Genomic DNA, 55,537 nt, shown 5'->3' on the forward strand with positions numbered 1-55,537 from the left:
CGACGACTTCATCCGTAAACCCTTCTCGCAGCGTCTTCTGGTCGAACGCGTCCGCGCCGTGCTGCGCCGCGCCAGCACCCGCGAGGCGGCGGCCAAGGCGCCCAACCAGCAGGCCCGGTCGCTTGAGCGCGGCCAGCTTGTCATGGACCAGGAGCGCCACACCTGCACCTGGAAGGGCGAGCCGGTGACGCTGACCGTCACCGAGTTCCTCATCCTGCATTCCCTGGCCCAGCGTCCAGGCGTCGTAAAAAGCCGTGATGCGCTGATGGATTCGGCTTATGATGAGCAGGTGTATGTCGATGACCGCACCATCGACAGTCACATCAAGCGGCTGCGCAAAAAGTTCAAGGCCGTCGATGATGACTTCGAAATGATCGAAACCCTTTACGGAGTCGGATATCGGTTCCGCGAAGCGTAAATAGGCAATAGGCAGTAGGGAATAGTCGGTAGTCAGTTTGAATGGTGCGAACGGCCACTCAGCATCGTCGCGATCTCACCCAACCATTGCTCTATTCCCTACTGCCTACTCACTAATTACTAAGCGGGAGCTGCTATTCGATGGCAGTGGAAGTAGAGCGAGTGAGACGGTCGGGCGCCGCCAGGCGCCCGCCGCGGATTCTGCCCGCCTTCGTGTCGAAAATTACGGTGCCGATGCGCCGGTTTCTCGGCCATCACATCTTTTCCAGCCTGACGCGGCGCATCCTCTTTCTCAACCTTGCCGGCCTGGCCGTCCTGGTCACCGGCATTCTCTATCTCAACACCTTTCGCGACGGGCTGATCGACGCCCGTGTCGAGAGCCTGATGACGCAGGGCGAGATCATCGCCGGCGCGATCGCCGCCTCGGCGACGGTCGAGACCGATTCGATCAGCATCGATCCGGAGAAGCTGCTCGAGTTGCAGGCCGGCGAAAGCCTGGGCCCCGGCTCCGACCAGCTCGACAATCTGGATTTCCCGATCAATCCGGAGCGCGTGGCGCCGGTGCTCAGGCGGTTGATCTCGCCGACGCGCACACGCGCCCGCATTTACGACCGCGACGCCAACCTGCTGCTCGATTCCCGCCATCTCTATTCGCGCGGCCAGATCCTTCGCTACGACCTGCCGCCGGTCGAAGAGGAGCAGCCGGACCTTCTGGAGCGCATCCAGAAATTCGTCTTTGATTTCTTTCGCAACAAGCAACTGCCTGTCTATCGCGAGCAGCCAGGTGGCAACGGCGCCGCGTTTCCGGAAGTGGTTAAGGCGCTTACCGGCAGTCCGTCGACGATCGTGCGGATCTCGGAGCAGGGCGAGCAGATCGTTTCAGTGGCGGTACCGATCCAGCGCTTCCGTGCCGTTCTCGGCGTGCTGATGCTGTCGACCGAAGGCGGCGACATCGACAAGATCGTCGCGGCCGAGCGCAAGGCGATCCTGCGCGTGTTCGGCATTGCCGCCCTGGTTACCGCCATCCTGTCGATGCTGCTGGCCTCCACCATAGCCAACCCGCTGCGCCGGCTTTCCGCGGCGGCAGTCAGGGTTCGCCGCGGCGTCAAGAACCGCGAGGAAATCCCCGACTTCTCCGACCGCCAGGACGAGATCGGCAATCTGTCGATCGCCGTGCGCGACATGACCAATGCGCTCTACGCCCGCATCGAGGCGATCGAAAGTTTTGCCGCGGATGTCTCGCATGAGTTGAAGAACCCGCTTACCTCGCTGCGCAGCGCGGTGGAGACATTGCCGCTGGCCAGGAACGACAATTCGCGCAGCCGGCTGATGGATATCATCCAGCACGATGTGAGGCGGCTGGACCGCCTGATCACCGATATTTCCGATGCCTCCCGTCTCGACGCCGAACTGGCGCGGGAAGATGCGGGAACCGTCGACCTGAAGAAGTTCATCACCGATCTGGTGGCCGTCTCGCGCGAGGCCACGCGCAACAAGAAGGCGGTCGAGATCGAATTCAAGGTCGCCAAACTGCCGCAGGGCGTGAAAGGCTACTTCGTCGTCGGCCATGATCTGAGGATCGGCCAGGTGATCACCAACCTGATCGAGAATGCCCGCTCGTTCGTCCCCGAAGAACGTGGCCACATCACCATATCGCTGGCGCGCGCCGGCAAGTTCAACATCGTTACCATCGACGACAATGGACCCGGTATCCGGGCCGATAACATCGATCGCATTTTCGAGCGGTTCTATACCGATCGGCCGGCCGGCGAGGCGTTCGGCCAGAACTCGGGCCTTGGCCTGTCGATATCCAGGCAGATCGTTGAAGCCCATGGCGGCACGCTGAGCGCCGAGAACATCCCGGGCACCAAGCCTGGCGAGATCAAGGGCGCGCGCTTCGTGGTGACGCTGCCGGCCGAAGGCTGACCGATGAATTCCAATCACGCCCGGTCCTGTTGTGCAGCCTGAAAACATTCACGGCACCGCGATTCTGATAGGTGACCGCGGCATTCTCATCACCGGACCGTCCGGCTTGGGCAAGACGACGCTGGCGCTCGCCTTGATCGATCATTGCAGCCAGCGCGGGCTGTTTTCCCGGCTGATCGGCGATGACCAGCTCTATGCCGCCGATCGCGAGGGGCGGCTGGTCTGCCGCGCACCAGCCAGCATCGCCGGCCTCGTCGAGGTGCCGGGATTCGGCCCCAAACCGATACGGTTCGAGCCAAGCTGCGTGATCGACCTCATTGTCCGGCTGGCGCCAGCCGGCAAAATGGCCCGCTTCCAGGAAGACTGCAGCGAGCTCGTTTTCGGCGTACCGGTGCCGCGCATCGATCTTGCCGGGCGCAATGTAGCGGCGGCCTTGCCGGCAGTGATGTCGCGCCTGTCGATTGCGCCTTTCCTGTGATCCGATTTCGATTTTTTGCTGCAATGCGTCAAATTGGCCTGGGCCGGCGCAATTTTGGGCTTGTCAACGGGCCTTGCGTCGACAAGATAGCGCTCCCGCCACCTGGAACGGTCGGCGAGCATAAAATGCGCCTGTGAAGCGGCCATGACGGGAGCCACCAAAGAATGATCGGACTCGTGCTTGTAACGCACGGTCAACTGGCCGCCGAGTTCCGCAATGCCGTGGAACATGTCGTTGGGCCACAAGACAATTTCGAGACCGTGGCGATCGGTGCCGACGACGATATGGAACAGCGCCGCCGCGACATTATCGACGCAGTCGGCCGCGTCGATACCGGATCAGGCGTCATCGTTTTGACCGACATGTTCGGCGGCACGCCCTCCAACCTCGCCATTTCAGTGATGGAATCCGGCCGTATCGAGGTCATTGCCGGCATGAACCTGCCGATGCTGATCAAGCTGTCCAGCGTTCGCAAAGGCGACAACATGACGGCCGCGCTGGATGAGGCGCAGGCTGCCGGCCGCAAATACATCAACGTCGCCAGTCAGCTCCTGAGCAGTAAATGAGTGCGCTGTTGCCGGAAAAGGACAAGATCGTTCGCGACTTTCCGATCGTCAACCAGCGCGGCCTGCATGCGCGCGCCTCGGCCAAGTTCGTTCAAATCGCCAGCGGCTTCAACGCCACGGTCCAGGTCGAGAAGGACGGCGTCAAGGTCGGCGGCACCTCGATCATGGGCCTGATGATGCTGGCGGCGAGCCCCGGTTATTCGATCCGCGTCACCGCCACCGGCCCGGAGGCCGAAGAGGTCATCGATGCGCTGGAGCAACTGGTTGCTTCCCGTTTCGGCGAGGAGTGCTGACGGCTTCGCCGACGGCACCTGCTGCGGCATGTTCGGGCGCAACCTTGCGGCAGTGAAGGAAATCGCATATTTGCGCGACCGTCGCGTATTTTGTTCTTGCTTTGTGCCGGCAGCTATGCTACTAATCTCGCTATGGTGCCAATTGGCCCCGAAGACCCGCCCGCCGAGGCGGGTTTTTTGTTTCCGGCTTTGAAAGTGTTGCCGATCTGAGGTCTGAGGGGCGGCCACCTTGGACAGCACCCCTTCTGCGCGCTCTCATGGCCGCCGCCGCTGAAGACATGCACGGATAAAGATTTCTTTATATCCCATTGTCGTCCCACTCCCGATCTGCTAGTCAGGCCGGCAACTCGCGCCCTCCGGCACGCCTTCGGGGCGGGCGCGTCCCGCAATCAATTCGCATCGGAGCACTGCCATGACGGGTAGCAAGGACTATGTGGTCGCAGACATCGCGCTTGCCGGCTGGGGCCGCAAGGAGATCGAGATCGCCGAAACCGAAATGCCGGGCCTGATGGCCTGCCGCGAGGAATTCGGCGACAAGAAGCCGCTCAAGGGCGCGCGCATCACCGGCTCGCTGCACATGACCATCCAGACGGCGGTGCTGATCGAAACGCTTAAGGCGCTCGGCGCCGATATCCGCTGGGCTTCCTGCAACATCTTCTCGACCCAGGACCACGCTGCCGCGGCCATTGCCGAGGCCGGAATTCCGGTGTTTGCCGTCAAGGGCGAGACGCTGGAGGATTATTGGGTCTACACCGACAAGATCTTCCAGTGGGCCGATGGCGACACCTCCAACATGATCCTCGACGACGGTGGCGATGCCACCATGTACATCCTGATCGGCGCCCGCGCCGAGGCCGGCGAGGATGTGCTGTCCAATCCGGGCAGCGAAGAGGAAGAAATCCTGTTTGCCCAGATCAAGAAGCGCATGCAGGCATCGCCCGGCTTCTTCACCAAGCAGAAGGAAGCGATCCGCGGCGTCACCGAAGAGACGACGACCGGCGTCAACCGACTCTATCAGTTGCAGAAAAAAGGCCTGCTGCCGTTCCCGGCGATCAACGTCAATGATTCCGTCACCAAGTCGAAATTCGACAACAAATATGGCTGCAAGGAATCGCTTGTCGACGGCATTCGCCGCGGCACCGACACGATGATGGCCGGCAAGGTCGCGGTCGTCTGCGGCTATGGCGACGTCGGCAAGGGCTCGTCGGCTTCGCTCAAGGGCGCCGGCGCCCGCGTCAAGGTCACCGAGGTCGATCCGATCTGCGCGCTGCAGGCGGCGATGGACGGTTTCGAGGTGGTCACGCTCGAAGACGCGGCGCCGACGGCCGACATCGTCATCACCACCACCGGCAACAAGGACGTCGTTACCCTCGACCATATGCGCCTGATGAAGGACATGGTGATCGTCGGCAACATCGGTCACTTCGACAACGAGATCCAGGTGGCCTCGCTGCGCAACCTGAAATGGACCAACATCAAGCCGCAGGTGGATATGATCACCTTCCCGGACGGCAAGCGGATGATCCTTTTGTCGGAAGGCCGTCTGCTCAACCTCGGCAACGCTACCGGCCACCCGAGCTTCGTCATGTCGGCGTCCTTCACCAACCAGGTGTTGGCCCAGATCGAGCTGTACACCAAGCCCGGCCAGTACGAAAACCAGGTCTATGTCCTGCCGAAGCATCTCGACGAAAAGGTCGCGCGCCTGCATCTCGACAAGCTCGGAGCCCGCCTGACCGAACTGTCCGGCGAACAGGCCGCCTATATCGGCGTCACTCCGCAGGGACCGTTCAAGCCGGAACACTACCGCTATTAACCACGGCGAAACTTGCCACTAGATATTGAAGCCGGGCGATTGACTTTTCGCCCGGCTTTATTTTTGCGCTGATTGATTCTTCACGCCGATTCGCGCAAGCGCTATGGTGCTGATTCGCGGTCCGGGGACGAGGCCCGGGCGCACGCATCAGGGCGGTCTTGCATTCAGGCGGCGAAGAGGACCAAGACATGCCGGGGGATAACCCGCCTTGCGCGGGACAGGCCGTTTCCGGCGGCTATAGCGATTCGAACACGGGCTCCGCTGCCAGAGGCGGCAGCCTTTTATGGCGTGCCGGCAGCCGTGTCGGGGTGCTGCTTGCTTCTTCCGCGCTGGTTGGTCCGCTGCTTGGCTTTGCTGCACATGCCCAAACCCGCGTGGCGCAAAAGGCCGGGCTGTCGGTCAGCACGGTCGAGGTCATGCAACTCGCCATGTTCGTCGGCGTCATGGGGGCGGCATTGCTGTCGGCCATCTTTCTGATCCGCGAAAGGGCGCGCACCTCGGCGGAAAATGCCGAGCTCAGGACCCGCATCGCCGACGTTAATGCAGCGCTGCAGCGCTCGGAGGCGCTGCTCCATTCCCGCGATCAGCGCGTGGTGGTATGGGCGGCCGAGAACAAGAAACCTGAGCTTGTCGGGACATTGCCGATCGAAAGCGGCGCGCCGGAGGACCGGGCCGCTTTCCTGGCTTTCGGCCGCTGGCTGATGCCGCGTTCGGCGGCCGCACTCGAACATGCCGTCGCGGCGTTGCGCGACAAGGCAAAGCCGTTCGATCTGGTCATCGAATCGCAGGCCGGCCAGCCGCTCGAGGTTCACGGCCGCAAGAGTGCGGCGCATGTGCTGGTTCGCTTCGTCTCGCTTTCGGAGACACAGCGAAGCCAGGCCAGGCTGAAGATCGAGAACCAGCGCTTGGCCGCCGACCATGAGACGCTGATCGGCCTTCTGGATGCGCTCAAGATGCCATCATGGCTGCGCACCGTCGACGGGCGGCTGAAATGGGTCAACCGGGCCTATGCCGAAGCGGTCGAGGTCGAGAATGCCGAAGCGGCGGTCCGTGACGGCAAGGAATTCCTCGGCGGCCAGGCGCGCGACACGATCGCTGCGCAACACAAGTCGCACCCCGTCTTCGAACAGACACTCTCCACGGTCATCGAAGGCGACCGCCGTGTGTTTGCCGTGACCGATTTTGCCGGGGCGGATGGTTCGGCTGGTCTTGCCTGCGACATCAGCGCTATCGAGGCCATTCGCGCCGAATATGAGCGGACCGTGCAGAGCCACGCCGATACGCTCGATCAGCTCAACACCGCCGTGGCGATCTTCGATACCGACGAGAAATTGCGGTTTTTCAATCAGGCGTTCCAGAAACTATGGGGCCTCGACAGTGGCTTCCTGCACAGTGCGCCGGATAACGCCTTGCTGCTCGATCGCCTGCGCAGCGAAGGCAAGATCGCCGAGCAGCCCGAATGGCGGCGCTGGAAAGAGGGTTTGCTCGGCGCTTACCGCGCGGTTGAATCGCAGGAGCATTGGTGGCATCTGCCGGACGGCAAGACCATTCGCGTCGTCGCCAATCCGCAGCCCAAGGGCGGCGTCACCTGGGTGTTCGAGAACCTGACCGAGAAGATGGACCTTGAAAGCCGCTACCAGACCGCCGTGCGGGTCCAGGGCGAGACGCTCGACAACCTCGCCGAAGGCGTCGCTGTCTTCGGCCCCGACGGCAGGCTGAGATTGTCGAACCCGGCCTTTGCGGCATTGTGGGGGCTGGATGCCGATTCCTCAAAACCCAACGTTCATGTCTCGACGATCCGCGACCTGTGCGACCGCCGTGCCGTCGACAGTCCGTGGGGCGGGTTCGTTGCCGCCATCACCGGCTTCGACGACGAGCGCCGCGACCGCCACGGCCAGACCGAATTGAACAACGGCACCGTTTTGCGCTACGCCGTCATCCCTTTGCCCAACGGCCAGGTGATGATGACCTTCGTCGACGTTACCGACAGCGTCAATGTCGAACGGGCGCTGAAGGACAAGAATGAGGCGCTGCAAAAGTCCGACCAGATCAAGAACGAATTCGTGCAGCACGTCTCCTATGAGCTGCGCTCGCCGCTGACCAACATCATCGGCTTTACCGAGCTTCTTTCACTGCCGTCGACTGGTCCGCTGAACCAGAAGCAACGCGAATATATCGGGCATGTCGGCTCGTCCTCCTCGGTCCTGCTCACCATCGTCAACGACATCCTCGATCTGGCGACGGTGGATGCCGGCATCATGGAACTCGACATTTCCGAAGTTCACATCGACCGAACCATTACGGCCGCCGCCGAACTGGTCGCCGACCGGCTGGAGGAACATGCGATCAAGCTTAGGATCGACGCGGCGGCCGCACCGAAGACCTTCCACGGCGACGAGATCCGCGTCCGCCAGATCCTCTACAATCTGCTCAGCAATGCCGCCAATTACGCGCCGGAGGCGAGCACCATAACGCTCGCCTGCCGCCAACTTGCCGACGGCGTGGAATTTTCCGTTCACGATGACGGCCCCGGCATGCCGCCGGACTTGCTTGACTCCGTGTTCCGGCGCTTCGAGCCGCGCACCAATGGCGGCCGCCGCCGTGGCGCCGGGCTCGGCCTGTCGATCGTCAAGAGCTTTGTCGAACTGCATGGCGGCAGTGTCCGCATCGAGACCGGCAGGGATAAGGGCACCACGGTTGTTTGCGCCTTTCCCGACACGCCTTCCGGCATCCGCGCCGCGGCCGAGTAGCGCGTTCGATGGCGGTGTTGGTGCTTGAGCGTTTTCTCGCCGACGAGGCTGCGACGGCAAGGCTAGGCGAGGATCTCGCCATGTCGCTGCGCGTTGGCGACGTGCTCGCTCTCAAGGGCGATCTCGGCGCCGGCAAATCGAGCTTGGCACGGGCGCTGATCAGGGCACTGGCCGACGATGCCGGCCTCGACGTGCCGAGCCCGACCTTCACCCTGGTCCAGAGCTACGACGCGCGTGTGCCGGTCCATCATTTCGATCTCTACCGCCTGGGCACGGCATCCGAGCTGGACGAGCTCGGCTTCGACGAGGCGCTGACGCAAGGGGCTGCGCTGGTCGAATGGCCGGAGCGGGCAGAGGCATATTTGCCGAAAACCTCGGTGCTGGTCGAACTTCTCCAGCAGGGCGACGGCCGACTGGTGAGACTGTCGGGAGAGGGCGCCGCCTTCGAGCGCGCGGCGCGATCGCTGGCGATGCGCGATTTTCTCGGCCGGGCCGGTTGGGGCGAAGCGCAGCGACGATATTTCATTGGTGATGCCTCGGCCCGCTCCTACGAGATCGTCACGCTCGCCGGCTTTCCGCCGCGCGTGTTGATGAACTCGCCAAGGCTGCTGCTCGGACCGCCAGTCCGCGACGGCAAACCCTATGCCGAGATCGCCCACACCGCGCAATCCGTTTCGGCGTTCGTCGCCATCGACCGGGCCTTGCGGGCCGGCGGCGTCAGCGTCCCGGAAATCCATGCCCAGGACCTCGACCAGGGTTTTCTCCTGCTGGAACATCTCGGTTCCCAAGGGTTTCTCGACAAGCGCGGCCAGCCGGTGGTCGCGCGTTATGCGGCGGCGGCCGAACTGCTTGCCATGATGCACGGCAAAACATGGCCGGCCCGCATGCAGGCCGGCCCCGGCGTCTTCCACGAGGTGCCGCCTTTCGACCGCGACGCCATGATGATCGAGGCCGAATTGCTGGTCGACTGGTATGTCCCGGCGATATCAGGCGCTCCGCCAAGCGAGGCGTTGCGCGCCGGTTACCGCAGCGAATGGAATGCGGTGCTCGATCGGCTTGAGGGGCGCGAATACACGCTGATGCTGCGCGACTTCCATTCGCCCAACCTGATCTGGCGCGCTGACCGTTCCGGTCACGACCGCCTCGGCGTCGTCGATGTCCAAGATGCGCTGATCGGGCCGTCAGCCTACGACGTCGCCTCGCTCGCTATGGACGCGCGCGTCAGCATCTCACCCGAAATCGAAAAGCACACGCTTGGCGCCTATATCGACGCGCGCCGCGCCGCTGGCGTATTCGACGAGGACGAATTCCGCGAAACCTATGCAATCATGGCCGCACAGCGCAATTCCAAGATCCTCGGCATCTTCGTGCGGCTCGAAAAACGCGACGGCAAGCCCTATTATCTGAAGCACCTGCCGCGCATCCGCGACTATCTTCGCCGGGCACTGGCGCATCCGGCGCTGGCCGGGCTACAGGATTTCTACATCGCCCACGGCTTGCTGGAGGAACGCTCGATTTGACGGCTAAGGATTTGGGCCTGGAGGCATCGGACGAGGGACCGATGCCGACGACCGCCATGGTGCTCGCCGCCGGGCTCGGCAAGCGCATGCGGCCGATCACCGACACCATGCCGAAGCCGCTGGTCAAGATCGCCGGCAAGACATTGCTCGACTGGGGGCTGGACTGCCTGGCCGAAGCCGGCGTCGCCAAGGCCGTCGTCAACGTCCATTACCTGCCGCAACAGATCGTGGACCATGTAACCCGCCGCAGTGCGCCGAGAATTGTCATCTCGGATGAGAGTGGGGGCTTGCTCGACTCTGCCGGCGGTATCGTCAAGGCCTTGCCCAGTTTAGGGGCGCCCTTCTATGTGCTCAACGCGGACACCTTCTGGATCGACAGCGGCGTTTCCAATTTCAGGCGTCTTGCTCTTGCATGGGAGGGCGCGACAATGGACATTCTGCTGATGCTTGCGGATCTCCAGTCGGCAACCGGACATAGCGGCGGCACCGATTTCCTGATGGCGCCGGACGGCGCCTTGCGGCGTGCGAACAACGATCCCGCCGGCCTGATCTATGCCGGCGCCGCAATCGTCCATCCGCGCATCTTCAAGGATGCGCCGGCCGGCCCACACTCTCTCAACGCCTATTTCGATGCGGCAATCGCCGCCGGCCGCCTGTTCGGCATGACGATGCGTGGCCACTGGATCACTGTCGGCACACCTGACGCGATCCCGCGGGCGGAAGCAGCGGTCGCCGCTGCGCTTGCCGGCACGCCCGATGCTCTTGCTGAGGCACCCGGCGCTCTTACCGAGTCGAAATGAGCGGCTCCCGCCGCGTTTTCTCGATCCCGCCCGGAGCGCCGTTCCTGCCGACGCTGGCCGAGGCGCTGCTTGCAGGGCGCCTGGTTCCCGGCTTTGCCTATGACGGCGATCCGCTGGTGCTGGCCGATCTCACCATCTATGTGCCGACGCGCCGTGCGGCGCGGGCGCTTCGTGGCGTCTTCGTCGATGCTCTCTCGCGCTCGGGAAGCCGTTCGGCGATCCTGCCGGTCATCCGCCCGCTCGGTGAATTCGATGAAGATGAAGCCGCCTTCGATGCGGGAGCTTCGGCCGCTATCGACCTTGCGCCGCCGATCGCCGCGGCAGAGCGCCTGTTGCTGCTTGCGCCGCTGGTGCGGGCGTGGAAACGCCGCCTGCCGGCACATGTCGCGGCATTGTTCGACGAGGAGATCGTCATCCCGGCCTCGGCCGCCGACGCGATCTGGCTGGCGCGCGACCTTGCGCGCCTGATGGACGAGGTCGAGACCGAGGGCACGGACTGGGCGAGGCTCGCCGACCTTGTGACCGGCAACCTGGCGGGCTGGTGGCAGGTGACGCTCGATTTCCTGACCATCGTCACCGAGAACTGGCCGAAGCTGCTCGAGGAACGCCATCGCTCCAATCCGGCCGCGCATCGCAATGCCCTGATAAGGCTGGAGGCGGCGCGGCTGAAGCGTAATCCGCCGGCCGGACCGGTGATCGCCGCCGGTTCCACCGGTTCCATTCCCGCCACGGCCGAGCTGCTTGCCGTGATTGCCGGCCTGCCCAATGGCGCCGTTGTGCTGCCCGGCCTCGACCGGACGCTGGACGAGCCCTCCTTTGCCGCGATCAGTGCACTTGGTGCGCGCCCGGCCCTGCTTGGCCACCCGCAATACGGCCTGGCAAAGTTGATCGGCAAGATCGGCGTGCCGCGCGCCGAGGTCGAAGAGCTTGCTGCTGCGCCGCGGCCGCTTGCACTGCGCGCCGCACTCGTCGGCGAAGCGCTGCGCCCGGCGGAGACCACTGAGCTCTGGGCCGGGACGCGCGCCCGTTTCACCGCCGGCGATATTGCCGAGGCCTTCGCCGATGTGACGCTTCTCGAAGCCGCCAGCGAACGCGACGAAGCCGTGGCGATCGCCGTCGCGCTCAAACGGGCTGTCGAAAAGCCCGGCCAGCGCGCCGCATTTGTCACCGGCGACCGCGCGCTGGCGCGGCGCGTCTCAGTCGAGCTGTTGCGCTTCGGCGTCGCCGCCGACGATTCCGGCGGCACGCCGCTCATCAACACGCCAGCCGCCAGCCTGCTCAGGCTGGCGCTTCAGGCAGTCTTCCGCCCCGGCGACCCCGTCGCCCTGCTGTCGCTGCTCAAGCATCCCCTGCTTGGCCTCGGCCTGGAGCGGGCAAGCGTGCGCCATGCGGCCGAAATCGTCGAACTCGTGGCGCTGCGCGGCGGCACCGGTCGCCCGGACGTGGCGTCGCTGCCGCAGCTCTTCGACACCCGGCTCCTCGAATTCGACGGCGGCGGCAATCGCCGCCCACCCTTCTGGCGATCGCGGCTCTCGGTCAGGCGCATCGAACAGGCGCGCGATCTGCTGATCCGGCTAACGGCTGCGCTGGCGCCGCTGGTTGCTTTTCGCGGCGAGGAGAATGCCGATCTTGCAACGCTTGTGCGCGCCAGTGTCGGCGTGCTCGAAAGCCTCGGCCGCGCTGCTGACGGAGGCCTGAGCGAACTCTACGCCGGCGATGCCGGCGAAAAGCTCGCCGAGCTCTTGCGCGGGCTGGTCGCGGCCTCGGTGTCGTTCTCCTTCGCCGCTGACGAATGGCCTGACGTGATGGAGGCGCTGATCGCGCCCGAGACGGTCAAGCCGGCGCAGGGCACCGACAGGAACATCGCCATCTGGGGTGTGCTGGAAGCGCGGCTTCAGGACGTCGATACGCTGGTCGTCGGCGGGCTCAACGAAGGCGTGTGGCCGCGCAAGCTGGAGAGCGACCGCTTCATGTCGCGGCTGATGAAGACCGGCATCGATCTCGAGCCGCCGGAGCGGCGCATCGGCCTTGCCGCCCATGATTTCCAGATGGCCATGGGCGCCAAAAAAGTGGTGCTGGCTCGCTCCGCCCGCTCCGGCGACGCACCGTCGGTGCCCTCGCGCTGGCTGCAGCGTATCCTTACCTTCGTCGGCGAGGATCATGCCGCGGCACTTCGCCGGCGCGGCGATGAACTGCTTGCCTGGGCGCGTGCGCTCGATGCCGGCGAAAAGCAGGACTTTGCGCCGCGGCCGCAGCCGAAACCGCCGCTCACTGCCAGGCCGCACCACTTCTCGGTCACCGAGATCGAAACGCTACGTCGCGATCCCTATGCGGTCTATGCCAGAAGGATACTCGGTCTGATGCCGCTCGATCCGGTCATTCGCGATCCGGGCGCTGCCGAGCGCGGCACGCTGTTTCACGCCATTCTGCACTTGTTCTCGCGGACGGTGGCCGACCCGCGCGCGCCGGAAGCGCTGGACGGGCTCATCGCCGCAGGCCGCTCCTGCTTTGCCGAGGCGGCCCTGCCCGCCGATGTCGAGGCGGTATGGTGGCCGCGCTTCGAAAGGCTTGCCGCCGGCATCATCGAATGGGAGCGCGGCCGGGCCGCCGCCGTGGCACGGCGGCACGCCGAGGAACGCGCCGAAAAGACCGGTGTCGGCCGATCCGGCGTGACCCTGTCCGGCTATGCCGATCGCATCGATCTGCTGGCCGGCGGCATGGCCGACATCCTCGACTACAAGACCGGCTCCTCGCCATCCAAGGCACAGGCGCACACGCTGCTCGCGCCGCAACTGGCGCTGGAAGGCGCGCTGCTGCGTCGCGGCGCCTTCAAGGAGCTTGGCGCGTGCGAGCCGTCGCAACTGGCCTTTGTGCGGCTGAAGCCGAACGGCGAGGTGTTCGAGGAATCCATCCTCGAATACAACCGCAAGCCGCGAACCGCCGCCGATCTCGCCGAAGAGGCTTGGGCGCGGCTGGAAAAATTGCTGATCCACTACGCCGACCCGGCGACCGGCTATCTGTCGCGGGCGCTGCCGTTCCGCGAGGGTGAGACCGACGGCGACTACGACCATCTCGCCCGCGTGCTCGAATGGTCGGCTGGCGGCGACGCCGACGACGAGGGAGGGGAGGCATGAAAAAGGCCTACCCCGTTCCAACGGACACTGCCGCCAGTCAGGCAAGCGCCTCCGACCCGCGCAATTCCGCCTGGGTGTCGGCAAATGCCGGATCGGGCAAGACCCACGTGCTCGCCCAGCGCGTTATCCGGCTTCTGCTGCGCGGCACCGATCCGTCCAAGATCCTGTGCCTGACCTATACGCGTGCCGCCGCCGCCAACATGTCGAACCGGGTGTTTTCGACGCTGTCGCAATGGACGGCCTTGGGCGATGCCGAGCTCTCGACACGGATAGAGGCGCTGGACGGCCGCCAGCCCGACCGCGAAACCATGCGCCGGGCGCGGCGGTTGTTTGCCGAGGCGCTGGAAACACCGGGCGGGCTGAAGATCCAGACCATCCACGCTTTCTGTGAATCGGTGCTGCATCAGTTCCCGCTGGAAGCCAACATCCCGGCGCATTTCGAAATGCTCGATCCGCAGATGGAGGCCTCGCTGTTCGCCGCCGCCCGCCGCGACATGATTTCGGGCGGCGTTGCAGGCGATCCGGCATTGGCCGAGGCGTTTGCCACCGTGCTGGAGCGCGGCGGCGAACATGGGCTCGACGCACTGCTGGCCGAGATCGTGCGCAAGCGCGATGGCTTGCGCGCGTTCATCGCCGCGGCCGGCGGCGATGGTTTTCAGGCGCTGTTCGATGAGTTTCAGTTCCGCGCCGGCCAGACCGCCGAAGGCATAGCCGCCTCGGTCTGGCCGCTGCCCGGCTTCCTGCCGGATTATCTCGTCACCTTTTCACGGGCGGCCGAGGCCGCCGATGCGCGCATCGTACTGAACAATCTCTTGCCCTACGCCCGCCTTGCCTTTGCCGAGGAGGATACGGTCCGTCGCCTGAATTTGCTCTCCAAGGCTTTCCTGAGGGCCGACGGCGAGCCTTACGATCCGGCAAAGACGTTTAAAAGGGCCTTGCTTGACCGGCTGCCCGATCTTGCCGAACGTTATCTGGCGGCGGTCGACGCCATTCTCGAGATCTCCGACCGGCTGGCCTTGTTCAGGATGCTGGAAGGCACGCGTGCCGCGCTGACCATCGCCGACTGGCTGATCGCCCGCTACGAGCAATTGAAGCGCGCCCGCGGCTTCCTCGACTTCAACGACCTGATTACCCGCACCGTCAACCTTCTGGCGCGGCCCGATGCCGGCCCGTGGGTGCAATACAAGCTCGACCAGGGCATCGACCACATCCTGCTCGACGAGGCGCAGGACACCAGTCCCGACCAGTGGGAGGTGGTCAAGCGGCTGGCGGAGGAGTTCTTTGCCGGGCTCGGCGCACGCGACGCCGTCCACCGCACCATCTTTGCTGTCGGCGACGAAAAGCAGTCGATCTATTCCTTCCAGGGAGCCGCCCCGGAGTCCTTTGCCGACAGCCGGCTTTTGTTTGCCGGCAAAGTTAGATCCGCCGCCGCCGCCTTCGCCGATCTCAAGCTGACCTGGTCGTTCCGGTCGACCGAAGATGTTCTTGCCGCGGTGGATCGTGTCTTTGCCGACCCGAACGTGCGGCGCGGCATCAGTCACGATCCCGATCCGCTCGACCACAAGGCGATCCGCAACGATGCGCCGGGTTATGTCGAGGTCTGGCCGTCGATCGGCGCCGACGTCGTCGACGAACCGGACGATTGGACGCAAGCGGTCGACCATGCTCACGCGCCGGCAGTCCGCGTCGCTGAAAACGTCGCAGCGACCATTGCCCGCTGGATCGGCGGCGGCGAGGTGATCGAAGGGCGTGGCAAGAAACTCCAGCCCGGCGACGTGCTGGTGCTGGTGCGCAAGCGCGACCGCTTCGTCCATGCGCTGACGCGGGCGCTGAAGCGCCGCGACATTCCGGTGGCCGGCGCCGACCGGCTCAGCCTGCCCGGCCACATCGCGGTGAAGGACCTGATCGCACTCGGCCATTTTCTCATCCAGCCCGAGGACGATCTGTCGCTGGCCGCCGTGCTGCGCAGCCCGATCTTCGATGTCTCGGAAGAGCAGCTTTTCGCGCTTGCTGCCGAGAGGCCGTCGGGCGTCTCGCTGATCGCCTCGCTGCGCCGGCATGCCGGCGAAAGCGAGGCGTTGGACGCCGTCGTCAGCCGGCTCGACACATGGTCGAACGAGGCCGCATTCAAGCCGGTGTTCGAATTCTATGCCGCGGCCCTCGCCCGCGACGGCCTGCGCAAGAAGATGATCGCGCGGCTCGGGCCGGAGGCCGGCGACATTCTCGACGAACTCCTGAATTTCTGCCTGGCCGAGGAACGGACCGGCCTGCCGGGACTGGAATCCTTCCTGTCGACGTTGGAAAACGCCGGCCCCGAGATCAAGCGCGAGATGGACCAGACCCGCGACGAGGTTCGCGTCATGACCGTGCATGCCGCCAAAGGCCTCGAAGCGCCGGTGGTATTCCTTGTCGATGGCGGCTCGGCGCCGTTCAGCGACCAGCACCTGCCAAGATTGATGCCGTTCGAAGGCTCGGGCGACTGCTGGCAGGGCAAGGGCTATCTCTGGCGCTCGGCCAGCGATGTCGCCAATGGATTTTCACGCGCCGCATCGGCCCGCGCTCGCGAACTCGCTGACGATGAATATCGCCGGCTGCTCTATGTCGGCATGACCCGCGCCGAGGATCGGCTGATCATCTGCGGCTACCATGGCAAACGGGCGCCGAATACCGGCACCTGGCATTCGATCGTCAGCCGAGCACTGGTCGGTGCCGCGGAGAGCGAAGAACGCCGGCATCCCGCCACTGGCGAGACCGTGCATCGTTTTCAGGTGACGAAGCTGCCGCCGATGCCGCAGGCGTCAGTGGATGAGGCACGACAGGCGGAACGCTTTGCGCCATTGCCGGAGACCCTGTTCCAGCCTCTGCCGCCCTTCGAGGAATTGCCGCGGCCGCTGTCGCCGTCCGGCGCCTCGGTGCTGATCGACGAGGCGCGGCAAGCGGTGGCCGACACGCGTTCGCCGGTGCTGGATGCCGACGCCGAGCCCGGCTTTGCCGTCATACGCGGGCTGGCGCTGCACAAATTGCTGCAGATGCTGCCCGGCATCGCCGAGGGCGAACGCCGGGATGCCGCCGAACGCTATCTGGCAAGAGCCGGCGCGGCATGGCCCGACGACGAGCGCGACAAGGCCTTGGCTGGCGTTTTCAGAATTCTTGCCGACAGCCGCTTTGCGCCGCTGTTTGCGCCAAATTCGCGCGCCGAAGTTGCCATCATGGGCAGCCTGGAGGTGAGGGGCAAACTGCGCTCGATTTCCGGCAAGATCGACCGGCTGGCAGTAACGCCGGACAAGGTTTCGATCGTCGACTACAAGACCAATCGGCCAGCGCCGGCTACGCTCGCCGAAGTGCCACAAGCCTATGTTCTGCAGCTCGGACTCTATCGCGCGCTGCTTCAGCCGCTCTATCAGGGACGCGAGGTCTCGGCGGCGCTGCTGTTTACCGAGGCGCCGCGGCTGATCGAGCTGCCGGCAGGGGCCATGGACGACGCGCTTGCTAGACTCACGGGAGCGTGACACAACACTTGCTTGAACACGGATGCGATCACCACCACATTTGGTGCGACGAACAAATCGAAAGGATCTCAGCATGGCCACCGTCAAGGTCGACAAGAGCAATTTCCAGGCCGACGTGCTCAACGCCAAGGAGCCGGTAGTGGTCGATTTCTGGGCGGAATGGTGCGGCCCGTGCAAGATGATCGCCCCGGCGCTCGAGGACATCGCCATCGAACTCGGCAGCAAGATAAAGATCGCCAAGCTCAACATCGACGAAAATCCTGAGCTGGCCGCGCAGTTCGGCGTGCGCTCGATCCCGACGCTGATGATCTTCAAGGGCGGCGAAGTCGCCGACATGAAGGTCGGTGCCGCGCCGAAAACGGCATTGTCGCACTGGATTAACGGCAGCCTCGCCTGATCCGATCAAAATTTTGCAGAAAGCCCGGCCTTGCGCCGGGCTTTCTTTTGCTGGCGTCATTGGTGGGCCGCTCTGGCACTCGCGGCTTGCTGCCCGGTATTCTTCTCTTCTGAATACAAAGGAGAAGCGATATGACCGGATCCGCCAAGGCCACCGTCTTCATCGACAATGAGCGCGTCATCGTCACCGAATACCGCTTCGCCCCGGGAGACAACACCGGCTGGCACCGCCATGGCCACGACTATGTGATCGTGCCGCTGACCGACGGCAAGGTGAAGCTCCTGACCAAGGATGGGGAATCCTTCGCCGAAATGAAGAAGGGCGCGCCGTATTTCCGCAACGAGGGCGTCGAACATGACGTCATCAGCGCAAACGATGGCGAATTCGCCTTCATCGAGGTCGAGTTGAAATAGTCCACCAACCATCGGCTGCGCCGCTACAATTGTCCGGCGAGGCGCTATTCACCAATCCGCGATACGATCGCCGCCGACGAATTGGGCGCTTTTCTCAGTGTATTCGAACAGTTCTATCTTCACGCCATTGGGGTCGCGGATCCAAGCCTGGTAGGTGTCATCGCACGCGCGTTTCTTGGAAGTGATATCAACCTCCTTTGACCTCAGATGGGCGATCGCGGCGTCGACGTTTTCCACTTCGAGGCAGAAGTGGTTGATCTGGTTCAAGTCGCTATAGCTGGCGTCGTCTTTCTGGAACACCTCGACATGGCTACGGCTGCCGCAATTGAGGTAGAAGCCGAAAATCTTCCCGTCGCGCAGGAAATTGAACTGGGTGTCCATGCCGAGGACGTCCCGATAGAAGCTTCGCGTCATCTCCAGGTCATTCGCGAAAATGCAAACGTGAGCGAGCTGCTTTACCTTGATCATGATTGGCTCCTCGCGGTGGTCTGGTAAGTGTGTCCGGGTGAAGCACGCCTCAAACCGGCGGCGTGCCGTTTTCGGCCAATACCGCGCCGGCCAGGTAAAGCGATCCGCCGATCAGGATGCGCGGCGGCGGTCCGTCCCATGTGTCGCGCAGCAGCATCAGCGCATTGGCGACGGAACTGACCGGTTCGGCCGACAGACCGGCCTCGATAGCGCGCGTCGCCAGCTCGTCGTTCGGCACGCCCGCGTCGCTCAGGCTCACCGGCACGGTGTAGACATGCCGCACCAGCCCTTTGAAGGCGCGGAAATAGCCGCTCTGGTCCTTGGTGTTGATCATGCCCGAGATCAGGAACAGGGGCCGCGGGTTCTTTTCCTCCTGCTCGGCCAGCGCCTCGGCGACGACCACGCCGGCGCCGGGATTATGGCCGCCGTCGAGCCAGATGTCGGCGCCCTTCGGCGCCAGTTCGCTCAGCCGGCCTTGCGGCAGCTTCTGCATGCGGCCCGGCCAGGCGACATTCGTCATCGCCTTCTCGGCGGCTCGGTGGCTGATCTCGAAGCCCGCCGCCTTGACCGCCGCGATCGCCGCCGCCGCATTGGCGAATTGATGGCGCCCCGGCAGGCGCGGCGGCGGCAGGTCCATCAACCCATCTTCGTCCTGATAGACCATGCGGCCGTTTTCCTCATAGGCAAGGAAATCCTGGCCATAGACGAAGGCGGGGCCGTCGAGCCGCTCGGCGGTTTCGATGAGCACCTGCTGCGCCGTCTCGCTTTCCTGCGCGCCGATGACGACCGGGCATCCGCGCTTGATGATGCCGGCCTTTTCGGCGGCAATCAGCTCGACGCGGTCGCCGAGATAGGCTTCGTGGTCGAGCGACACCGGCATGATCACCGACACGGCCGGCTCGGCGATGACATTGGTGGCGTCGAAGCGGCCGCCAAGGCCGACCTCGAGGATGACGGCATCGGCCGGATGTTCGGAAAACAGCAGGAAAGTGACGGCGGTGAGGATTTCGAAGACGGTGATCTTCTGGCCTTGATTGGCTTTGGCGACGCGGGCGATGGCTTCGGCGAAGACCTTGTCGTCCACCAGCCTGCCGCCGCCATCGGCGGCCAGCCGGTAGCGCTCGTGCCAGTTCACCAGATGTGGCGAGGTATGAACGTGGACGCGGTAGCCGGCGGCTTCGAGCAGCGCCCGTGAAAAGGCGGCACAGGAGCCCTTGCCGTTGGTGCCGGCGATGTGGATGACCGGCGGCAACTGGTCCTGCGGATTGCCGAGGCGTTCGAGCAGCCGCGAAATGCGGTCGAGCGAAAGGTCGAAGCCCTTCGGGTGAAGCGCCATCAGGCTTTCGATTTCGCGGTCGGCGGCAAGCGTGGTCATGGCGAATCCTAGGCGCGCCACGGACGGCGCGCAATCGCAGTTCGTGGCGAATGCGTCAGGCGTGCGGCCGGGCTTCGGCCGGAATCACCGACGGCGGCAGGATCTCCGGCTCCTGCGATTTTTGCTCTTCAGGCAGCTTGAGCAGCATTCTCAGCAGCCGTGCAATCGTCTGGCGCATCTCCAGCCGTGACACCACCATGTCGACCATGCCGTGTTCCATCAGATATTCGGCGCGCTGGAAGCCGTCGGGCAGCTTTTCCCTGATCGTCTGCTCGATGACACGCGGGCCGGCAAAGCCGATCAGCGCGCCGGGCTCGGCAATGTGTACGTCACCCAGCATGGCGTAGGAGGCGGTGACGCCGCCGGTCGTCGGGTTGGTCAGGACGACGATGTAGGGCAGGCCGGCCTCCTTCAGCCTGTCGACGCCGACCGTGGTCCGTGGCAACTGCATCAGCGACAGGATGCCTTCCTGCATGCGGGCGCCGCCGGAGGCCGCAAACAGGATCAGCGGCCGCTTGCGCTGCAAGGCGACCTCGAAACCATGCACGATGGCGTCACCGGCCGCCATGCCGAGCGAGCCGCCCATGAAGGCAAAATCCTGCACCGTCACCACCACCGGCACGCCTTCGACCGTGCCCAGCGCATTGATGATGGCGTCTTCCATTCCGGTCTTGGCCTTGGCATCCTTCAGCCGGTCTACGTAGCGCTTCTCGTCGCGGAACTTGAGCGGATCCTGAACGACCTTAGGGTTTTCCAGCGCCTCGTATTTGCCGTCGTCGAGGAAGAATTTCAGCCGTTCCTTTGCCGATATCTTCATATGGTGGCCGGAGGACGGGATGACGAACTGGTTCTGCTCCAGATCCTTGTGGAACACCATTTCACCGGTCTCGGGATCCTTGATCCACAGGTTTTCCGGCATGTCGGTGCGGCGGCCGAGCATCGAATTGATCTTCGGACGGACGTAATTGGTGATCCAGTTCATCGCTTCGGCTCCTGTCCCTTAAGAAGACGTAGGAAGATTATTCGGCGGCAGCAAGGCGAGCCGCGCGAACCCCTTGTGACAGTCCGCTGACCAGCGTGGCGACGGCCTCGGCCGGATCGGCGGTCTTTTCGCCCTTCGGCCCGAGCACGTTGGCGACGGCATTGACAATCGCCGTGCCGACAACGACGCCGTCGGCCGACGCGCCGATGGTGCGCGCCTGCTCGGCGGTCTTGACGCCGAAGCCGACGCAGACCGGCAGGTCGGTATGGCTCTTGATGCGCTTGACCGCTGCCGCCACCTTGCCGGTGTCGGCCAGCGCCGAACCGGTAATGCCGGTCATCGAGACGTAGTAGACGAAACCCGACGTGTTCTGCAGCACCTTGGGCAGGCGCTTGTCGTCGGTGGTCGGCGTCGCCAGCCGGATGAAATTGATGCCGGCCTTGATTGCCGGGATACAAAGTTCCTCGTCCATCTCAGGCGGCAGGTCGACGACGATCAGCCCGTCTATGCCGCTGGCCAGCGCATCGCTCAGGAAGCGCTCGACGCCGTAGATGTAGATCGGATTGTAATAGCCCATCAAGACGATCGGCGTTTCACTGTCGCCGGCGCGGAATTCCGAGGCCATCTTCAGCGTCTTGACCAGGGTCTGGCCGCCCTTCAGCGCCCGCAGGCCGGCCGCCTGGATCGCCGGGCCGTCGGCCATTGGATCGGAAAACGACATGCCGAGCTCGATGATGTCGCTGCCGGCGCCGGGCAGCGCCTTCATGATCGACAGGGACGTGTCGTAGTCGGGGTCGCCGCCCATGAAATAGGTGACGAGTGCCGGGCGCCCCTCGGCCTTCAGCTTTGCCATGCGGCGGTCGATACGGGTGGCCATGATCAGATCTCCATGCCCAGCATATTGGCCACCGTATGCACGTCCTTGTCGCCGCGGCCGGACAGGTTGACGATGACGATCTGGTCCTTGTCCATATCAGGCACGATCTTCACCGCCTGTGCGATGGCATGGGCCGATTCAAGCGCAGGAATGATGCCCTCGACGCGTGTCGTCAACTGAAACGCCTCCAGCGCCTCGCTGTCCAGGATCGGCACATAGTCGACGCGGCCGGAATCGCGCAGCCACGAGTGCTCCGGCCCGACGCCGGGATAGTCGAGGCCGGCCGAGATCGAGTGGCCGTCCATGATCTGGCCGTCGGCGTTCTGCAGGAGGTAGGTACGGTTGCCGTGCAGCACACCGGGCGCGCCGGCACTCATCGAGGCGCAATGCTCGATGCCGTCGAGGCCGCGGCCGCCGGCTTCGACGCCGATGATGCGCACCTCACTGTCATCGAGGAAGGGATGGAACAGGCCGATAGCGTTGGAACCGCCGCCGACACAAGCGATGATTGTGTCCGGCAGCCTGCTTTCCTGCTCGAGGATCTGGGCACGCGCCTCGGTGCCGATCACCGACTGGAAGTCGCGCACCAGCTCCGGATAGGGGTGCGGGCCGGCGGCGGTGCCGATCAGGTAGTAGGTATCCTCGACGTTGGTCACCCAGTCGCGCAGCGCCTCGTTCATGGCGTCCTTCAGCGTGCCGTGGCCGGCGGTCACCGGCCGCACCTCGGCGCCCAGAAGCTTCATGCGAAAGACGTTGGGGCTTTGCCGGGCGACGTCGGTCGCGCCCATATAGACGATACAAGGGAGCCCGAAGCGCGCCGCCACCGTGGCGGAAGCGACGCCATGCTGGCCGGCACCGGTCTCGGCGATGATCCGCGTCTTGCCCATGCGCTTGGCGAGCAGGATCTGGCCGAGGCAGTTGTTGATCTTGTGCGAGCCGGTGTGGTTCAGGTCCTCGCGCTTGAAATAGACTTTTGCGCCGCCCCCGAGACCCTTAGCCGCGGAAACCTCGCGAAGATGCCGGGTCAGGCCTTCAGCGAAATAGAGCTTCGACGGCCTGCCGGCATAATGCGTCGAGAGATCGGTCAGTTCGGCCTTGAAATCCGGGTCGTTCTTGACTTCGTTCCAGTGCCGTTCCAGCTCGAGGATCAGCGGCATCAGCGTTTCGGCAACGAAACGACCGCCAAAAATGCCGAACATGCCCTGCTCGTCGGGGCCGGTGCGGAAGGAATTCGGTATCGCCGGCCTGTCCATCGCCGATCTCCTGGTCTGTGGTTTTAAGCGTGCTCAGGCGGCGCGGTTGTCGCGTGCTGCCCCGACGGCCCGGAAAAATTGTTCGATCAGCGCCGGTTCCTTGATGCCCGGCGCGCTCTCCACGCCCGAGGAAACATCTATTCCGGGCGGGTTCGCCAGCCGAAGGGCGTCGCCGATATTGCCGGCATTGAGCCCACCGGAAAGCATGTAATCGACGCCGGCGTCAAGGCCGGCCAGAACGCGCCAATCGAAGGCAAGGCCGTTGCCGCCCGGCAATTCCGAACCCTTAGGCGGCTTGGCGTCGAACAGGAAACGGTCGGCAATGCCGATGAAGGGTTTGACCCGCTCGAGATCGGCAGCCTCGCCGACCGGCAGTGCCTTCATCACCGGCAAGCCGTAGCGCGCCTTCACCTCGGCCACCCGCTCGGGCGTTTCGACGCCGTGAAGCTGCAGCATATCGGGCTGCATCTTTTCGACGATCTCGTCCAGGAACGCCTCGCTGGCGTCGACCGTCACCGCAACAGCCTTGGCCTTGCCGCGCGCCGCTTCGCGCAGGCGGCCGGCTTCCGCCGGCTCGACATAGCGCGGGCTTTTGGCAAAGAAAATGAAGCCGACATGGCTGGCGCCGCCGGCCAATGCCGCAGCCAGAGCCTTGTCGGTCTTCAACCCGCATATCTTGATGTCGAGCGCCATGGCGCGGGATTGGCACGAAACGGCCAAAGAGTCGAGAAAAAGCATCCTGTTTGCCGCCAGCGCGGAACGCGCTACCTTGCTAATGTAAGAGCGGAACGCGCCACCTTGCTAATATAAGAGCGCAACGCGCTACTTGCTCAGGCACAAAGGCGGGAGAACAAAGACCATGCCGGAAAAGACCGTCGCGGAACTCAGGCACAAGCTGGCGCAGGCCCATGAGGTCATCGCTCATTTGATGGACAAGGCCGCTTTCAACGGCGCCGAGGCGCACCGGGCGCTGGCCTATTTCAGCAACGACACCTTCGAGCAGGATTTCCTGCCCTGGCCGCGCCATGTCGATGAGGGGTTGCGGCCGGAGGAGTTGAACGCGGCGAATGACGATTGATCGGACAATTACTCGAACGCGATCGCCTGCAGCGCGCCGCCATTGCGCTTGAGCCAGTCCCTGCAGCGCACGGTGTCCGGGCAAAGCTGCTCGCATAATTTCCAGAATTTCGGGCCGTGGTTCATCTCCTTGAGATGCGCCACCTCATGCGCGACGAGGTAGTTTATCACCGGCCGCGGCGCCATCATGATGCGCCAGGAAAACGACAGATTGCCCTCCGACGTGCACGATCCCCAGCGGCTCGACGTATCCTTGAAGCGGATCGCCTTGGCGCGCTTGCCGACCGCAGCACTGTGCTTGGTCACCAGCGCTTCGATCTCGCGCTTGGCTTCGCGCTTGAGGAAATCGGCGATGCGGCGCGGCAGATGCACGCGTTCGCCATGCACGATCATCAGCGGCCCGCGCTCGTCGCGCGACAGCGTGACGGTGCCGCGTTTCGACGGTTCATGGACGATGCGATGCGGCACGCCACGCACCGGTATCTTGATGCCGGGCCGCACCTGCGGCCGATTGGGCACTTTGGCCAGCCTTTGCTCCAGCCAGTCCTGATGGCGGTCGAGGAATTTTTCCACCTCGCCGCGCCGCAGCCCCGGCGGCACGGTGATGCGCAGGCCGCGCCCCCCGGAATCGATGCGCAGCGTCAGGCGCCGCGCCCGGTCGTTCTCGACGATCTTGAGCGGCAGCGTGCGGCCGGCAACGCAATGCTCGCGCTCCACGACCGGCGTGGGCTTGGGTTTCGTCGGGGTGCGAAAGAAGCCGAAGGACATTCCGAGACGATACGTGATTCGAGGGAAACGACTAGAACAAAAAAGAAACGGCGCCGCTGACGCGACGCCGTTGGATTATTTATCTGCGCACTGGACCTTACTCGTCGAGCAGGCCCGGCGTGCCGCTGGATTTGTTGTTCGTCGTCGATCCGGTCGTGGGCGACGTCGACTTGTTGCGCTTGGCCATGAAGCGGTCGAACTCTTCCTGGTCCTTGGCGCGGCGCAATTCACGAGCATATTCGTCGAACTCGCTCAGCATCTCGTCGAGCTTGCGGCGTTCCTCGGCAAGCCGCTCGAGCTCCTTTTCGCGCCAATCGTCGAAAGCGACGTTGCCGGTGCGGGCGGAGCCATGACCCCAGCGCGCGGCCTTATCGGAACCGCGGCGGCAGCCGGCGAAGATGCCGTCGGTGGCGCGGTTGACGTCACGCTTGAAGCCGTCGAGCCTGTCGCCCCAGATGATGTAGGCGAGCATGGCTAAGCCGAGCGGCCAGAACACCATGAACCCGATCACCATCAACGCGATGGTCGCCGGCGTCCAGGCCGGACGGATCAATGCAGATGTGTTCATTTCTCCCAATCCTTCAGTTGGAGACAGCCAAATCCGGCTGCGTGGAATCGAAATGGGATGGAGAAAACGGCGATTCAAGACAGCAACCGCCAAAACCGGACAAGCGGCTGAAATGATTATCGCTTTTTGACCTTTTCGAGGAAAAGCACGACCAATCCCGCAATCAGCCCCCAGAACGCCGCGCCGACGCCGAACAGCGTCAGCCCCGATGCGGTGACGGCGAAGGTGACGGTGGCGGCCATCCGCTCGTCCTCGTCTTTCAAGGCGATCGACAGCGCATTGGCGAGCGGTGCCATTAGCGCCAGGCCGGCGACCAGCGCGATCAGGCTCTGCGGCAATACGGCGAAGATCGCCACCAGAGATGCGCCGAACAGGGCAAAGACGAGATAGGCCAGCGCGTAGAACGGACCGGTCTTCCAGCGCTCGGCCGGATCGGGATGCACATCAGGCCCGGTGCAGATCGCCGCGGAGATCGCCGCCAGATTGGTGGTCGAGGCGCCGAACGGCGCCGTCAGCAGCGAAAACAGGCCGGTGACGCCGATCAGCGGCCCGGGTTCGGGATGATAGCCGGCTGCCCTCAGCACGGCGAGGCCGGACAAGTTCTGCGAGGCCATGGTGACGAGGTAGAGCGGCAAGGCGAGGCCGATGATCGCGGTGGCGCTGAACTGCGGCATCACCAGCGTCAAGCTCGAAAGTTCCGGTGCCGGCAGACCGCCGACCCGGCCGGTGAGAAAGGCGGCGAGACCGCCGCCGATCAGCACCAGCAGCACCGACAGCGCCGGGTTGAACAGGCGGATGGCGAAGAACGCCGCAACCAGCGGCAGGATCAGCCAGGGGTCGACGGGGACGGTTTTCACCGCATTGATGGCGAAGGTGACGACGATGCCGGCCAGCATTCCGGATGCGACCGAAGCCGGTATTCTGGCGATCAGCTTGGTCAACGGCCTGAACAGGCCTGTGGTGATCAGCAGGACCGCGGTGATGATGAAGGCGCCAACCGCCTCGCCCATCGAAAAGCCGGTCGATGCGGCGATCAGCGCGACGCCTGGCGTCGACCAGGCGGTGATGACCGGCATTTTCGTACGCCACGACAGCCACAGGCTCTCGACCGCCATCGCCAGGCAAAGCGCCGTCACCCAGCTTGCGGTCTCGACCTGCGTTGCGCCGACCGCCTTGGCGGCGGCAATGACGATGGCCAGCGTACCGCCGAAGCCGACGATCGCCGCCACGGAGGCGGACACCGGAATGGAAATGCGCATGTCTCTATCCCGCCTGCCGCACCATCGCGTCCACCGCCCGCACCAGCATGTCGAGATCCTGCGGCCGCGACAGGCGGTGGTCGCCGTCGGGGATGAGCGACAACGTGACATCGTCGGCCGGCAGCAGGCTGACCAGCTTCAGCGCATGGCTCGACGGCACGTCGGGATCGGCCAAGCCTTGCAGGATATGGACCGGACAGTGCGTGTCGATCGGCCCGGTCATCACCCGGTTGTTGCGGCCGTCCTCGATCAGTGCGCGCGTGTAGATGTACGGTTCGGCGGAATAGTCCGACGGCTCCTCGAAAAAGCCCTTGTTCCTGAGGTCGCGCTTCTGCGCCCCGGTCAGCACCGGCTCCACCAGTTCGAACGTGAAATCGGGCGCCGGCGCCAGCAGCACAAGGCCGGCGACACTGTTCTCGCCCGACTTGCGCAACTCCTGCACCATCCGCAGCGCGATCCACGCGCCCATCGACGAGCCGACCACGATTTGCCTGCCCTGGGTGAAGCGGCGGAAAACCGCCAGGCTCTCGCCCAGCCATTTCGAGATGGTGCCCTCGGCAAAGGCGCCACTCGATTCGCCATGGCCGGAATAATCGTGGCGCAGAAAGGCGCGGCCTTCTTTGCGCGTCCATTCCGACAGGGTTTCGGCCTTGGTGCCCAGCATGTCGGATTTGTAGCCGCCAAGCCAGACGATGCCGGGCTCGGCACCTGCCGCATGCCTGACGGCGATGCTCGTCCCGTCGACGTCCAGGAAGATCGGGGTGGTGGCGCTCATGATGTATTCCCTCACGCCGGTCTTTTGGCACAGCAAGGCATTCAACGAAAAGTGCTCTGCGGTGTCTTTAGCTTGGTGCAACGGCGCTGATTTGCCTTCGCGTTCCCATTGACACGGCGTCGCTTGCTTAATGTATTGCGTATCGCGTTACAGAGCCCTATATGTCTTTAACCGTCCAGGAAGCCGCGCAATGTCCGCCCTGTCACCGAGAAAAGAGACGCCCGTATCGATGCGGTTCCGCAACGATGATCTTGCGATCATAGATCGTGGCGCAGACCTGCTTGGCCTTTCGAGAACGGAATTCATGCGACGCGCAGCAATTCAGGAGGCGCAAACCGCCATCCTGAACGAAACCGTCATCCGGCTCTCCCCAGACGCTTTTCAGGATTTCGTGCAGGCGATCAGTGCGCCGCCTGCTCCCATTCCACCCAAGGTCGCCGAGCGCCTGCGACGCAAGAGCAGCTGAATCGGGTGGCGCTGTCTGGTGTCGAACTCCTCTCGGACAGACATCGCTTGGAAGGGTTCGAATGCGGCAAGCCCGCACTTGACCATTGGCTGGCGAACTTCGCCCGTTCGAATCACGCGCGTGGCTTTACGCTGGTCCTTGTAGTTCACGATGCTGGTCAGGTGATCGGCTACTACGGCTTGGCTCCGACTGTGATCGAGCCCAATACCGCTCCACGTGCCATCCGAACGAGGCGCCCGCCGGATCCAATTCCCTGTTTGCTAATCGGCCAGCTGGCTGTAGACCGCCGCCATGTCGGCCGGGGGATAGGCTCGGCGCTTGTGAAGGACGCCTTGCAACGGTGTATCGCCGGCGCGGCTATCGTCGCAGGCCGCGCCGTCATTGTGCGCGCCATTGATCGTGAGGCCGAGACATTCTGGCAAAGCTGGGGATTCATCCCGGCGCGCGATAACCCTTCGGTTCTGATGCGCTCGCTTGACGATATCCGAGCCTGGCTCTCCGGCTACTGACCATCGTTCATGCGTAGCTGGGTTTGTTTGCCGCTTTGGGTTTTGCTCTTCTCATCGAGCAGGTGATTTCCTGAGAATGCTGTGCTATTGACTCCGACCGCGCGCTCACCACATTGCGCGTTCGCAATTCTGAACTGAAGAACCCCTTAACGAAACGGCTCAAGGAGACCACGACCATTCGCAGACCTTTCAAAGCAGCGGCGCCCACCAAGGAAGGCCCGCGCTCCAACCGTGATATCCGGGTTCCCCGGGTCCAGCTAATCGACGCCGAAGGCCAGAACCGCGGCGATGTCTCCATCAACGACGCATTGCTGCTCGCCGAAGAGGCTGGGCTCGATCTGGTCGAGATATCGCCCAATGCAGTGCCGCCCGTCGTAAAGATCCTCGATCTCGGCAAGCTGAAATACGCCAACCAGAAGAAGGCGGCCGAAGCGCGCAAGAACCAGAAGGTCATCGAGATCAAGGAGATCAAGATGCGCCCGAACATCGACAGCCACGACTACGAGACCAAGATGAAGGCCGTCCGGCGCTTTTTCGAGGAAGGCGACAAGGTCAAGCTGACGCTGCGCTTCCGCGGTCGCGAGATGGCGCATATGGAACTCGGTATGCAGCTTCTGAACAAGGTTCGCGAGGAAGTGGCGCCCATCGCCAAGGTCGAAGCCGAACCGAAACTCGAAGGCCGCCAGATGATGATGGTGCTGGCGCCCCGCTAAAGCGCGTTGCGCTTTAGTTCTGTTTTGTGCATGTCGTTGTCCCAAAACCGCTGCGCACCCTCGGGTCAAGCCCGTCGGCAGGCTTTTTGGGCGACGTGCATAAAATCCGCCTGAATCATGTTGCAAGGCGTCCCGGCGATCGGCGGGGCGCCTGTTTTCTTGGCCAGACGCTGCGATCGCCGGCGAGAGCAAAGACGCTCTGGTTCCCTCGACGATCGGATTCCCGACATGGTCAATGACGTCAAGCATTCGGAAGCCAAATATGGGCTGGGCAGCTACCAGCACACACGCAGGATGGTGCTTGGCGTCGTCGTCGTCGTCCTGTTCGCGATACTTTTGTTCGGGCAGTCGGTTTTTCCGCCCGATACGCCTGTGCATGAAACGATCGAAATGGTCGGCGTCGTGCTGATCTTTCTCGGAATCGTCGGGCGCTTGTGGTCGACGCTCTATATTGGCGGACGCAAATCTTCCGAAGTGGTGACCGGCGGACCTTATTCGATCACCCGCAACCCGCTCTATGTCTTCTCAACTTTAGCTGCCGCCGGTGTCGGCGCACAGATCGGCTCCTTCACCGCCACGATCGGCTTTGGAGCGCTCTGCGCGGGTGCCTTTTACATCGTTATCCTGCGCGAGGAGAAATTCCTCAAGGAGGTTCTCGGCGCGCCATACCAGGCCTACCTGGCGAAAGTGCCGCGCTTTTTTCCGAAGCTGTCGCTGTATCAGGAAGGCGACACCGGCGGCTTCAAGCCGCGCCTGCTGCGAACCACGCTGCTGGACGGTCTGGTCTTCCTGGTTGCCTTACCGGCTTTCGAACTGATCGACGGCGCCCAGCAGTCCGGCATATTGCCCGTGCTGTTCCGTTTCCCCTGAGCACAGTGTTGTGAGTACAGTGTTGTTAGTATGGTGTTGCTGAGCACAGTCTTGCTGGGCACGGGGGTGTTGCGCGCGCCCCCGCTTTGACGTATAGGACCGCCGTTCCCAAAAAACCGCCCGGCAGGGCATGCCGTGGCGGTTTCATTTGCTTTTCGGGCTTTGGTCGGCCTGAAGCGAACAAAAAGCGCGTTGGTGCGCATATAAACGGAGTAGCAAAATGCCCAAGATGAAGACCAAATCGGCCGCCAAGAAGCGGTTCAAGATCACAGGTACGGGTAAAGTTCTGTCGGCTGCGGCCGGCAAGCGTCACGGCATGATCAAGCGTTCCAACAAGTTCATTCGAAATGCCCGCGGCACGATGGTTCTGGCTGAACCGGATGGCAAGAAGGTCATCAAGAATTTTCTGCCGAACGGCCTCTAGGGCATTCGGTCTGGACAGCGTTTTAAGGAGATCATGACATGGCACGCGTAAAGAGAGGCGTCACCTCGCACGCCAAGCACAAGAAGGTCCTGAAAGCCGCCAAGGGTTTTTACGGCCGTCGCAAGAACACCATCCGCATCGCCAAGCAGGCAGTGGAAAAGTCGCTGCAGTACGCCTATCGCGACCGCAAGAACCGCAAGCGCTCGTTCCGCGCGCTGTGGATCCAGCGCATCAACGCGGCGACGCATGAGCATGGCCTGACCTATGGCCGCTTCATCGACGGTCTCAACAAGGCCGGCATCGAGATCGACCGCAAGATCCTGTCGGACATGGCCATCCACGAGCCGCAGGCCTTCGCCGCACTCGTGGCCAAGGCCAAGGTCGCGCTCGAATACCTGAAGAACACCACGCCGAATGCTTTTGAAAGCGCTGTCGCTTAAGACCAGCGCTTCCCAAGCTATTCGACACTTGATTTGGGAAACCCGCGCTGGCAGGGCTGGCGCGGGTTTTTCTTTGCTTCCAATCGGGTCTGGAACATGAGTGACATGGAAACTCTCGAAAATTCCCTGATGGCCGAGATTGCCTCGGCCGCCGACGAGCAGGCGATCGAGGCGGTGCGTGTCTCGGCCCTTGGCAAGAAGGGCTCGGTTTCCGAGATGCTGAAGACGCTCGGCTCGATGAGCGCCGAGGAGCGACAGGTCAAAGGCCCGGCAATCAACGGCCTCAAGAACCGCGTCACCGAGGCGCTTTCGGCGCGCCGCGCCGAGCTGAAAGATGTGGCGATCACGGCACGGCTTGCCGCCGAGACGGTCGACGTCAGCTTGCCGGTCAGGCAATCGCCGGCCGAGCGCGGCCGCATCCATCCGATCAGCCAAGTCATCGACGAGATCGCGGCGATCTTCGGCGATCTCGGCTTTGCCATCGCCGAAGGTCCGGACATCGAGACCGACTATTACAATTTCACCTCGCTGAACTTCCCGGAAGGCCACCCGGCGCGCGAGATGCACGACACCTTCTTCTTCCAGCCGGACGCGCAGGGCGAACGCAAGCTTTTGCGCACCCACACCTCGCCGGTGCAGATCCGCACCATGGAGATGCAGAAGCCGCCGATCCGCATCGTCATTCCTGGCAAGACCTACCGGCAGGATTCCGATGCCACCCACTCGCCGATGTTCCATCAGGTCGAGGGGTTGGTGATCGACAAATCGGCTAATGTCGCCAACATGAAATGGGTACTGGAGGAGTTCTGCAAGGCCTTCTTCGAAGTGCCGAGCGTCAAGATGCGCTTCCGGCCGTCCTTCTTCCCGTTCACCGAGCCCAGCCTCGAGGTCGACATCCAGTGCGACCGTTCGCGGCCGGGCGAGGTGCGCTTCGGTGAAGGCTCCGACTGGATGGAGATCCTCGGCTGCGGCATGGTCCACCCCAATGTGCTCCGTTACGGCGGCCTCGATCCCGACGAGTACCAGGGCTTCGCCTGGGGCATGGGCATCGACCGCATCGCCATGCTGAAATACGGCATGCCGGATCTGCGCGCCTTCTTCGACGCCGATGTCCGCTGGCTGTCGCATTACGGTTTTAGGCCGCTCGACATGCCGACGCTGTTCGGGGGCTTGAGCGCGTGACGAGCGGGCCGCAGCAAATCCGCGGGCAGCTCGCATTCCTGCACATGTCCGACGCGCGGCCGCATAGCTTCAAGTGCAGCGTGCCCAGACCAGACGGAACACAGTCATGAAACTCACCCTCTCCTGGCTCAAGGATCACCTCGAGACCGACGCCTCGCTGGCCGAAATCGTCGAGCGCCTCACCTCTATCGGCCTCGAGGTCGAGCATGTCGACGACCGGGCGAGCCTGGCCCCCTTCGTCATCGCCAAGGTGCTGACGGCGGTCCAGCATCCCGACGCCGACCGGCTTCGCGTGCTGACCGTCGACACCGGCGACGGCAAGCCGCCGGTGCAGGTCGTGTGTGGAGCGCCGAACGCCCGCGCCGGCCTGATCGGCGCCTTTGCAGCACCCGGCACCTATATTCCCGGCATCGACGTGATGCTGACCGTCGGCAAGATCCGCGGCGTTGAAAGCCACGGCATGATGTGCTCCGAGCGCGAACTCGAATTGTCGGAAGAGCATGACGGCATCATCGACCTGCCGGCCGATGCGCCGGTCGGCACCAGTTTCGCTGCCTATGCCCATCTCGACGACCCGCTGATCGAGATCAATCTGACGCCGAACCGGCCGGATGCCACCAGCGTCCATGGCATCGCCCGCGATCTGGCGGCGAGCGGGCTCGGCACGCTGAAGAGCGCGCCGATAGAGCCGATCTCCGGCAAGGGCGAGACGCCGATAAAGGTGACGATCGAAGCGCCGGAGCTCTGTCCCGGCTTTGCGCTGCGCCTGGTGCGCGGCGTCAAGAACGGCCCGTCGCCGAAATGGCTGCAGCAACGGCTTCTCGCCATCGGCTTGAGGCCGATCAGCGCGCTCGTCGACATCACCAATTACGTCACCTTCGACCGCGGCCGGCCGCTGCATGTTTTTGACGCTGCGAAGGTCACCGGCAATCTCGCCGTGCGCCGGGCGCGTGACGGCGAAAAGGTGCTGGCGCTCGACGGCCGCGAATACACGCTGACGCCGGAGATGTGCGTGATCGCCGATCAGGACGGCATCGAATCGATTGCCGGCATTATGGGCGGCGAGCATTCCGGCTGCGACGAGAACACCATCGACGTGCTGATCGAGTCCGCGCTTTGGGACCCGATCGCCACCGCCCGCACCGGCCGCACGCTCGGCATCATCACCGATGCACGCTATCGGTTCGAGCGCGGCGTCGACCCGGAAATGATGGTTCCCGGCCTGGAGCTGGCGACGAAGCTGGTGCTCGATTTCTGCGGTGGCACACCGGCGCAAACCGAGGTCGTCGGCTATGCCGGCCATCGGCCGAAGATCGTCTCGTTCCCATTGTCGGAAGTGAAGCGGCTGACCGGTATCGAAGTGCCGCGCTCGACGAGCCTCGACATTCTAGCCCGCCTCGGCTTCAAGCCGGAGGGCGCCGGCGACGTCGTCAATGTGGTGGTCCCGTCCTGGCGGCCGGATGTCGACGGCAAGGCCGACCTGGTCGAGGAGGTCATGCGCATCCACGGCGTCGACAACATCGCGCCCCAGCCGCTTGGTTCACACGATGCGGTCAACGCCAAGATCCTGACTGTGCTGCAGATCCGCACCCGCGCCGCCAAGCGGGCGCTTGCCGTGCGCGGCATAATGGAGGCCGTCACCTGGTCGTTCATTCCGGCAAAACACGCCGAATTGTTCGGCGGCGGCCAGCAGGCGCTGAAGCTTGCCAACCCGATCGCCGCCGATATGTCGGACATGCGGCCGTCGCTGCTGCCGGGGCTGATTGCGGCCGCGCAGCGTAATGCCGACAAGGGCATCGGCGATGTTGCGCTGTTCGAAGTGTCAGGCACTTACGAGGGCGACGGCGCCGACCAGCAGCGGCGCGTTGCCGCCGGCGTGCGGCGCGGCACCGCCAAGCTCGAGGGCTCCGGCCGCCATTGGGCCGGCAATGCCGGCGCCGTGGGCGTCTTCGACGCCAAGGCCGACGCGATCGCCGCACTCGAAGCCTGCGGCGCGCCGGTCGAGCGGCTGCAGATCGAGGCCGGCGGCCCGGCCTGGTATCATCCCGGCCGCTCCGGCACGATCAAACTCGGGCCGAAGGTCGTGCTTGGCACATTCGGCGAATTCCACCCGAAGACGCTGGAAGGGCTTGACGTCTCCGGCCCGCTCTGCGGCTTCGAAGTGTTCATCGATGCCGTGCCCGAGCCGAAGGCCAAGCCGACGCGGACAAAGCCGAGGCTCGATCTGTCCGCCTTCCAGGCGGTCAAGCGCGATTTCGCCTTCGTCGTCGACAAGGCGGTCGAAGCCGGCACACTCGTTCGCGCCGCCCTTGCCGCCGACAGGAAGTTGATTTCCGGGGTCTCGGTTTTCGACGTTTTCGAAGGTGCCGCACTTGGGGCGGCGAAGAAATCGATCGCCATCGAGGTGTCGATCCAGCCGGTCGAAAAGACGCTGACCGACGAGGATTTCGAGGCGCTGGCCAAGCGCATCGTCGAGAATGTCGGCAAGCAGACCGGCGGTGTGCTGCGCGGCTGAGCTTGCGGATGCATGGCGAATCGCCCTCCAAAGGGCGATGGACCATCTGCGCTATTCAGGGCTGCCCTTCGAAACCCAACGAGCGGCTTTCCTCGACATCGTTTCCGCCGACCCTCTGCTCGGCGAGCCGCTGGCGAGATCACGTGGTCTCGACCTGCCCGACTGGCTGGTCGTGTCCGGCGCGCTTTACAACAGCGTCTGGAACCATCTGACCGGCAAGCCTTCGGGGTACGGCATCCGGGATGTCGACCTGTTCTATTTCGATGAGAGCGATCTGTCCTACGAGGCCGAGGATTTGGTCATCCGCCGGGCGGCGAAGCAGTTCGAAGGACTGACGCTGCCGGTCGAAGTGCGCAACCAGGCGCGGGTGCATCTGTGGTTTGAGGCGCGTTTTGGCAGTTCCTATCCCAGACTGTCGTCGTCCGCCGAGGCGCTTTGCTATTTCGCGTCGAAGACGCATGCGGTCGGCGTCCGCTTCGGCAACCACGGCCAGCTGGAGCTCATCGCGCCGTTCGGGCTCGACGACATCTTTTCATTTCGAGTTACGCCGAACCGGGCACTGGACAATCGGCAGACGCACGAGACGAAGGGCGCTCGCGCAAGGGAGAACTGGCCGGAGATCAGTGTCGTGCCTTGGTAGGAAATGTCGGCGCGAGCCGCCCCCCTCTGCCCTGCCGGGCATCTCCCCCTCAAGGGGGGAGATTGGCAGTTCCCGCGCCCTGCCCGCCCTTCCGGCGCCGGTGATTGGCGAAAGCCCAGGCGACATTCAATCTCCCCCCTTGAGGGGGAGATGTCCGGCAGGACAGAGGGGGGTGCCTCGCGCCAATTTCTCGCAATTATTTTGCACCGCTGCGGCGCTCGAAAACCGGGCGCCGAAACGCCTCGTTTCGATTGCGCTGTCGACTACCGTTCACCCGTTGACCAACGCCAACAGCTCTTCGGTGTAGCGCTTGCCGACCACCTTCTCCGGCGACAGGGCGTCGCCAATAGATGCCACTTCGGCCTGGCTCAGCACGATATCCGCCGCCGCCGTATTCTGTTCCAGATGGCGGATTTTTCGCGCACCGGGGATCGGCACAATGAAGTCGCCCTGATGCAGCACCCAGGCGAGCGCCAGCTGCGCCGGCGTCACGCCCTTCCCGGCGGCCATCTTTTCCAGCACGGCGACGACCGCCGCATTGGCCGCCATGGCGTCGGCCTGGAAGCGCGGCAACCCGCGGCGCCAGTCGTCGGCGTCGAGAACATCGGGCTTGGCGATCGTGCCGGTCAGCAGGCCGCGGCCGAGCGGGCTATAGGGGACAAAGCCGATGCCGAGCTCGCGGCAGACGGCAAACACCTCCTCCTCCGGATCGCGGCTCCACAGCGAATACTCGCTCTGCACCGCGGCGATCGGATGCACGGCATGCGCCCGGCGGATGGTAGCCGCACTCGCCTCCGACAGGCCGAGCGCCCGCACCTTGCCCTCGCGCACCAACTCGGCCATGGCGCCGACCGTATCCTCGATCGGCACGTTGGGGTCGACGCGGTGCTGGTAGTAGAGGTCGATGACCTCCGTATCCAGCCGCTTCAACGACGCTTCGGCAACCGCCTTGACATGTTCGGGACGGCTGTCGACACCGGCCATGCGCTCCATGCCGCTGCCTTCTTCCAGGATCTTGAAGCCGAATTTCGTCGCGATCGTCACCTTGTCGCGCACCGGCTTCAGCGCCTTGCCGACCAGGATCTCGTTTTCGTAAGGGCCGTAGACCTCGGCCGTGTCGAAGAAATTGACGCCTATCTCGACGGCATGGCGCAGCGTGGCAATCGCCTCCGCCTCCGGCTGGCCGCCATAGGCAAAGCTCATCCCCATGCAGCCGAGGCCGACCGGGTAGACGTCGAGTTCATTGCCAAGCTTGCGGGTTTGCATCACCTGTCTCCTTGTTGTGATGGTTGTGATGCCGCAGAGATAGCCTCTTGCGCTGCGTTCGATAATCGGCTCTCATCTGCACGGGCTGTTCCAAGAAATAGATCAATGAAGCGAACCTATCTTTCACAGCTTGCCGTACTGGCAACAGTCGCCCAATGCGGCAGTTTTCGCGGCGCCGCCAAGGAACTGACGATCGCGCCATCGGCGGTCAGCCACGCGGTGTCCAGCCTGGAAGCGCGGCTCGGCGTGCGCCTGCTGGCGCGCAGCACGCGCAGCGTCGCCCCGACCGAGGAAGGCGCGCAGCTGCTCGAGCGTCTCAGGCCGGCGCTGTCGGAGATCGACCTGGCGCTGGAATCGGCGATCGAGGCGCGCGACCGGCCGGCCGGCAATCTGAGGCTCAACGTGCCGCGCACCGCGGCCCATCTGACGCTGACGCCTCGACTCGGCGCCTTTGCCGCGGCCTATCCGGACATCGTGCTGGAGATCGTCATCGAGGACCGCTTCACCGATGTCGTCGAAGGCGGCTTCGACGCCGGCGTGCGGCTGGGCGAGAGCCTGCAGCGCGACATGATCGCGGTGCGTATCGGGCCGAACCTCCGCGGCGCCGTGGTCGGCGCGCCATCCTATTTCGAGACCAGGCCCAGGCCGATCCATCCGCACGACCTTGCCGGCCACCGCTGCATCCGTTTCCGCTTCTCCAGCGGCATTCTCTACCGCTGGGAATTCGAGAAAAACGGCGAAGAGATCGAGATAGCGGTGCAAGGGCCGCTGATCCTCGACGAGGACCATCTGATTGCCAATGCCGCGGTTGACGGCGCCGGGCTCGCCTTCGTGTTCGAGGACTATGTCCGCGACGCGCTCGCCGCCGGGAAGCTCGTTCGCGTGCTGGAGGACTGGTGCCCGCCCTTCGACGGCTTCTTCGTCTATTACCCCAGCCGCCGCCAGATGCGGCCGGCACTCAGGGCCTTTGCCGATTTCTTCGGGGTGAGTACATAGGGGCACCGTCGGAACGGCGGCGGGCAATCTCTTCAGGCTGAATGCTCATCTCACGGCCGTTGCGGCGCCGGCGCCGGCAATTATTCGTCTCCAAACACAAGTAGAACCGCCTTTCTGGCCTGGAAGAAACCCGACCTGGCATTCGTTCACCGACCATGTCTGCACTGCCCAAAAACCAAACGGCCGGCTACGGCTGGACGGCGATCATCCTTCACTGGCTGATCGCGGCGATCTTTATCGGCCAGTTCGTGCTCGGCTTCGTCATGGTGCGGCTGTCCAGCCAGCGCACCGCATTCGAACTGATCCAGCTGCATAAATCCTTCGGCTTCCTGCTGCTTGGGCTGGTCATCCTGCGCATCGCCTGGCGCCTAGGCAGACCGGCCCCGCCGCTGCCGCGCTCGGTCGGGCCGTTCGAGCGCCGGATGGCGCCGCTGGTCCATCTCGCGCTTTATGCGTTTCAGCTCGCTCTGCCGTTGTCCGGCTGGGCGCTGGTCTCGGTCTCGGTGCTGGAGATCCCGAGCGTGCCGTTCAATCTGTTTGTCATGCCCAATCTGCCGCTTGGCGTATCGGACATGGCAGAAAGCTTCTGGGCAGCGACGCACTGGTATCTCGCCTATGCCGGCATCGGACTTGTCGCTTTGCATCTCGCCGCGGCGCTGCGCCACCATTTCTGGCTGAGGGATACCGTGCTGACGCGCATGATCACGGCTTCGTCAGATCGCGACACGGAATAGAGCGGACGGCTCATTCGTTGATGGGGCGAGGACGCAAGAAAGCGTTGCCTACCAAGAGGACCATTTCCATGTACGCGCGCATCTTCGGATTTGCGGCCGCCGCCGCTTGTTTTGCCATACCTGTCTTCGCCGCCGTTGCCCTTGGCGACGCGGCCGGCAGCTACACGATCAGCCCGGGGAGTTCCAGCATCCACTTCTCGATCGGCAAGCTCGGCGGCGGCGGGCTCGACGGCGCTTTCTCCCGCTTCAAGGGCAGTATCCTCATCGACAACAGCGATGTCGGCCGGTCCCAGGTCAATTTCACCATCTTTCCCGAAAGCGTCGGTACTGGCCAAAGCCGCATCGATGCCTTTCTCCGCTCGGACGCGGTTTTCGACGCGGCCAACAATCCGGAGATCCAGTTCCGCTCGACCAGCGTCAAACGCACCGGCGACACGTCGGCCCTTGTCACCGGCCGGCTGACGGCGCGCGGCAAGACCTTTCAGGAAAAGTTCACGGCCGAGCTTGGCGGCCTCAAGGCGGGCACGATAAAATTCCACGTCACCGGTAAGGTGCTGCGGTCGCGCTATGGCATGGATGTCGGCACACCGATCTATTCCAACGTCGTCGACTTCGACATGACGCTGACGGGTAGAAGGGGATAGTTTCATCTTCGCGATTGGCAGAGACACGTCTCGCATCGTCATCCTGGGGCGGAGCAAGGAGCGAAGCGACGCGGCGCAGACCCCAGGATCCATGCCGTAGCGTCAAGGCGTTGCAGCGGTTCAGAATTCTGTTTCGTCACATTCCTCGGCGACTGTCATGGCATGGATCGTCAGGTCAAGCCCGAGGATGACGAAGGCGCTGATTGGCTTTTCTCCTGAATTAGGGCAAACCTCCAGGCCTGCAATCGAGAGGAGAAAACTGATGTTCCGATGGGGTGTTTTGTCGACGGCCAAGATCGGCCGCGAGCAGCTTTTGCCGGCAATCGTCGAGGCGGAGAACGGCGTGCTGTCGGCTATCGCCAGCCGCGATCTGTCGAAAGCCCGGGCGCTCGGCGAACGCTTCGGCGCGCGCCACGCTTTCGGCTCCTATGAGGAACTGCTCGCCTCCAGCGACATCGATGGCGTCTACATTCCGCTGCCGACCTCGCAGCATGTCGAATGGACGGCCAAGGCGATCGAGGCCGGCAAGCATGTTCTGGTCGAAAAGCCGCTGGCGCTCGATGCCAAGGACATTCCGCCGCTGATCAAGCTGCGCGATGCCAGAAAGGTGCTAGTCTGCGAAGCCTTTATGGTCGTCTACCATCCGCAGTGGATCAAGGTGCGCGAGCTGATCGCCAACGGCGCCATCGGCCGGCTGCGCCATGTCCAGGGCGCGTTCTCCTATTACAATGTCGATCCCAACAACATGCGCAACAAGCTCGATCTCGGCGGCGGCGCGCTGCCGGACATCGGTGTCTATCCGACGGTATCGACGCGCTTTTCGACCGGCAAGGAGCCGCTGCGCGTCCAGGCGACGATCGAGCGCGACAAGACATTCGGCACCGACATCTATTCCTCGATCCGAGCCGATTTCGGCGATTTCGAGCTGTCCTTCTACCTGTCGACGCAGATGGCGGCGCGGCAGGTGATGGTGTTCCACGGCGAGAAGGGCTTCATCGAAGTGTTCTCACCGTTCAACGCCGGGCTCTACGACCATCACCGCGTCGAGCTGCACAACCAGAACCACAGCGAGGCGCAGGTGTTCCGCTTTCCCGGCACGCAACAGTACCGGCTCGAGGTCGAGGCCTTCGCGCGGGCGGCGCAGGGCGGCAAGGACCGCGTCTTCACCCTGGAAGAATCGGTGCTCAACCAGAAGGTCATCGATGCCATCTTCCGCGCCGGCGAGAAGGAAGGCTGGGAGGCCGTCTAGGCCGGCCATGATCCCAAAAATGGGGACCGGTTTTTGGACGAGATCATGGCCAGATAGATGTCCGACGACGCGGATGTGATCATTGTCGGCGCCGGCCTTGCCGGCCTTGTCGCGGCGGCCGAACTGACTGAGGCCGGCAAGAAGACCATCATCATCGAGCAGGAGCCGGAGCAGTCGCTTGGCGGCCAGGCATTCTGGTCGCTCGGCGGCATCTTCCTCGTCGATTCGCCCGAACAACGGCGCATGCGAATCCGCGATTCGTATGAGCTGGCGCTCGAGGACTGGCTGGGCACCGCAGCCTTCGACCGCACAGAAGATCTTTGGCCGCGCCGCTGGGCCGAGGCCTATGTCGGCTTCGCCGCCGGCGAGAAGCGCTCCTGGCTCATGCAGCGCGGCCTGAAATTCTTTCCGGTGGTCGGCTGGGCCGAACGCGGCGGCGGCAATGCCGTCGGCCCCGGCAATTCGGTTCCGCGCTTCCATGTCACCTGGGGCACCGGCCCCGGCGTTCTCGAACCGTTCGTGCAGCGCGTGCGCGAGGCCGAGAAGCGCGGGCTGATCCGGTTCAAATTCCGTCACCGGGTCAACGAATTGACCCGGACGGGCGGCGCCGTCGACGGCGTGCGCGGCGACATATTGGCGGCGAGCGATGCCGAGCGCGGCCGCAAGAGCTCGCGCGAGATCACCGGCGATTTCGAGCTGAAGGCGCAAGCCGTCATCGTCGCCTCCGGCGGCATCGGCGCCGATCACCAACTGGTCCGGCAGAATTGGCCGCAGCGGCTGGGTGCGCCGCCGAAACGCATGATCACCGGCGTTCCCGACCATGTCGACGGCCGCATGCTGGCGATCGCCGAGGCTGCCGGCGGCAGGCTCATCAACCGCGACCGCATGTGGCACTATGTCGAGGGCGTCAGGAACTGGGCACCGATCTGGACCGATCATGCGATCCGCATCCTGCCCGGCCCGTCATCGCTGTGGCTCGATGCGCGCGGCAAGCGCCTGCCGGTGCCGCTTTATCCCGGCTTCGACACGTTGGCCACGCTCAGCCACATCATGAGCACCGGCTTCGATCATTCCTGGTTCATCCTGACCAAAAAGATCATCCGGAAGGAGTTCGCGCTGTCGGGCTCCGAGCAGAACCCGGATTTGACGGGGAAGAGCTGGCGCCAGGTGCTTGGCCGTGCCACCAGCGGCGTGCCCGGGCCGGTCAAGGCGTTCATGGAGAAGGGCGAGGATTTCATCGTCGAGCCCGAACTGCCGGCGCTGGTCGCCCGCATGAACGCAATGGCCGGCGGCGAGCCGCTGCTCGAATTGCGCCAAGTCGAGCACGAAATCCGCGCCCGCGACCGGCAGCTCGACAATCCGTTCTCCAAGGACATGCAGATTACTGCGCTGCGCGGCGCGCGAGCCTATCTCGGCGACCGGCTGATCCGCACCGCAAGGCCGCACAAGCTGCTCGATCCCGCCAATGGCCCGCTGATTGCCGTCAGGCTCAGCATCCTGACCCGCAAGACGCTCGGTGGGCTGGAGACGGACCTCGGCAGCCGTGTGCTGGGTACCGGCGGCCAACCGGTCGAGGGGTTGTACGCGGTGGGCGAAGCCGCCGGTTTCGGCGGCGGCGGCATGCACGGCTATGCAGCGCTCGAAGGCACGTTTCTCGGCGGCTGCATCTTTTCCGGCCGCAGCGCTGGACGGGCGGCAGCACGCGCGCTGGGGTGAAACAAGGTCGACCGTGACGCGCTTTAGGCGAAGGGCTGCAAATTGACGTCCTGAAGCTTGGAACCGGCAAGCAAAGCCTCGAGCACCTGCTTCTTGAGAGACAGGCACTGCGAACGGGCAAGTTTGACGATGGCGGAAACGTCGCCTGCCTCGCAGGCAAGAACCAGTTCCTTTTGCTGGGCGATGATCAACTGGGTGAAGTCGCGCGACTTGAACCCGAGGTGGAGAACCCGCGCCGACTGGTCGAGTAATTGGTCCAGCAGATGCGCCAGTCGTAGATTTCCCGAGAGCTCCGCAAAGGCCAGACGAAAGGCACGATCGGCCGCCAGGAAGGCGACGTGGCTGCGTAGCGTCTCCGGCTTCAGCACTTTTTGCGCTGCCAGCCTGACATCCTCGAGCCCGCGCTCGGTCATGTTCGATGCCGCCACCCTGAGCACTTCCGGTTCGATCAAGCTGCGGACATCGAAGATCTCGTTGACGTCGCGCAGGCTGAGCGTTGCAACGACGTAGCCACGGCGCGGCTCGCTCCTGACCAGCCCTTCCTGCATCAGGCGGGCCAACGCGGCGCGGATGGTCGCCTTTTTGATCTGGTATCGATCGCCGATCTGTTTCTCGGTCAGCGCTTCACCGGGGCGCAGCACGCAGGCAATGATGTCGTTCCTCAGCTGCTCATATGCCTGTTCCCTGCGAAGGACATCGGCGGCTGACAGTGCTGTCGCCTCGACCGTGGCCGGCCTTGCCGGTTCGGCGGTCAACTTCGTCGTCTTCATATTTCGTCCGTCTGGCTGTCCCGTTGACGCTGGCCTCAGCATTCGCTAGCGTGAGCGTCTCAGATTGGTGATCTGAGCATCTCAGGGAGGATAACTGATATGCCTTTGCCCGCCAACTCGCCTCTCTACGCCGTTGCCGACGATATCGTCAATGCCGCGAGGGGACCAGATCCCCTCGAAGCGATAAGGACGGTCCTGGGCGACTACACCAACCGTTTTCACGCATCGGGAACACTCGCTCACGAAGAAGACGACGACGAGGTGCTTTTGCATGCGAGCCCGAACCTGACGATCTACCACATCACGCTGTCGCCCGGCCTGCAGTACCCGCCCCACAACCACCTGATGGATGCCTTGATCGGCATCTACAAGGGCAGCGAGACGAACTTCATCTATCCCGTTGTCGGCAGCCAACTCGATGTTGCCGAAAGGCAGCACATCGCAGCGCCCGCCGTAGTGCACATGGTGTCAAATACCGTGCATGCTGTTGCGAATACGGGCAGCGCGCGATCCGGTGCGCTGCATGTCTACCTCGGTGATCTCACGCGAACCCACCGCCAGCTGTGGAGCCAGGACAGCAACGAGGCCGAACCGTTTGACAACGACCGCTACCTGGCCGGCGCTCGGCCCATTCAGCAGTCCGGGCGCGAATGAGCGCAGGGCGTCGCGGGCGGCGAAATTGGCCGTGATCAGCGGACCCGTCGGAATCGCGTCACACTTGTCACTCTCGCCAATCCGCTATCGCCCCTATCCTATCTCACGACCCAACACGTCGCGCCTGCGGCGACAAACCAGCAAGGGAGATGCACAATGACGGCTCATCAGAATGGCACCGGCGAGCAGACGACGCGGCTCGCGATGAAGACACCACCGGTCGTTTCGCCCGACGCGTGGGAAGCCGCGCGCCAGCAGCTGCTCGTGAAGGAGAAGACGGTGACCCGGGCTCGCGACGCCTTGGCCGCCGAGCGCAGGCGGATGCCATGGATGGCGATGGAGAAGACCTATACGTTCGAAGGGCCCGACGGAAAGGTGAGCCTGCTCGACCTGTTCGAGGGCCGCCGTCAACTGATCGTCTACCGCGCCTTCTTCGAGCCCGGCGTATTCGGCTGGCCCGATCACGCCTGCCGCGGCTGTTCGCTGGGGGCCGACCAGGTCGGCAACCTCGCCCATCTGAACGCCCGCGACACCACGCTTGCCTACGCCTCGCGCGCACCGCAGGCGGACATTGCGCGGCTGAAGGCGCGGATGGACTGGAAGATGCCCTGGTACACCATCACCGACAGCTTCGATGCCGACTTCGGCGTTGACGAGTGGCACGGCCATAACGTGTTCATCCGCGACGGCGATCGCGTGTTCCGCACCTACTTCATCAACAACCGCGGCGACGAGGCGATGGGGACCGTATGGAGCTATCTCGACCTGTCGCCGCTCGGCCGCCAGGAGGTTTGGGAGGATTCGCCCGAGGGCTATCCGCAGACGCCGACGTACAAATGGTGGAACTGGCACGACAATTACGGCGCCGAAGCCGTTCCTGACAAAAAGTGGGTCGAGGTGTCGGACGCCGGAGAGGCCGCGTTCCGGAACCGCACTGAATAGAACGTCTTTGGCGTCGCGGAAATGCGGCTAGGACAATTGGAGGAGCGGGATGCACGGTTCATTCGACCGCATCCCGCTCGCTATCAGGGACAACGGACATGAGCGAGATTCATGCAGGCGCATCCGCCGGCGATCCGAGCCCGGCCGGCCATAGCGTGGCCGATTGGCTGTCCTTTGCGGCCGCGCCGACCTTCGCAACCATGGCGCTGCTGACGCTTCTCGGCGGAGCGCCGGATATGATGTGCTCGACCGGGCAAGAGGCGTCACCGCTGGGCGGCATGGTCCCGATGTACCTGCTGATGAGCGCCTTTCATTTAGGACCTTGGCTGAAGCAGGTTTCCGGCCGGCGACGCCGCCGCAAATAGAGCTGTACCGGCCGACAACGGCCCGTTCTGGTCGGGAAGACATCCCTCACCAGATCCACTCGCCCCTTCCCAAAACCGCTACCGCATCGACAATCCGGGTAAAGCTCGAGCGGGCGCGGCGGGCTGTGTGCCTGGCGCGTAAATACCCATGCACCAGCCCCGGCTCCTCGAACCACCAGGCGCGTCCGCCTGCGGCAACGATGCGGTCGCGATAGGCCTCGCCGTCCGACGACAGCGGGTCGCATTCGGCGGTGATCACGACGGTAGGCGGCAGATTGGTAAAGTCGGCGTCGGCGAGCGGCGACAAGGTGAGATCGCCGGTGCGGTCCTCGCCACCGGTCCTGATGTGCTTGTAGAAAACGAGGTCGCGCACGTTAAGCATCGGCGCTTCCGCGTGGGTGACATAGGAACCGGCGGAGCTGTCGCCGCCAAGGCCAGGATAGACCAGGATCTGGCCGATCGGCTTGCGCGCATGGCCGCGCGTCGCGTGGCTGACGGACGCGGCGAGATTACCGCCGGCACTGTCGCCGCACAGCAGGATAGGGCGTTCGTAAGTGGTCGACGCCCATTCGAAGGCGCTGATGGCATCGTCGAAGGCGGCCGGATGAAGGTGTTCCGGCGCCAGCCGGTAGTCGACCGAAACCACCTCATAGCCGGTGCGGCCGCAAAGCTCGGCGCAGAGGTCGTCATGGCTGTCGAGCCCGCCGAGCATAAAACCGCCGCCATGGAAATAAAGCACCATCGCCGCTACCTCAGGCGCCGGGGCGCGGTAGATGCGGACTGGAACCTGATGCCATTGCGTCGCAATGGCGGTGGTTTCCGCCGTGACGCCTTGGGGATAGCCGGCAAAGAACTCGCGGCACATCCGGTTATAAATCTTGCGCTGCTCGGCGATGGTGTAGTCGATCGTATCGGGCGGATAATAGGAGTTGGTCCGCTCGATGAAGGCCCAGGTCTCGGCGTCGATGAGGGTCTTGTAGTCGGTCATGAGAGACGACCAACCTGCGACGACTGCGCCCAGGCACCCCCCTCTGCCCTGCCGGGCATCTCCCCCTCAAGGGGGGAGATCGGCAGCTTCGGCGAAACCGCCTTTTCTCCAGCGTCGACAATTGGCGAAAGCGATGATGACATCCAATCTCCCCCCTTGAGGGGGAGATGCCCGGCAGGGCAGAGGGGGGTGTTTCGCGCCATCATCTCCTCAGCGTCATCTCCCCTTCCACACCGGATCGCGCTTCTCGGCAAAGGCGCGAAAACCCTCGAGATTGTCCTCCGAGCCGTAGAGTGCGTCAACCGTTGGCAGTTGCCGGCGCGTCACCCGGTTCATGGCGTCCTGGAAGGTCAGCGATTCTGCGACCCGGGCCGTTTCCTTGATCGCGGCGAAGACCAGCGGCGGGCCGCTGGCAAGCAGCCGGGCGATCTCCCAGACGCGGTCCTCCAGCCTGTCCTTGGGCAGCACTTCGTTGACCAGGCCCCAGCGATGCGCCTCGGCGACCTCCATCCAGCGGCCGGTGAGCAAAAGGTCCATGGCGACGTGATAGGGGATGCGCTTCGGCAGCTTGATCGTCGCCGCATCGGCCAGCGTGCCGGCGCGGATTTCGGGCAAGGCGAAGGAGGAGTGGTCCGACGCATAGATGAGGTCGCAGGATAGCGCCAGTTCGAAGCCGCCGCCGACCGCCATGCCGTTGACGCAGGCAATCACCGGCTTGTTGAGATCGCGCAGTTCCTGCAAGCCGCCGAACCCGCCGACGCCATAATCGCCGTCGACCGCATCGCCGCCGGCCGCAGCCTTCAGGTCCCAGCCGGCGCAGAAGAACTTGTCGCCTGCGGTCTTGACGATGGCGACGCGCAGGTCGGGATCGTCGCGAAACGCCTTGAACGTCTCGCCCATCAGCCGCGACGTCTTCAGGTCGATGGCGTTGGCCTTGGGCCGGTCGAGCGTGACTTCGAGGATCGTGCCCTCGCGGCGGGTGGTGATGATTTCAGCCATTCTTCTTGTCTCCGAGCACCAGCAGCGCATCGGCGATCCAGGCGCCCTTGCCCTCGGTGCAGACGATCAATGGATTGATGTCGAGCTCCTCGATCTCGCCGGCGTTTTGCTGCACGAAGCCGGCAATGCCTGATATCGCATCGATTGCCGCTGCGACATCGGCCTTCGGCCGACCGCGATAACCGTCGAGCAGCGGGAACAGTTTTAGCCCGCGCAAAGCGGCCTCGATATCGTCGCGGGTCGCCGGCAGCATCAGCGTGACGCTGTCGCGCAACAGCTCGACCAGCACGCCGCCGGTGCCGAGCGTCATCACCGCGCCGAACATCGGGTCGCGGGTGAAGCCGACCAGCAGCTCGGCGACGCCGTCGCGCACCATGCGCTCGACATAAAGGCCGATGCCGAGCGGGCCGAGATCATGCGCCGCAGTGCTGACGGATTCGGCATCCCTGAGGTTGAGCCGGACCGCATCGAGTTCGGATTTGTGGATCACGCCAAGCGCCTTCAGCGCCACCGGGAAGCCGAGCGCCATCGAGGAGATGACAGCTTCGACCGCGTTGCCGGCGCGCTCGCCCTTCGGCACGGCGAGCCCGGCCTCGATGAGCCGCGCTTTCGCCTCCGCCTCGTCAGGCGTCACATGGCCGCCGGCCGGCGCGCCGGCCGCCGATGTGTCGATCGGCTGCGCCTGCGGCTCGCGCCAGGCCCAGCCGATGAAGGCTGCAGCCTGGGCGGCGTCCATCGCCTCGGAAATGCCGAACAGCGGCACCATGCCCCGCGCCATCAGGCCGGCAGTATATTCCTCGGGCAAGTTCTCCGGCAGCGAGGAGACGATCGCGCCGTGCGCACCGTTGGTCTTCAGCGCCGCTTCGAAGGCGCGCAGCGTCGCCCACCAGTCGGTGTCCGAGCAGCGGTCGGGGCGCGGAAAGTCGAGCACCAGCATGTTGAGGTCGAAGCCGCCAGACACCATGGCGGTGAAGGTGGCAGTCATCGCCGGCTCGTTGTTCCAGATGAAGGTGTGATAGTCGAGCGGGTTGGCCACGGCGACCAGCGGCCCGAGCGTCGATTTGACATGCGCGCGGTGCTCGGCGGTGAGTGGCGGAAACGTCACCCAGCGGCCTTCGGCGCTGTCGGCCATCACCGATGCCTCGCCGCCCGAACAGCTCATCGACGACAGCCGGTAGCCGGGCAGGGGACCGGTGACGTGCAGCAGCTTCAGCGCCTCGATGAAGGCCGGGATCGAATCGATGCGGGCGATGCCGAGCCGCTTCAGGAACGCGCCGGACGCCGCGTCCGAGCCCGCCAGCGACGCGGTATGCGAGACGGTCGCCTGCCGCGCCTGCTCGGAGCGGCCGACCTTCATGGCGATGACAGGCTTCTTCAGCTCGCGCGCCCGCGCCGCCAGCCTTTCGAAGCCGGCTACCGAATCGAAAGCCTCGATATGCAAGCCGAGCGCGGTGACGCGGTCGTCCTCGATCAGGCCTAGTGCCATTTCGGAAAGCCCGGTCTGCGCCTGGTTGCCGGCGGTCATCAGAAAGGCGATCGGCAGGCCGCGCTTTTGCATCGTCATGTTGATGGCGATGTTCGACGACTGGGTGATGATGGCGACGCCGCGGCCGCCTTCTGGCAGCCTGATGCCGCCATGCTGGTCGGGCCACAAAAGCGCGCCGTCGGCATAGTTGATGAGCCCGTAGCAGTTCGGCCCGATGATCGGCATTTGGCCTGCCGCCGCGACCAGCTCGGCCTGCAGCCGCTCGCCGTCCTCGTCATAGGCCTCGGTCTCGAGGAAGCCGGCGGCGAAGCAGACCGCACCGCCGGCGCCGCGTTCGGCCAGCGCCTTGACCACTTCGATGGTCAAGTGCCGGTTGACGCCGACGAAAGCGGCATCCGGCGCACCGGCCAATTCGGCTACCGAGCGATAGGCCTTGCGGCCGGCGACTTCGGCCTTGCTCGGATGCACCGGCCAGATCTCGCCGGCAAAGCCCATCTTGATCGATTGTGCGACGACGGCAGCAGCCTGCGCACCACCGAAGACGGCAATTGTCCGCGGGCGCAAAAGGCGCTCAAGTTTGTGCATAGTCATCTTTTTCCTTGGAGTATGATCTTTTCCAAAAACCGGTTTCCACTTTTTGGGATCATGCTCTAGCCCCCGAACGGGCGCAGCAGCGCCCGCGAGATGATGTGGCGCTGGATTTCCGAGGTGCCTTCCCAGATGCGCTCGACGCGAGCGTCGCGCCAGATGCGTTCCAGCGGCAAATCGTCCATCAGCCCCATGCCGCCATGGATCTGGATCGCCTCGTCGGCGACGAAGGCAAGCATTTCGGTGGCCTTCAGCTTGGCCATGGCCATGTCCTGGTCGGTGACGGTGCCCTGATCGTACTTCCAGCCGGCTTCGAACACCATCAGGTCGGCGGCCTTCAACTCGGTCGCCATGTCGGCGAGCTTGAACGATACGCCCTGGAACTTGCCTATCGGCTGGCCGAACTGCTGGCGCTGCGCGGCGTATTCGATGGCGTGGCCAAGCGCCCGCTCGGCGCGGCCGAGGCAGGTGGCGCCGACCTGCAGGCGCGTTGCGCCGAGCCATGAATTGGCAACGTCGAAGCCCTTGTGGACCTCGCCCAGAATCTGACTGGCCGGCAACCGGCAATCGTCGAATTCGAGGATGGCATTGGTGTAGCCGCGATGCGAGACGTTGCGGTAGCCGTCGCGCACAGTAAAGCCCTTGGTACCCTTGTCGACGAAGAAGGCGGTGATCTTCTTGCGTTTCCCACGCGAAGACTCTTCCTCGCCCGAGGCCATGAAGACGATCGCGAAATCGGCAATGTCGGCGTGGCTTATGAAATGCTTGGTGCCGTTCAGCACCCAGTCGTCGCCGTCTTGCACGGCGGTTGCCTTCATGCCGCGCAAATCGGAACCGGCGCCCGGCTCGGTCATCGCCAGGCAATCCCACTTCTCGCCGCGAATGCAGGGAAAGAGATATTTCTCGCGCTGCTCCGGCGTGCCGGCGAGAAGGATGTTCGAAGGCCGCGCCACGCAGGTCCAGTGCAGCGCGTAGTTGGCGCGGCCGAGCTCCTTTTCGTAAAGCAGCCAAGTCACCGTATCGAGCCCGGCGCCGCCGACATCGGCCGGCATGTTGGCGGCATAGAGGCCGGCTTCGATCGCCTTGGCCTTGATCTCCTCGATCAGCTCGCGGCGCAGCACGCCGGTACGCTCGACCTCGCGCTCATGCGGGTAAAGCTCGTTCTCGACGAAGGCCCGCGTCGTCTCGACGATGAGCTTCTGCTCCTCCGAAAGACCAAAATCCATGGTCTCAGCCTTTCTTCCTTTTCTTCGGCTTTTCAGCCTTGGCCTTTTCGGCCGCCTTGGAGGCAACGGGCTTCTTCGCCGCAAGCTTGGCCAGCTGCCTGGTGTAGTCCTTATGCAAGGCGCCGGCACCCCAGCCTTTGCCTTTGTTCTGCTTTGACAGTGCCTCCATGATGGCGACCAGATTGTCGTCGCGGATCTTTTCGAGCTCGCGGATCGACAGACCGTGCGCCTGGTCGTCCGACTGGGTCGCGATCAGCTCGACCAGCTCGTCATTGAACTCCGGCACATCCATCAGCTTGGTCCATGGCCATTTCAGGCACGGGCCGAACTGCGCCATGAAGTGGCGCATGCCGGCCTCGCCGCCGGCGACGCGATAGACCTGGAACATGCCCATCTGCGCCCAGCGCAGGCCGAAGCCATAGCGCATGATGTCGTCAAGCTCCTCGACCGTGCAGATTCCGTCCTTGACCAGCCACAGCGCCTCGCGCCAGGCCGCTTCGAGCAGGCGGTCGCCGACGAAGGCCTCGATCTCCTTGCGGATGACGACAGGTTTCATGCCGATCGAGGCATACATCTCCTTGGCGACCTCGATCGCCTCGGGAAAGGTCTGTTCGCCGCCGACGATCTCGACCAGCGGCAGGAGATAGACGGGGTTGAACGGATGGCCGACGACCAACCGTTCCGGGTGCTTCTTCATCGCCACCTGCATGTCGGTCGGCTTGATGCCGGAGGTGGAGGAGCCGACAATGGCGTTGGCCGGCGCATAAAGGTCGATCTCGGCCAGTACGCGGTGCTTGAGGTCGAGCCGCTCCGGCACGCTTTCCTGGATGAAGTCGGCATCGGCCACCGCCTCGGCGATCGTCTTGGCGAAGGTAAGCCTGCCCTCTTTCGGCAGGCCGCCGGGCAGCATCTGCTTGTAGGCGCGTCGCGCTCCCTTCATCACCTCGCCGACCTTGCGTGACGCCTCGGGGTCGGGATCGAAGATCGACACCTCGATGCCGTTGAGCAGCAGCCGCGCCACCCAGCCGGCGCCGATGACGCCGCCGCCGATCGCGGCCGCCTTGTTGATGATGCTCATGCGGAGGCTCCGGTTCTTGTCCTGGCTGTTGCGGGGTCGGTGAGGGCGACACGCTCGCCGGCACGGATAACGGACGCGTCATAGGCCTTGCGCGCGAACACTTCGAGCACAAAGGGCCGGAAGAAATCGATCGGCAATGTCTCGTAATCCGGGTCGAAGCTCGACTGGTCCCAGCGTTCGCAGAACTCATCGCAATCATCGAAGTAAATGTGCCCGGCGAAGCGGTCGCGGGCATGTGGATTGCCGCCGAGGTGATGGGCGTAATAGAGGCGCTGGAAATCGCCGTGCTTTTCCACCACCCAGGTGCATTGCTCGCGCACAAAAGGCTTCAGGATCGAAGCTGCATACTCGTCGTGATTATAGGGTGCATAGATGTCGCCGATATCGTGCAGCAGCGCGCAGGCAATCCAGTCGGTGTCGGCGCCGTCGCGCCAGGCCCGCGTCGCCGCTTGCAGCGAATGGCCGAGCCGGGTGATCTTGTAGCCCGACAGCCCTTCGTCGAGCTGGACTAGCGCGTCGAGCAACCGCTCGCCGGTCTTTGCCGCATAGTCGATCTCGTGCTCGGTGAGGAAGGCATAATCCTCGCGGTCGCCGTCCTTCATCGCAGTGAATTTCACGGTCTTCATCGGCGGCTCCTCCCAACCAGCTACCGGCTTTTCAAAGCGGTGCGCGCTTCGTCAGGTTCAGCTTCTTGCGCACCTCATCCGGGCCGATGACCCTGGCGCCCATATTCGACACGATGCTGACCGCCCGCTCGACCAGCTGCGCATTGGTCGCCAGCACGCCCTTGTCGAGCCAGAGATTATCCTCCAACCCGACCCGGACATTGCCGCCGGCCAGCACCGCGGCCGCGACATAGGCCATCTGATTGCGGCCGATGGCGAAGGCCGACCAGTTCCAGGTCGACGGCACATTGTTGACCATGGCCATGAAGGTGTTGAGGTCGTCCGGCGCCCCCCACGGCACGCCCATGCACAATTGCACCAAGGCGTCGGGCTTCAGCACTTCTTCCTCGACCAGTTGCTTGGCGAACCAGAGATGGCCGGTGTCGAAGGCCTCGATCTCCGGCTTGACGCCGAGCGCCGTCATCATGCCGCCCATGGCGCGCAGCATGCCGGGCGTGTTGGTCATGACATAGTCGGCCTCGGCGAAATTCATGGTGCCGCAGTCGAGCGTGCAGATTTCCGGCAGGCACTGGCGCACATGCTCCATGCGGTTGCTGGCACCGCCCATATCCGTGCCTTTTTCGTTCAGCGGCAGCGGCTTTTCCGGCGGGCCGAACACCATGTCGCCACCCATGCCGGCGGTCAGGTTCAAAACCACGTCGACGTCTGCCGCGCGGATGCGCTCCGTTACTTCGCGATAAAGATGCACGTCGCGCCTAGGCTTGCCGGTCTCGGGATCGCGCACATGGCAGTGGACGATCGCAGCCCCTGCCTTTGCTGCCTCGATGGCCGAATCGGCGATCTGCTTGGGCGATCGCGGCACATGCGGGCTACGGTCCTGCGAACTGCCGGACCCGGTCACGGCACAGGTAATGAAGACCTCACGGTTCATCGCAAGCGGCATCGGACTCTCTCCCAATAGAACGTAGGGCAAGAATGCCTGACTTGCCGGAAACTGTTTTGCGTTTTACGAAGATCGTGTGACGAAAAACGAAAAACCGACGATCTTTCGGGCTGAGCGTTTGCCGCTCAAGGTAACGCTGCTGGTATTCTCCGGCTCGTCGATCATGTGCGTCGCCTCGGCTGTCGATCCCTTGCGCGCCGCCAACCGCATTGCCGGTGAGACGCTGTTCGATTTCAGACTGGTCTCGGTCACAGGCGAGGCGCCGGTCACCACATGCGGCCTGCCGGTGGCGGTCAGCGGCCGCTTCGATGCGGCTGACGCAACCGATATGCTGGTCGTCGTCGCCGGCTTCGGCACGCAGAACTACGCCACATCGGCCCTGCTGTCCGGACTGCGCCGGGCGGCGCGCGCGGCACGCGCCTGCGGCGGCGTCGAGGCGGGAACGTGGCTGGTGGCGCGCGCGGGTTTGCTGGAAGGGCGCAGCGCCACCACCCACTGGGAGGACATGGAGGATTTTTCATCGGCCTTTCCCGGCATCGACGTGCGCCCCGACCGCTACGTCATCGACGGGCCGGTGTTCACCACAGGCGGCGCCTCGCCGACCTTCGACCTGATGCTGCATCTGATCCGCACGCGGCTCGGCATGGCGGTCGCGCTCGATGTCGCGAGCGTCTTCATCTACGACCAGGCGCGCGCCGCGACGGACGCCCAGCCGCTGGTCTCGCTCGGCCGTCTTGACGGCTACGATCCCAGGCTGGCGCAAGCCATCCGGCTGATGGAAGCGCATGTCGACCAGCCGCTGACCATCGCCGTGGTGGCCAAGCGCGCCGGGGTGACGGCACGGACGCTGGAAAGCATCTTTCGCAAGTCGATCGGCGAAACGCCCGGCGCTTATTACCTCAGGCTGCGCCTCGGCGCCGCGCGCCGGCTGGTGGTCGACACGCGCATCGCTATGGCGGACATTGCCGGGCGAACGGGGTTTTCGTCCGCCGCGGCATTTTCCAGAGCGTTTTCAAGAGCGTTCGGCGAAGCGCCGGTCAGGCTGCGCCAGAGATAGTGGGGATCAGGCAGCGTCCTGGCGGTCGCTGTTGCCGTCGATCTGCGAGCGCATCTGTCTCGCAAGATGGGTCTCGAAGCGGCTGGCGACCGCGCGATCCCATTCGTTTGCACTCAGCGCACCTTGCTTCGGGTGCGGCAGCGCCATCAGCCGGTCGATGATCGATCCGGCCTCGCCAGATGAGAGCAGGGCGTCGATTTCGCGTTCGTGCTGCATATCGTTTCGCCTCCTTCTTTCTGATTCCCGCCACGAACCACACTATAGGAGGTTCGTGACGGCTGTTTGAAGGCAAGAGCGAGGCGATTGATGGGCGATGCCGGGCAAAGTTTTGTCCGCCGCCGCCCATCTTGGGCACGATCGTTCCGGCAGGTCAGGCAGTGCTTCAGCCAAGCCGCATCGACAGTTCAACATCCTCGCCGAACGGCGTGGACATGTAGCCACTCCCGGTCGAGCGCACCCGCTCGAGGTATTCGGGGCAAAGATCGGCGTTGTCGGCAACGACGAAGGCGCCCGCCCTGAGGCGGATTTCAACCAGACTCAAGATCTCGGGATAGAGCGCTTTGGCGCCGTCGAGCAGAAGCAGGTCGACGGTTTCGGGAAGATCGACGCTTAATGTTTGCAGCGCGTCTCCCTCGCGGATTTCAACCATGTCAATGAGACCGCCTGCCGTCAGATTGCTCCTGGCGCGCGCCACCTTGGACGGCTCGAACTCGCTGGTGATCAGGCGGCCGCCGCCATTGTCCCGCAAGGCTGCGGCAAGATGCAGGGTCGAAATGCCGAACGAGGTTCCAAATTCGACGATCGTCCGTGCGCCGCCGCCTCGTGCCAGCATGTAGAGCAGCGTGCCGGTCTCTCGCGAGACGGGAAGCCAGAGGTCCCTTAGCCGCCCATAGAAATCGAGGTATTCGGTCTTGCTCCGAATGAGGCGGCTCCGCTCCTCGGCGGAGAGCTCCGCCACTGCAGGGCTCGTTGCCGCAGCGGCTTCCTCGAACAGGCGGTCCAGCAGGGGCGCGAGCGGCTTTGTCGTCAGTGTGGTCATATCGGTCTCCAGTCGGAATGGAATGCGTTCTTGTGCGGCATTCAAAATACGACTAATCATTCGCATTCACTAATCGCATTGGCGCGCCTCTCAATGAGCGATCACCGAAGTCCGCGGATTTCCTCGCGAAAACAGCCCAAGCAGGCCCGCTCGGCAGAGCTCGTCGCTGCGATTTTGCAGGCTGCTGTTCAGGTTTTGGCGAAAGAAGGCGCGCAGCGCTTCACCACGGCGCGGGTGGCCGAGAAGGCCGGTGTCAGTGTCGGATCGCTGTATCAGTATTTTCCGAACAAGGCGGCGATCCTGTTCCGGCTCCAGAGCGACGAATGGCGGCAGACGACCGGTTTGCTGCGCGACATCCTCGAGGATGTCAGAAAACTGCCACTTGAAAGGCTGCGCGGCCTGGTCCACGCCTTCCTTCGCTCGGAGTGTGACGAGGCCGCGGTGCGTGTGGCGCTCGACGACGCCGCGCCGCTTTACCGCGACGCGCCCGAGGCGCAGGTGGCAAGGGCGTCCGGAGACCGCACCATCCAGCTCTTCATGCAGGAGGCGATGCCCAACACCGCGCAAGTGACTCGCGAATTGGCCGGCGACCTGGTCATGACGACGCTGAGCACGGTGGGGAAGCAGTTCTCGGAGGCGCCCCGAACCTCCGCGGAGATCGAAGCCTACGCCGACGCCATGGCCGACATGTTCTGCGCCTACCTGAGAGGCCTCGATCATGGCTAAGCCAAGCGCCAGACCCGGTCAGCGGACAGGCCGTGCAAGTTTTGCGCGGGGCAAACCTTGTCGTCGGTTTCAGCCCCGCGGAAAGTCAATGCAGCCGCGAATCGGTACGCCTCAGACGTACCGGTTGACGATGTTCTCGAGCAATTCCTGGCGGCCGGATCTGGGCTGCGGCTCGATCTTTTCCTTGACGACGCGCTCGGCGATTTCCTCCAGCGTGCGCTTGCCGGCAAGCATCGCCTTGGCCTCGGCCGAATCCCAGCCGGCATAG

55 protein-coding genes (2 of these 55 cut by a window edge) are annotated in these 55,537 nt (G+C 63.9%); 33 read left to right on the forward strand and 22 right to left on the reverse strand.

The window, feature by feature from the left end; all coding sequences use genetic code 11:
- The 13 genes from AC0L2Y_RS14435 to AC0L2Y_RS14495 form a co-directional block, all read left to right on the forward strand.
- Positions 1-418: the 3' portion of a response regulator transcription factor gene (locus AC0L2Y_RS14435; protein ID WP_023677547.1), read on the forward strand. It extends 284 nt beyond the left edge of the window; only the last 418 of its 702 coding nucleotides appear in the window; the start codon falls outside the window, past its left edge; its stop codon occupies positions 416-418.
- A 140-nt stretch (positions 419-558) separates the two neighbouring features.
- The gene (locus AC0L2Y_RS14440) at positions 559-2,343 is read left to right on the forward strand and encodes a sensor histidine kinase (RefSeq protein WP_352736766.1); all 1,785 of its coding nucleotides are present in this window, start codon (positions 559-561) and stop codon (positions 2,341-2,343) included.
- Between the two features lie 31 nt (positions 2,344-2,374).
- Positions 2,375-2,821, forward strand: coding sequence for an HPr kinase/phosphorylase (locus AC0L2Y_RS14445; RefSeq protein ID WP_473557107.1), 447 nt, complete (start codon positions 2,375-2,377; stop codon positions 2,819-2,821).
- Positions 2,822-2,985: 164 nt separating this feature from the next.
- Positions 2,986-3,387 carry a PTS sugar transporter subunit IIA gene (locus AC0L2Y_RS14450; protein WP_254815942.1) on the forward strand — a complete coding sequence of 134 codons (402 nt, stop codon included), beginning with the start codon at positions 2,986-2,988 and terminating at the stop codon, positions 3,385-3,387.
- Positions 3,384-3,680 carry an HPr family phosphocarrier protein gene (locus AC0L2Y_RS14455; protein WP_023677551.1) on the forward strand — a complete coding sequence of 99 codons (297 nt, stop codon included), beginning with the start codon at positions 3,384-3,386 and terminating at the stop codon, positions 3,678-3,680. Before AC0L2Y_RS14450 ends, AC0L2Y_RS14455 begins: the two co-directional genes overlap by 4 nt.
- 412 nt (positions 3,681-4,092) lie before the next feature.
- The gene (gene ahcY / locus AC0L2Y_RS14460; RefSeq protein WP_473557110.1) at positions 4,093-5,493 is read left to right on the forward strand and encodes an adenosylhomocysteinase; all 1,401 of its coding nucleotides are present in this window, start codon (positions 4,093-4,095) and stop codon (positions 5,491-5,493) included.
- Positions 5,494-5,681: 188 nt separating this feature from the next.
- A complete protein-coding gene (locus AC0L2Y_RS14465; protein WP_473557113.1) occupies positions 5,682-8,243 on the forward strand; it encodes a sensor histidine kinase in 2,562 nt (853 codons plus the stop codon).
- Between the two features lie 8 nt (positions 8,244-8,251).
- Positions 8,252-9,763, forward strand: a complete 1,512-nt coding sequence (tsaE, locus tag AC0L2Y_RS14470) for a tRNA (adenosine(37)-N6)-threonylcarbamoyltransferase complex ATPase subunit type 1 TsaE (RefSeq protein WP_473557115.1) — start codon at positions 8,252-8,254, stop codon at positions 9,761-9,763.
- A gap of 41 nt (positions 9,764-9,804) precedes the next feature.
- Positions 9,805-10,563 carry a nucleotidyltransferase family protein gene (locus AC0L2Y_RS14475; RefSeq protein WP_473557118.1) on the forward strand — a complete coding sequence of 253 codons (759 nt, stop codon included), beginning with the start codon at positions 9,805-9,807 and terminating at the stop codon, positions 10,561-10,563.
- Positions 10,560-13,697 (forward strand): double-strand break repair protein AddB, encoded by a 3,138-nt coding sequence (addB, locus tag AC0L2Y_RS14480; protein ID WP_473557120.1) that lies wholly within the window; start codon positions 10,560-10,562, stop codon positions 13,695-13,697. Before AC0L2Y_RS14475 ends, addB begins: the two co-directional genes overlap by 4 nt.
- Positions 13,694-17,206, forward strand: coding sequence for a double-strand break repair helicase AddA (gene addA, locus AC0L2Y_RS14485; protein WP_473557123.1), 3,513 nt, complete (start codon positions 13,694-13,696; stop codon positions 17,204-17,206). Before addB ends, addA begins: the two co-directional genes overlap by 4 nt.
- A gap of 73 nt (positions 17,207-17,279) precedes the next feature.
- On the forward strand, positions 17,280-17,603 hold the full coding sequence (gene trxA, locus AC0L2Y_RS14490) for a thioredoxin (protein ID WP_023677558.1): 324 nt from the start codon (positions 17,280-17,282) through the stop codon (positions 17,601-17,603).
- Positions 17,604-17,734: 131 nt separating this feature from the next.
- Positions 17,735-18,016, forward strand: a complete 282-nt coding sequence (locus AC0L2Y_RS14495) for a cupin domain-containing protein (RefSeq protein WP_023718287.1) — start codon at positions 17,735-17,737, stop codon at positions 18,014-18,016.
- Between the two features lie 48 nt (positions 18,017-18,064).
- On the opposite strand, the gene AC0L2Y_RS14500 is transcribed toward AC0L2Y_RS14495, so the two are convergent.
- From AC0L2Y_RS14500 to AC0L2Y_RS14525, 6 genes are read right to left on the reverse strand one after another with little or no spacing between them, the layout of a single operon-like run.
- On the reverse strand, positions 18,065-18,484 hold the full coding sequence (locus AC0L2Y_RS14500; RefSeq protein WP_473557126.1) for a VOC family protein: 420 nt from the start codon (positions 18,482-18,484) through the stop codon (positions 18,065-18,067).
- Between the two features lie 49 nt (positions 18,485-18,533).
- A complete protein-coding gene (locus AC0L2Y_RS14505) occupies positions 18,534-19,859 on the reverse strand; it encodes a bifunctional folylpolyglutamate synthase/dihydrofolate synthase (protein WP_473557129.1) in 1,326 nt (441 codons plus the stop codon).
- A 55-nt stretch (positions 19,860-19,914) separates the two neighbouring features.
- On the reverse strand, positions 19,915-20,841 hold the full coding sequence (accD, locus tag AC0L2Y_RS14510) for an acetyl-CoA carboxylase, carboxyltransferase subunit beta (RefSeq protein WP_473557130.1): 927 nt from the start codon (positions 20,839-20,841) through the stop codon (positions 19,915-19,917).
- A 37-nt stretch (positions 20,842-20,878) separates the two neighbouring features.
- On the reverse strand, positions 20,879-21,718 hold the full coding sequence (trpA, locus tag AC0L2Y_RS14515) for a tryptophan synthase subunit alpha (RefSeq protein WP_473557132.1): 840 nt from the start codon (positions 21,716-21,718) through the stop codon (positions 20,879-20,881).
- Positions 21,719-21,720: 2 nt separating this feature from the next.
- On the reverse strand, positions 21,721-22,971 hold the full coding sequence (gene trpB, locus AC0L2Y_RS14520) for a tryptophan synthase subunit beta (RefSeq protein WP_473557135.1): 1,251 nt from the start codon (positions 22,969-22,971) through the stop codon (positions 21,721-21,723).
- Between the two features lie 33 nt (positions 22,972-23,004).
- A complete protein-coding gene (locus AC0L2Y_RS14525; RefSeq protein ID WP_473557215.1) occupies positions 23,005-23,664 on the reverse strand; it encodes a phosphoribosylanthranilate isomerase in 660 nt (219 codons plus the stop codon).
- 166 nt (positions 23,665-23,830) lie between these two features.
- Here AC0L2Y_RS14525 and AC0L2Y_RS14530 point away from each other — a divergent pair, with 166 nt between their 5' ends.
- Positions 23,831-24,049 (forward strand): hypothetical protein, encoded by a 219-nt coding sequence (locus AC0L2Y_RS14530; RefSeq protein ID WP_352464644.1) that lies wholly within the window; start codon positions 23,831-23,833, stop codon positions 24,047-24,049.
- A gap of 8 nt (positions 24,050-24,057) precedes the next feature.
- Here the strand turns inward: AC0L2Y_RS14530 and AC0L2Y_RS14535 are convergent, their stop codons facing one another.
- The 4 genes from AC0L2Y_RS14535 to AC0L2Y_RS14550 form a co-directional block, all read right to left on the reverse strand.
- Complete coding sequence (locus AC0L2Y_RS14535) at positions 24,058-24,816, reverse strand: M48 family metallopeptidase (RefSeq protein WP_473557137.1); 759 nt, start codon at positions 24,814-24,816, stop codon at positions 24,058-24,060.
- 97 nt (positions 24,817-24,913) lie between these two features.
- Entirely contained in the window at positions 24,914-25,384 is a 471-nt protein-coding gene (locus tag AC0L2Y_RS14540) for a DUF2852 domain-containing protein (RefSeq protein WP_473557140.1), read from the reverse strand.
- Between the two features lie 116 nt (positions 25,385-25,500).
- On the reverse strand, positions 25,501-26,643 hold the full coding sequence (locus AC0L2Y_RS14545) for a benzoate/H(+) symporter BenE family transporter (protein ID WP_352490444.1): 1,143 nt from the start codon (positions 26,641-26,643) through the stop codon (positions 25,501-25,503).
- Between the two features lie 4 nt (positions 26,644-26,647).
- Entirely contained in the window at positions 26,648-27,418 is a 771-nt protein-coding gene (locus AC0L2Y_RS14550) for an alpha/beta hydrolase (protein WP_473557143.1), read from the reverse strand.
- 229 nt (positions 27,419-27,647) lie between these two features.
- Here AC0L2Y_RS14550 and AC0L2Y_RS14555 point away from each other — a divergent pair, with 229 nt between their 5' ends.
- The 9 genes from AC0L2Y_RS14555 (at position 27,648) to AC0L2Y_RS14595 (ending at position 35,177) form a co-directional block, all read left to right on the forward strand.
- Positions 27,648-27,884 (forward strand): type II toxin-antitoxin system TacA family antitoxin, encoded by a 237-nt coding sequence (locus AC0L2Y_RS14555; protein WP_473557145.1) that lies wholly within the window; start codon positions 27,648-27,650, stop codon positions 27,882-27,884.
- Between the two features lie 47 nt (positions 27,885-27,931).
- Positions 27,932-28,393, forward strand: coding sequence for a GNAT family N-acetyltransferase (locus tag AC0L2Y_RS14560; RefSeq protein ID WP_473557147.1), 462 nt, complete (start codon positions 27,932-27,934; stop codon positions 28,391-28,393).
- A gap of 176 nt (positions 28,394-28,569) precedes the next feature.
- Positions 28,570-29,106, forward strand: a complete 537-nt coding sequence (infC, locus tag AC0L2Y_RS14565) for a translation initiation factor IF-3 (RefSeq protein WP_023677573.1) — start codon at positions 28,570-28,572, stop codon at positions 29,104-29,106.
- 228 nt (positions 29,107-29,334) lie between these two features.
- Positions 29,335-29,976, forward strand: coding sequence for a methyltransferase family protein (locus AC0L2Y_RS14570; RefSeq protein WP_352490440.1), 642 nt, complete (start codon positions 29,335-29,337; stop codon positions 29,974-29,976).
- Between the two features lie 220 nt (positions 29,977-30,196).
- Entirely contained in the window at positions 30,197-30,400 is a 204-nt protein-coding gene (rpmI, locus tag AC0L2Y_RS14575) for a 50S ribosomal protein L35 (protein WP_006201248.1), read from the forward strand.
- Between the two features lie 38 nt (positions 30,401-30,438).
- The gene (rplT, locus tag AC0L2Y_RS14580) at positions 30,439-30,840 is read left to right on the forward strand and encodes a 50S ribosomal protein L20 (protein WP_006201247.1); all 402 of its coding nucleotides are present in this window, start codon (positions 30,439-30,441) and stop codon (positions 30,838-30,840) included.
- 96 nt (positions 30,841-30,936) lie between these two features.
- Entirely contained in the window at positions 30,937-32,022 is a 1,086-nt protein-coding gene (gene pheS / locus AC0L2Y_RS14585; RefSeq protein WP_292662807.1) for a phenylalanine--tRNA ligase subunit alpha, read from the forward strand.
- 106 nt (positions 32,023-32,128) lie between these two features.
- Entirely contained in the window at positions 32,129-34,537 is a 2,409-nt protein-coding gene (gene pheT / locus AC0L2Y_RS14590) for a phenylalanine--tRNA ligase subunit beta (protein ID WP_473557150.1), read from the forward strand.
- 37 nt (positions 34,538-34,574) lie between these two features.
- The gene (locus AC0L2Y_RS14595; RefSeq protein WP_473557151.1) at positions 34,575-35,177 is read left to right on the forward strand and encodes a nucleotidyltransferase family protein; all 603 of its coding nucleotides are present in this window, start codon (positions 34,575-34,577) and stop codon (positions 35,175-35,177) included.
- A gap of 270 nt (positions 35,178-35,447) precedes the next feature.
- On the opposite strand, the gene AC0L2Y_RS14600 is transcribed toward AC0L2Y_RS14595, so the two are convergent.
- Positions 35,448-36,443, reverse strand: a complete 996-nt coding sequence (locus AC0L2Y_RS14600) for an aldo/keto reductase (RefSeq protein ID WP_473557154.1) — start codon at positions 36,441-36,443, stop codon at positions 35,448-35,450.
- A 105-nt stretch (positions 36,444-36,548) separates the two neighbouring features.
- Between AC0L2Y_RS14600 and AC0L2Y_RS14605 the strand changes: the two genes are divergently transcribed.
- From AC0L2Y_RS14605 to AC0L2Y_RS14625, 5 genes are all read left to right on the forward strand, one after another.
- A complete protein-coding gene (locus tag AC0L2Y_RS14605) occupies positions 36,549-37,439 on the forward strand; it encodes a LysR family transcriptional regulator (RefSeq protein ID WP_473557156.1) in 891 nt (296 codons plus the stop codon).
- A gap of 155 nt (positions 37,440-37,594) precedes the next feature.
- A complete protein-coding gene (locus tag AC0L2Y_RS14610; protein ID WP_352464620.1) occupies positions 37,595-38,173 on the forward strand; it encodes a cytochrome b in 579 nt (192 codons plus the stop codon).
- Positions 38,174-38,241: 68 nt separating this feature from the next.
- Complete coding sequence (locus AC0L2Y_RS14615; protein ID WP_352464618.1) at positions 38,242-38,817, forward strand: YceI family protein; 576 nt, start codon at positions 38,242-38,244, stop codon at positions 38,815-38,817.
- A 262-nt stretch (positions 38,818-39,079) separates the two neighbouring features.
- On the forward strand, positions 39,080-40,066 hold the full coding sequence (locus tag AC0L2Y_RS14620; RefSeq protein ID WP_352490432.1) for a Gfo/Idh/MocA family protein: 987 nt from the start codon (positions 39,080-39,082) through the stop codon (positions 40,064-40,066).
- 57 nt (positions 40,067-40,123) lie between these two features.
- Positions 40,124-41,782, forward strand: a complete 1,659-nt coding sequence (locus tag AC0L2Y_RS14625; RefSeq protein WP_473557160.1) for an FAD-binding dehydrogenase — start codon at positions 40,124-40,126, stop codon at positions 41,780-41,782.
- 23 nt (positions 41,783-41,805) lie between these two features.
- Here AC0L2Y_RS14625 and AC0L2Y_RS14630 read toward each other — a convergent pair whose 3' ends face one another.
- Positions 41,806-42,552: a GntR family transcriptional regulator gene (locus AC0L2Y_RS14630; RefSeq protein WP_352490430.1), complete on the reverse strand. Its 747-nt coding sequence runs from the start codon at positions 42,550-42,552 to the stop codon at positions 41,806-41,808.
- Positions 42,553-42,651: 99 nt separating this feature from the next.
- Here AC0L2Y_RS14630 and AC0L2Y_RS14635 point away from each other — a divergent pair, with 99 nt between their 5' ends.
- From AC0L2Y_RS14635 to AC0L2Y_RS14645, 3 genes are all read left to right on the forward strand, one after another.
- On the forward strand, positions 42,652-43,206 hold the full coding sequence (locus tag AC0L2Y_RS14635; protein WP_473557163.1) for an autotransporter: 555 nt from the start codon (positions 42,652-42,654) through the stop codon (positions 43,204-43,206).
- Between the two features lie 156 nt (positions 43,207-43,362).
- The gene (locus AC0L2Y_RS14640) at positions 43,363-44,148 is read left to right on the forward strand and encodes a DUF899 domain-containing protein (protein ID WP_473557165.1); all 786 of its coding nucleotides are present in this window, start codon (positions 43,363-43,365) and stop codon (positions 44,146-44,148) included.
- Between the two features lie 98 nt (positions 44,149-44,246).
- The gene (locus AC0L2Y_RS14645) at positions 44,247-44,513 is read left to right on the forward strand and encodes a hypothetical protein (protein ID WP_473557167.1); all 267 of its coding nucleotides are present in this window, start codon (positions 44,247-44,249) and stop codon (positions 44,511-44,513) included.
- Positions 44,514-44,559: 46 nt separating this feature from the next.
- On the opposite strand, the gene AC0L2Y_RS14650 is transcribed toward AC0L2Y_RS14645, so the two are convergent.
- From AC0L2Y_RS14650 to bcoG, 7 genes are all read right to left on the reverse strand, one after another.
- Positions 44,560-45,501, reverse strand: a complete 942-nt coding sequence (locus AC0L2Y_RS14650) for an alpha/beta hydrolase (RefSeq protein WP_473557169.1) — start codon at positions 45,499-45,501, stop codon at positions 44,560-44,562.
- 216 nt (positions 45,502-45,717) lie between these two features.
- On the reverse strand, positions 45,718-46,500 hold the full coding sequence (locus tag AC0L2Y_RS14655; protein WP_473557171.1) for a carnitinyl-CoA dehydratase: 783 nt from the start codon (positions 46,498-46,500) through the stop codon (positions 45,718-45,720).
- Positions 46,493-48,571: an acetate--CoA ligase family protein gene (locus AC0L2Y_RS14660; RefSeq protein ID WP_473557218.1), complete on the reverse strand. Its 2,079-nt coding sequence runs from the start codon at positions 48,569-48,571 to the stop codon at positions 46,493-46,495. Before AC0L2Y_RS14660 ends, AC0L2Y_RS14655 begins: the two co-directional genes overlap by 8 nt.
- 65 nt (positions 48,572-48,636) lie before the next feature.
- On the reverse strand, positions 48,637-49,800 hold the full coding sequence (locus AC0L2Y_RS14665) for an acyl-CoA dehydrogenase family protein (RefSeq protein ID WP_473557173.1): 1,164 nt from the start codon (positions 49,798-49,800) through the stop codon (positions 48,637-48,639).
- Between the two features lie 4 nt (positions 49,801-49,804).
- Positions 49,805-50,878 (reverse strand): 3-hydroxyacyl-CoA dehydrogenase NAD-binding domain-containing protein, encoded by a 1,074-nt coding sequence (locus AC0L2Y_RS14670; protein ID WP_473557176.1) that lies wholly within the window; start codon positions 50,876-50,878, stop codon positions 49,805-49,807.
- On the reverse strand, positions 50,875-51,504 hold the full coding sequence (locus AC0L2Y_RS14675) for an HD domain-containing protein (protein WP_473557178.1): 630 nt from the start codon (positions 51,502-51,504) through the stop codon (positions 50,875-50,877). Before AC0L2Y_RS14675 ends, AC0L2Y_RS14670 begins: the two co-directional genes overlap by 4 nt.
- A gap of 31 nt (positions 51,505-51,535) precedes the next feature.
- The gene (bcoG, locus tag AC0L2Y_RS14680; RefSeq protein WP_352490421.1) at positions 51,536-52,447 is read right to left on the reverse strand and encodes a 3-dehydrocarnitine:acetyl-CoA trimethylamine transferase BcoG; all 912 of its coding nucleotides are present in this window, start codon (positions 52,445-52,447) and stop codon (positions 51,536-51,538) included.
- Positions 52,448-52,523: 76 nt separating this feature from the next.
- Here bcoG and AC0L2Y_RS14685 point away from each other — a divergent pair, with 76 nt between their 5' ends.
- Positions 52,524-53,504 (forward strand): GlxA family transcriptional regulator, encoded by a 981-nt coding sequence (locus AC0L2Y_RS14685; RefSeq protein ID WP_473557182.1) that lies wholly within the window; start codon positions 52,524-52,526, stop codon positions 53,502-53,504.
- Between the two features lie 6 nt (positions 53,505-53,510).
- Here the strand turns inward: AC0L2Y_RS14685 and AC0L2Y_RS14690 are convergent, their stop codons facing one another.
- Complete coding sequence (locus AC0L2Y_RS14690) at positions 53,511-53,720, reverse strand: hypothetical protein (RefSeq protein ID WP_254815980.1); 210 nt, start codon at positions 53,718-53,720, stop codon at positions 53,511-53,513.
- Between the two features lie 166 nt (positions 53,721-53,886).
- The gene (locus AC0L2Y_RS14695; protein ID WP_473557185.1) at positions 53,887-54,543 is read right to left on the reverse strand and encodes an O-methyltransferase; all 657 of its coding nucleotides are present in this window, start codon (positions 54,541-54,543) and stop codon (positions 53,887-53,889) included.
- 93 nt (positions 54,544-54,636) lie between these two features.
- Here AC0L2Y_RS14695 and AC0L2Y_RS14700 point away from each other — a divergent pair, with 93 nt between their 5' ends.
- Positions 54,637-55,269: a TetR/AcrR family transcriptional regulator gene (locus AC0L2Y_RS14700; protein ID WP_473557219.1), complete on the forward strand. Its 633-nt coding sequence runs from the start codon at positions 54,637-54,639 to the stop codon at positions 55,267-55,269.
- A gap of 111 nt (positions 55,270-55,380) precedes the next feature.
- Here the strand turns inward: AC0L2Y_RS14700 and xylA are convergent, their stop codons facing one another.
- On the reverse strand, positions 55,381-55,537 hold the final stretch of the coding sequence (gene xylA / locus AC0L2Y_RS14705) for a xylose isomerase (RefSeq protein ID WP_473557187.1). Its footprint extends 1,169 nt past the window's final position; 157 of the gene's 1,326 nt are visible here — the last part of the coding sequence; its start codon lies off the right edge, out of view; it ends in the stop codon at positions 55,381-55,383.

It is taken from the genome of Mesorhizobium sp. WSM4830, from assembly GCF_055811495.1.

What these genes read in the sequence shown, in the direction of transcription:
- AC0L2Y_RS14570 (WP_352490440.1), top strand. Translation starts at nt 29,335, where the DNA reads ATGGTCAATGACGTCAAGCATTCGGAAGCCAAATATGGGCTGGGCAGC.
- AC0L2Y_RS14620 (WP_352490432.1), top strand. Translation starts at nt 39,080, where the DNA reads ATGTTCCGATGGGGTGTTTTGTCGACGGCCAAGATCGGCCGCGAGCAG.
- rplT (WP_006201247.1), top strand. Translation starts at nt 30,439, where the DNA reads ATGGCACGCGTAAAGAGAGGCGTCACCTCGCACGCCAAGCACAAGAAG.
- pheT (WP_473557150.1), top strand. Translation starts at nt 32,129, where the DNA reads ATGAAACTCACCCTCTCCTGGCTCAAGGATCACCTCGAGACCGACGCC.
- bcoG (WP_352490421.1), bottom strand. Translation starts at nt 52,447, where the DNA reads ATGCCGCTTGCGATGAACCGTGAGGTCTTCATTACCTGTGCCGTGACC.
- AC0L2Y_RS14615 (WP_352464618.1), top strand. Translation starts at nt 38,242, where the DNA reads ATGTACGCGCGCATCTTCGGATTTGCGGCCGCCGCCGCTTGTTTTGCC.
- ahcY (WP_473557110.1), top strand. Translation starts at nt 4,093, where the DNA reads ATGACGGGTAGCAAGGACTATGTGGTCGCAGACATCGCGCTTGCCGGC.
- AC0L2Y_RS14610 (WP_352464620.1), top strand. Translation starts at nt 37,595, where the DNA reads ATGTCTGCACTGCCCAAAAACCAAACGGCCGGCTACGGCTGGACGGCG.
- AC0L2Y_RS14625 (WP_473557160.1), top strand. Translation starts at nt 40,124, where the DNA reads ATGTCCGACGACGCGGATGTGATCATTGTCGGCGCCGGCCTTGCCGGC.
- trxA (WP_023677558.1), top strand. Translation starts at nt 17,280, where the DNA reads ATGGCCACCGTCAAGGTCGACAAGAGCAATTTCCAGGCCGACGTGCTC.
- AC0L2Y_RS14465 (WP_473557113.1), top strand. Translation starts at nt 5,682, where the DNA reads ATGCCGGGGGATAACCCGCCTTGCGCGGGACAGGCCGTTTCCGGCGGC.
- AC0L2Y_RS14495 (WP_023718287.1), top strand. Translation starts at nt 17,735, where the DNA reads ATGACCGGATCCGCCAAGGCCACCGTCTTCATCGACAATGAGCGCGTC.
- AC0L2Y_RS14670 (WP_473557176.1), bottom strand. Translation starts at nt 50,878, where the DNA reads ATGAGCATCATCAACAAGGCGGCCGCGATCGGCGGCGGCGTCATCGGC.
- tsaE (WP_473557115.1), top strand. Translation starts at nt 8,252, where the DNA reads ATGGCGGTGTTGGTGCTTGAGCGTTTTCTCGCCGACGAGGCTGCGACG.
- AC0L2Y_RS14675 (WP_473557178.1), bottom strand. Translation starts at nt 51,504, where the DNA reads ATGAAGACCGTGAAATTCACTGCGATGAAGGACGGCGACCGCGAGGAT.
- addA (WP_473557123.1), top strand. Translation starts at nt 13,694, where the DNA reads ATGAAAAAGGCCTACCCCGTTCCAACGGACACTGCCGCCAGTCAGGCA.
- AC0L2Y_RS14655 (WP_473557171.1), bottom strand. Translation starts at nt 46,500, where the DNA reads ATGGCTGAAATCATCACCACCCGCCGCGAGGGCACGATCCTCGAAGTC.
- AC0L2Y_RS14505 (WP_473557129.1), bottom strand. Translation starts at nt 19,859, where the DNA reads ATGACCACGCTTGCCGCCGACCGCGAAATCGAAAGCCTGATGGCGCTT.
- trpA (WP_473557132.1), bottom strand. Translation starts at nt 21,718, where the DNA reads ATGGCCACCCGTATCGACCGCCGCATGGCAAAGCTGAAGGCCGAGGGG.
- AC0L2Y_RS14650 (WP_473557169.1), bottom strand. Translation starts at nt 45,501, where the DNA reads ATGACCGACTACAAGACCCTCATCGACGCCGAGACCTGGGCCTTCATC.
- AC0L2Y_RS14475 (WP_473557118.1), top strand. Translation starts at nt 9,805, where the DNA reads ATGCCGACGACCGCCATGGTGCTCGCCGCCGGGCTCGGCAAGCGCATG.
- rpmI (WP_006201248.1), top strand. Translation starts at nt 30,197, where the DNA reads ATGCCCAAGATGAAGACCAAATCGGCCGCCAAGAAGCGGTTCAAGATC.
- AC0L2Y_RS14450 (WP_254815942.1), top strand. Translation starts at nt 2,986, where the DNA reads ATGATCGGACTCGTGCTTGTAACGCACGGTCAACTGGCCGCCGAGTTC.
- AC0L2Y_RS14540 (WP_473557140.1), bottom strand. Translation starts at nt 25,384, where the DNA reads ATGAACACATCTGCATTGATCCGTCCGGCCTGGACGCCGGCGACCATC.
- trpB (WP_473557135.1), bottom strand. Translation starts at nt 22,971, where the DNA reads ATGGACAGGCCGGCGATACCGAATTCCTTCCGCACCGGCCCCGACGAG.
- AC0L2Y_RS14605 (WP_473557156.1), top strand. Translation starts at nt 36,549, where the DNA reads ATGAAGCGAACCTATCTTTCACAGCTTGCCGTACTGGCAACAGTCGCC.
- AC0L2Y_RS14640 (WP_473557165.1), top strand. Translation starts at nt 43,363, where the DNA reads ATGACGGCTCATCAGAATGGCACCGGCGAGCAGACGACGCGGCTCGCG.
- AC0L2Y_RS14525 (WP_473557215.1), bottom strand. Translation starts at nt 23,664, where the DNA reads ATGGCGCTCGACATCAAGATATGCGGGTTGAAGACCGACAAGGCTCTG.
- AC0L2Y_RS14455 (WP_023677551.1), top strand. Translation starts at nt 3,384, where the DNA reads ATGAGTGCGCTGTTGCCGGAAAAGGACAAGATCGTTCGCGACTTTCCG.
- AC0L2Y_RS14535 (WP_473557137.1), bottom strand. Translation starts at nt 24,816, where the DNA reads ATGTCCTTCGGCTTCTTTCGCACCCCGACGAAACCCAAGCCCACGCCG.
- addB (WP_473557120.1), top strand. Translation starts at nt 10,560, where the DNA reads ATGAGCGGCTCCCGCCGCGTTTTCTCGATCCCGCCCGGAGCGCCGTTC.
- AC0L2Y_RS14550 (WP_473557143.1), bottom strand. Translation starts at nt 27,418, where the DNA reads ATGAGCGCCACCACCCCGATCTTCCTGGACGTCGACGGGACGAGCATC.
- AC0L2Y_RS14440 (WP_352736766.1), top strand. Translation starts at nt 559, where the DNA reads ATGGCAGTGGAAGTAGAGCGAGTGAGACGGTCGGGCGCCGCCAGGCGC.
- AC0L2Y_RS14530 (WP_352464644.1), top strand. Translation starts at nt 23,831, where the DNA reads ATGCCGGAAAAGACCGTCGCGGAACTCAGGCACAAGCTGGCGCAGGCC.
- AC0L2Y_RS14595 (WP_473557151.1), top strand. Translation starts at nt 34,575, where the DNA reads ATGGACCATCTGCGCTATTCAGGGCTGCCCTTCGAAACCCAACGAGCG.
- AC0L2Y_RS14545 (WP_352490444.1), bottom strand. Translation starts at nt 26,643, where the DNA reads ATGCGCATTTCCATTCCGGTGTCCGCCTCCGTGGCGGCGATCGTCGGC.
- AC0L2Y_RS14645 (WP_473557167.1), top strand. Translation starts at nt 44,247, where the DNA reads ATGAGCGAGATTCATGCAGGCGCATCCGCCGGCGATCCGAGCCCGGCC.
- accD (WP_473557130.1), bottom strand. Translation starts at nt 20,841, where the DNA reads ATGAACTGGATCACCAATTACGTCCGTCCGAAGATCAATTCGATGCTC.
- AC0L2Y_RS14665 (WP_473557173.1), bottom strand. Translation starts at nt 49,800, where the DNA reads ATGGATTTTGGTCTTTCGGAGGAGCAGAAGCTCATCGTCGAGACGACG.
- AC0L2Y_RS14500 (WP_473557126.1), bottom strand. Translation starts at nt 18,484, where the DNA reads ATGATCAAGGTAAAGCAGCTCGCTCACGTTTGCATTTTCGCGAATGAC.
- AC0L2Y_RS14700 (WP_473557219.1), top strand. Translation starts at nt 54,637, where the DNA reads ATGAGCGATCACCGAAGTCCGCGGATTTCCTCGCGAAAACAGCCCAAG.
- AC0L2Y_RS14600 (WP_473557154.1), bottom strand. Translation starts at nt 36,443, where the DNA reads ATGCAAACCCGCAAGCTTGGCAATGAACTCGACGTCTACCCGGTCGGC.
- pheS (WP_292662807.1), top strand. Translation starts at nt 30,937, where the DNA reads ATGAGTGACATGGAAACTCTCGAAAATTCCCTGATGGCCGAGATTGCC.
- AC0L2Y_RS14630 (WP_352490430.1), bottom strand. Translation starts at nt 42,552, where the DNA reads ATGAAGACGACGAAGTTGACCGCCGAACCGGCAAGGCCGGCCACGGTC.
- AC0L2Y_RS14695 (WP_473557185.1), bottom strand. Translation starts at nt 54,543, where the DNA reads ATGACCACACTGACGACAAAGCCGCTCGCGCCCCTGCTGGACCGCCTG.
- AC0L2Y_RS14555 (WP_473557145.1), top strand. Translation starts at nt 27,648, where the DNA reads ATGCGGTTCCGCAACGATGATCTTGCGATCATAGATCGTGGCGCAGAC.
- AC0L2Y_RS14690 (WP_254815980.1), bottom strand. Translation starts at nt 53,720, where the DNA reads ATGCAGCACGAACGCGAAATCGACGCCCTGCTCTCATCTGGCGAGGCC.
- AC0L2Y_RS14660 (WP_473557218.1), bottom strand. Translation starts at nt 48,571, where the DNA reads ATGCACAAACTTGAGCGCCTTTTGCGCCCGCGGACAATTGCCGTCTTC.
- AC0L2Y_RS14635 (WP_473557163.1), top strand. Translation starts at nt 42,652, where the DNA reads ATGCCTTTGCCCGCCAACTCGCCTCTCTACGCCGTTGCCGACGATATC.